39 protein-coding genes, 2 pseudogenes and 1 riboswitch (1 of these 42 cut by a window edge) are annotated in these 45,525 nt (G+C 60.9%); of the genes and pseudogenes, 19 read left to right on the plus strand and 22 right to left on the minus strand.

Annotation, left to right across the window (positions count from 1 at the left end):
- The 3 genes in view from L901_RS02955 to L901_RS02965 are tightly spaced (each overlapping or abutting the next) and all read right to left on the minus strand, a layout consistent with a single transcriptional unit that may run on beyond the window.
- On the minus strand, positions 1-433 hold the beginning of the coding sequence (locus L901_RS02955) for a Gfo/Idh/MocA family protein (protein WP_059753305.1). 641 nt of this gene lie to the left of the window's left edge; only the first 433 of its 1,074 coding nucleotides appear in the window; it begins with the start codon at positions 431-433; its stop codon lies beyond the left edge, outside the window.
- The gene (locus L901_RS02960; protein ID WP_059753307.1) at positions 430-1,446 is read right to left on the minus strand and encodes a Gfo/Idh/MocA family protein; all 1,017 of its coding nucleotides are present in this window, start codon (positions 1,444-1,446) and stop codon (positions 430-432) included. The genes L901_RS02955 and L901_RS02960 overlap by 4 nt, the downstream gene beginning before the upstream one ends.
- Positions 1,439-2,491, minus strand: a complete 1,053-nt coding sequence (locus L901_RS02965) for a Gfo/Idh/MocA family protein (protein WP_059753311.1) — start codon at positions 2,489-2,491, stop codon at positions 1,439-1,441. Before L901_RS02965 ends, L901_RS02960 begins: the two co-directional genes overlap by 8 nt.
- Before the next feature lie 103 nt (positions 2,492-2,594).
- On the opposite strand from L901_RS02965, the gene L901_RS02970 reads away from it, so the two are divergent.
- Both L901_RS02970 and L901_RS02975 read left to right on the plus strand, forming a co-directional pair.
- Positions 2,595-3,308, plus strand: a complete 714-nt coding sequence (locus L901_RS02970; RefSeq protein WP_035240481.1) for a GntR family transcriptional regulator — start codon at positions 2,595-2,597, stop codon at positions 3,306-3,308.
- A gap of 33 nt (positions 3,309-3,341) precedes the next feature.
- On the plus strand, positions 3,342-4,262 hold the full coding sequence (locus L901_RS02975) for an SMP-30/gluconolactonase/LRE family protein (RefSeq protein WP_059753314.1): 921 nt from the start codon (positions 3,342-3,344) through the stop codon (positions 4,260-4,262).
- Positions 4,263-4,286: 24 nt separating this feature from the next.
- Here L901_RS02975 and L901_RS02980 read toward each other — a convergent pair whose 3' ends face one another.
- The 11 genes and pseudogenes from L901_RS02980 to L901_RS03025 form a co-directional block, all read right to left on the minus strand.
- Positions 4,287-5,600 carry an HlyD family type I secretion periplasmic adaptor subunit gene (locus tag L901_RS02980; RefSeq protein WP_059753316.1) on the minus strand — a complete coding sequence of 438 codons (1,314 nt, stop codon included), beginning with the start codon at positions 5,598-5,600 and terminating at the stop codon, positions 4,287-4,289.
- A complete protein-coding gene (locus L901_RS02985; protein ID WP_059753320.1) occupies positions 5,587-7,434 on the minus strand; it encodes a type I secretion system permease/ATPase in 1,848 nt (615 codons plus the stop codon). Before L901_RS02985 ends, L901_RS02980 begins: the two co-directional genes overlap by 14 nt.
- 14 nt (positions 7,435-7,448) lie before the next feature.
- Positions 7,449-8,203, minus strand: a pseudogene (locus L901_RS02990) (hypothetical protein).
- Between the two features lie 104 nt (positions 8,204-8,307).
- On the minus strand, positions 8,308-11,088 hold the full coding sequence (locus tag L901_RS02995) for a TonB-dependent receptor (protein WP_245289579.1): 2,781 nt from the start codon (positions 11,086-11,088) through the stop codon (positions 8,308-8,310).
- Positions 11,027-11,341, minus strand: a complete 315-nt coding sequence (locus L901_RS27575; protein WP_245289580.1) for a hypothetical protein — start codon at positions 11,339-11,341, stop codon at positions 11,027-11,029. The genes L901_RS02995 and L901_RS27575 overlap by 62 nt, the downstream gene beginning before the upstream one ends.
- Positions 11,307-12,302, minus strand: a complete 996-nt coding sequence (locus L901_RS03000) for a FecR family protein (RefSeq protein WP_059753325.1) — start codon at positions 12,300-12,302, stop codon at positions 11,307-11,309. Before L901_RS03000 ends, L901_RS27575 begins: the two co-directional genes overlap by 35 nt.
- Before the next feature lie 111 nt (positions 12,303-12,413).
- Positions 12,414-12,914, minus strand: a complete 501-nt coding sequence (locus L901_RS03005; RefSeq protein ID WP_059753328.1) for an RNA polymerase sigma factor — start codon at positions 12,912-12,914, stop codon at positions 12,414-12,416.
- A gap of 188 nt (positions 12,915-13,102) precedes the next feature.
- The gene (locus L901_RS03010) at positions 13,103-13,855 is read right to left on the minus strand and encodes an ABC transporter ATP-binding protein (RefSeq protein ID WP_003524635.1); all 753 of its coding nucleotides are present in this window, start codon (positions 13,853-13,855) and stop codon (positions 13,103-13,105) included.
- Positions 13,849-14,916 carry an iron ABC transporter permease gene (locus tag L901_RS03015; protein WP_020813248.1) on the minus strand — a complete coding sequence of 356 codons (1,068 nt, stop codon included), beginning with the start codon at positions 14,914-14,916 and terminating at the stop codon, positions 13,849-13,851. Before L901_RS03015 ends, L901_RS03010 begins: the two co-directional genes overlap by 7 nt.
- Positions 14,913-16,052 carry an ABC transporter substrate-binding protein gene (locus L901_RS03020; protein WP_059753331.1) on the minus strand — a complete coding sequence of 380 codons (1,140 nt, stop codon included), beginning with the start codon at positions 16,050-16,052 and terminating at the stop codon, positions 14,913-14,915. The genes L901_RS03015 and L901_RS03020 overlap by 4 nt, the downstream gene beginning before the upstream one ends.
- 96 nt (positions 16,053-16,148) lie before the next feature.
- Positions 16,149-17,282, minus strand: a complete 1,134-nt coding sequence (locus L901_RS03025) for an ABC transporter substrate-binding protein (protein WP_003524640.1) — start codon at positions 17,280-17,282, stop codon at positions 16,149-16,151.
- Between the two features lie 113 nt (positions 17,283-17,395).
- Between L901_RS03025 and L901_RS03030 the strand changes: the two genes are divergently transcribed.
- A complete protein-coding gene (locus L901_RS03030; protein ID WP_059753334.1) occupies positions 17,396-18,226 on the plus strand; it encodes a class I SAM-dependent methyltransferase in 831 nt (276 codons plus the stop codon).
- Positions 18,227-18,343: 117 nt separating this feature from the next.
- On the opposite strand, the gene L901_RS03035 is transcribed toward L901_RS03030, so the two are convergent.
- The 5 genes from L901_RS03035 to L901_RS03055 all read right to left on the minus strand — a co-directional run bounded on the left by L901_RS03035 (position 18,344) and on the right by L901_RS03055 (position 22,984).
- Positions 18,344-18,823, minus strand: coding sequence for a pseudoazurin (locus L901_RS03035; RefSeq protein ID WP_059753336.1), 480 nt, complete (start codon positions 18,821-18,823; stop codon positions 18,344-18,346).
- A complete protein-coding gene (locus L901_RS03040; RefSeq protein ID WP_059753339.1) occupies positions 18,820-19,620 on the minus strand; it encodes an ABC transporter ATP-binding protein in 801 nt (266 codons plus the stop codon). Before L901_RS03040 ends, L901_RS03035 begins: the two co-directional genes overlap by 4 nt.
- Positions 19,617-20,645, minus strand: coding sequence for an iron ABC transporter permease (locus tag L901_RS03045; protein WP_059753341.1), 1,029 nt, complete (start codon positions 20,643-20,645; stop codon positions 19,617-19,619). The genes L901_RS03040 and L901_RS03045 overlap by 4 nt, the downstream gene beginning before the upstream one ends.
- Positions 20,642-21,673, minus strand: a complete 1,032-nt coding sequence (locus L901_RS03050) for an ABC transporter substrate-binding protein (protein WP_059753344.1) — start codon at positions 21,671-21,673, stop codon at positions 20,642-20,644. The genes L901_RS03045 and L901_RS03050 overlap by 4 nt, the downstream gene beginning before the upstream one ends.
- A 157-nt stretch (positions 21,674-21,830) precedes the next feature.
- Positions 21,831-22,066: riboswitch (cobalamin riboswitch) on the minus strand.
- A gap of 39 nt (positions 22,067-22,105) precedes the next feature.
- A complete protein-coding gene (locus L901_RS03055) occupies positions 22,106-22,984 on the minus strand; it encodes a GNAT family N-acetyltransferase (protein WP_059753347.1) in 879 nt (292 codons plus the stop codon).
- Between the two features lie 203 nt (positions 22,985-23,187).
- Between L901_RS03055 and argE the strand changes: the two genes are divergently transcribed.
- The 9 genes from argE to L901_RS03100 all read left to right on the plus strand — a co-directional run bounded on the left by argE (position 23,188) and on the right by L901_RS03100 (position 34,371).
- Complete coding sequence (gene argE / locus L901_RS03060) at positions 23,188-24,312, plus strand: acetylornithine deacetylase (RefSeq protein WP_059753349.1); 1,125 nt, start codon at positions 23,188-23,190, stop codon at positions 24,310-24,312.
- A gap of 23 nt (positions 24,313-24,335) precedes the next feature.
- Positions 24,336-25,259 (plus strand): glyoxylate/hydroxypyruvate reductase A, encoded by a 924-nt coding sequence (locus L901_RS03065; protein ID WP_059753352.1) that lies wholly within the window; start codon positions 24,336-24,338, stop codon positions 25,257-25,259.
- Between the two features lie 26 nt (positions 25,260-25,285).
- Positions 25,286-25,642, plus strand: a complete 357-nt coding sequence (locus tag L901_RS03070; protein ID WP_003524651.1) for a cupin domain-containing protein — start codon at positions 25,286-25,288, stop codon at positions 25,640-25,642.
- Positions 25,639-26,094, plus strand: a complete 456-nt coding sequence (locus L901_RS03075; RefSeq protein WP_059753354.1) for a GNAT family N-acetyltransferase — start codon at positions 25,639-25,641, stop codon at positions 26,092-26,094. Before L901_RS03070 ends, L901_RS03075 begins: the two co-directional genes overlap by 4 nt.
- Before the next feature lie 128 nt (positions 26,095-26,222).
- Positions 26,223-28,265, plus strand: a complete 2,043-nt coding sequence (locus tag L901_RS03080; RefSeq protein ID WP_059753356.1) for a hydantoinase/oxoprolinase family protein — start codon at positions 26,223-26,225, stop codon at positions 28,263-28,265.
- A 3-nt stretch (positions 28,266-28,268) separates the two neighbouring features.
- Positions 28,269-30,236 carry a hydantoinase B/oxoprolinase family protein gene (locus L901_RS03085; protein WP_059753359.1) on the plus strand — a complete coding sequence of 656 codons (1,968 nt, stop codon included), beginning with the start codon at positions 28,269-28,271 and terminating at the stop codon, positions 30,234-30,236.
- A gap of 141 nt (positions 30,237-30,377) precedes the next feature.
- Complete coding sequence (locus L901_RS03090) at positions 30,378-31,841, plus strand: aldehyde dehydrogenase (RefSeq protein WP_059753363.1); 1,464 nt, start codon at positions 30,378-30,380, stop codon at positions 31,839-31,841.
- Positions 31,842-31,854: 13 nt separating this feature from the next.
- Positions 31,855-32,898, plus strand: a complete 1,044-nt coding sequence (locus tag L901_RS03095) for a tartrate dehydrogenase (RefSeq protein WP_059753366.1) — start codon at positions 31,855-31,857, stop codon at positions 32,896-32,898.
- A 15-nt stretch (positions 32,899-32,913) separates the two neighbouring features.
- On the plus strand, positions 32,914-34,371 hold the full coding sequence (locus tag L901_RS03100) for an NAD-dependent succinate-semialdehyde dehydrogenase (RefSeq protein ID WP_059753386.1): 1,458 nt from the start codon (positions 32,914-32,916) through the stop codon (positions 34,369-34,371).
- Positions 34,372-34,630: 259 nt separating this feature from the next.
- Here L901_RS03100 and L901_RS03105 read toward each other — a convergent pair whose 3' ends face one another.
- From L901_RS03105 to L901_RS26825, 3 genes are read right to left on the minus strand one after another with little or no spacing between them, the layout of a single operon-like run.
- Positions 34,631-35,905 (minus strand): FAD-binding oxidoreductase, encoded by a 1,275-nt coding sequence (locus tag L901_RS03105; protein ID WP_020813305.1) that lies wholly within the window; start codon positions 35,903-35,905, stop codon positions 34,631-34,633.
- Positions 35,906-35,920: 15 nt separating this feature from the next.
- Positions 35,921-36,589: a haloacid dehalogenase type II gene (locus L901_RS03110; protein WP_031234533.1), complete on the minus strand. Its 669-nt coding sequence runs from the start codon at positions 36,587-36,589 to the stop codon at positions 35,921-35,923.
- A 7-nt stretch (positions 36,590-36,596) separates the two neighbouring features.
- Positions 36,597-36,947: a hypothetical protein gene (locus L901_RS26825; RefSeq protein ID WP_147401565.1), complete on the minus strand. Its 351-nt coding sequence runs from the start codon at positions 36,945-36,947 to the stop codon at positions 36,597-36,599.
- Here L901_RS26825 and L901_RS03115 point away from each other — a divergent pair.
- The 7 genes and pseudogenes from L901_RS03115 (at position 36,912) to L901_RS03145 (ending at position 45,357) form a co-directional block, all read left to right on the plus strand.
- Positions 36,912-37,748, plus strand: a complete 837-nt coding sequence (locus tag L901_RS03115) for a GNAT family N-acetyltransferase (RefSeq protein ID WP_020813307.1) — start codon at positions 36,912-36,914, stop codon at positions 37,746-37,748. The genes L901_RS26825 and L901_RS03115 overlap by 36 nt on opposite strands.
- Before the next feature lie 14 nt (positions 37,749-37,762).
- Positions 37,763-39,136, plus strand: a complete 1,374-nt coding sequence (locus L901_RS03120) for an aspartate aminotransferase family protein (RefSeq protein WP_059753368.1) — start codon at positions 37,763-37,765, stop codon at positions 39,134-39,136.
- A gap of 256 nt (positions 39,137-39,392) precedes the next feature.
- On the plus strand, positions 39,393-40,106 hold the full coding sequence (locus L901_RS03125) for an HAD-IA family hydrolase (RefSeq protein ID WP_003524662.1): 714 nt from the start codon (positions 39,393-39,395) through the stop codon (positions 40,104-40,106).
- A 92-nt stretch (positions 40,107-40,198) separates the two neighbouring features.
- A pseudogene (locus L901_RS03130) lies at positions 40,199-41,808 on the plus strand (ABC transporter substrate-binding protein).
- Positions 41,809-41,900: 92 nt separating this feature from the next.
- Entirely contained in the window at positions 41,901-42,851 is a 951-nt protein-coding gene (locus L901_RS03135; RefSeq protein WP_003524664.1) for an ABC transporter permease, read from the plus strand.
- Complete coding sequence (locus L901_RS03140; protein ID WP_059753371.1) at positions 42,851-43,702, plus strand: ABC transporter permease; 852 nt, start codon at positions 42,851-42,853, stop codon at positions 43,700-43,702. The genes L901_RS03135 and L901_RS03140 overlap by 1 nt, the downstream gene beginning before the upstream one ends.
- On the plus strand, positions 43,702-45,357 hold the full coding sequence (locus L901_RS03145) for an ABC transporter ATP-binding protein (RefSeq protein WP_059753374.1): 1,656 nt from the start codon (positions 43,702-43,704) through the stop codon (positions 45,355-45,357). The genes L901_RS03140 and L901_RS03145 overlap by 1 nt, the downstream gene beginning before the upstream one ends.
- Positions 45,358-45,525 lie beyond the last annotated feature (168 nt).

A 45,525-nucleotide genomic window follows, 5' to 3' on the forward strand; every position in this document is an offset into this window, starting at 1 on the left:
AGGCCTTGCCCGCAAGGCCGGCATCGATGAGCGCACGAAGCTGCCGCATCGCATGTCCGAAACGGTACTGGAAGACCGGAAACACGCCACGGCCGGTCTTCTTGACAGAGTCGATCAGCGCATTTGCCTCTTCAAGCGAGCGGACCAGCGGCTTTTCGCAGACCACATCCTTGCCCGCCGCATGCGCCTTCAGCGTCACGGGGAAATGCAGGTGCGGCGGCAGGCAGACGTCGATCAGCTGGATGCTCTCATCGGCCAGAATCTCATCGAGATCGGTCGTCAGACGGATGGACGTATCCTCACCCGCCACGGAGCGGGCGCGCTCCAGATCGAGGTCGCAGATAGCCTTGACGGAGAAGCGCTCCGGCAACGCCTGATAACCCTTCAGATGAAGGGCGCCGATGCCGGCACCAACGATTGCAACGCCAATCATGCCTTTGCTCCTTCGGCCTTGGCCTGCGCCTGCAGCGACAGGTCACATACCTTGAACACATGCTCCTGCGTCATCGCCGTTTCCGTGCGGTTGCGGATGTCGTCGCACAGGCGGCCGAAATAGGGCAGACCAGCACCGGAGGCGTCGATATATTCGCAGCGGTCGCCATTCACGAGAACGAGGCGGTCGGTGCCTTCCTTGTTGCCGACGTCGACATATTTACGCAGCTCGATGTAGCCCTCAGTGCCGAGGATCGTGAGGCGGCCGTCGCCCCAGGTCGGCAGCGCATCGGGCGTGTACCAGTCGACGCGGATATAGCCGTGGCCCTTGTCGCCGCGCAGCACCACTTCGCCGAAATCCTGCAAGCCCGGATCGCGCGGGTTGGCATAGTTGGCAACGGTGGCAGCCACGATCTCCACTTCGGTCGAGCCGGTGAAGAACATGAACTGGTCGATCTGGTGGCTGGCGATATCGGTGATGATGCCACCATAGGATTCGCGCTCGAAGAACCACTTCGGACGGATCTGGCGGTTCAGACGATGCGGGCCGAGGCCGACGGTCTGGATCACGCGGCCGATGGCGCCCTGCGCGACCAGTTCAGCGGCCTTGGTCACGCTCGGAACTTCAAAACGCTCGGAGAAATCGACGGTCCAGATGCGCTTGGTCTTCGCCACAGTCTGGCGAAGGCGATCGAGCTGTTCGAAGGTGGTGCAGCCGGGCTTGTCGGACATGACGTCCTTGCCGGCTTCCATGGCGGCGATGGCGAGATCGGCGCGCTTGGAGGGAATATCGGCGATCAGCACGAGATCGATGCTGCCATCGGCCAGCAGAGCTTCCTTGGAGGCCGCGCGCGGCACATCCGGGAAGCGCTTGACGAAGCCTTCCACCACGTCTGGCTCACCTTCGGTCCACCAGCCGGCGAATTCCGCGCCGGCATCCAGCATGTTCTGGGCCATGCCGAAAATGTGCCGGTGCTCTATGCCGAGAGCGACGAACTTGATTGCTTTAGTCATCCTGCAGTTCCACTTCCTTGCCGGTGTCGGCCGAGTTGATGATCGCGTCGATCAATCTGTGAGACAAAAGAGCCGCTTCACCGGTGACGACCGGGGCGCGCCCTGAGGAGATGGCGTCTGCGAAATCTTCGAAGACGCCCTGATGCCATTCATGCGTGAAAGCCATGGGGTCGGCGCCGCCGCCCGTGCCGGATGCCGCGCCGCCGAAGGTCTCCTGCCGGCCATCGCGCCAGTCGACATGCAGGAGGCCCGAGGCGAGCCGCAGGCTGGCATTGTCGAAATGCAGGACAATCGATTCCGGAGCGCCGGGAAAACTTGCGGTGCTTGCCACCAGCGAGCCAACAGCGCCATTTTTGAAGCGCAGGCCGGCCGCGACATAATCCTCGGTTTCCATGCGATGAAACCGCGTCGTCGCCGCCATGGCCTGAACGCGCGAGACCGGCCCTGCAAGGCTCAGCGCCAGATCGATGGTGTGGATTGCCTGGGAGATCAGAACACCGCCGCCGTCGCGTGCGAGTGTGCCGCGGCCGGGTTCATCATAATAGGACTGCGCGCGCCACCACGGCACGGAAATTTCGCAGAGACCGAGCGCTCCAAGCATTCCGCCATCTACAAGCTCACGGGCTTTTTGCGATGCAGCCCGCATGCGGTGCTGGAAGATGATGCCGAGCGTGACGCCGGCCTCACGACAGAGGGCGACAAGGCCGCTGGCTTCCTGCGTGTTACGGGCGACGGGCTTTTCCATCAGAATGTGTTTGCCCGCCTTTGCGAGCTGTCCGACGATATCGATGCGGGCATTCGGCGGCGTTGCGACGATGGCGAAATCGACATCCGCATCGCGCGCGGCTTCCTCGACCGAGGAGTAAACGGCAACCTCATATCCAGCGTGTTTCGACGCTTCGACGGCCAGCGCCCTGGCGCGGCCGGAGCCGCCATCGACCAAACCCTTCAGGCGAATTTTTTCCGGACTTGCTGCACAGGCGAGCACATGCGTCTTCGCCACCATTCCGGCGCCAACGATGACGCAGGTCTTGATATTTTGCATTTCGGGAGCCTCCTTCCCAATAAGCGATCATTTGCATACCGGTATGCCGGTTGTCAACAGACTTGTGTTCCGGTATACCGGTTATGAAAACGCTGGAGGGTATATGCCGAAAATTCCCGTAACAGGTGGCACCGTGCCGACAATGGAGCGACTGGACCTTAACCGTCCGGTCGTGGACCAGATCTATTCCGCGCTGAAATCGGCCATCCTTTCCCGGGAGCTTTTTCCCGGCCAGGCGGTTTCGGAAAACGAAATCGGCCAATTGTTCAATTCCAGTCGAACGCCGGTGCGCGAAGCGCTGAGCCGCCTGCGGGATGACGGCCTGATCGTCACCCTGCCAAGCCGCGGCACCTATGTCTCCAGATTATCGGAAAAGCACATTCGCAGCGCGCAGTTCATCCGCGAGGCGCTGGAGGTCGCTGCGGTTTGCAGGCTGTGCCAGATCGGCATAACGGCGGAGGCCGAGCAGGAGATCGAACACGCCCTCACCGGCCAGCGCGCAGCCATGCACCGCGGGGACAGAAAGGCTTTCCGTGTGCATGACGACCAGTTCCACAGCGCGCTTGCCGCAGCGACGGGGCTTGAGAGGCTGGAGACGCTATTGATCCGCGAGAAGGCGGGACTGGACCGCCTGCGCGCGCTCGCCATCACCGACGAGGCGCATATGGCGCGGCTGCTCTCCGAACATGAGGCGGTTTACGATGCGATCAAGGCCGGGGACGAAGCCCGTGCGACCGATGGTTTGCGCAAGCACCTGAGACGCGTCCTCGGCATTCTTTCGCAGGTTTTCGAGAACCACCAGGACTATTTCGAATAATTCCGCGCCATCATCTTCAACGGTTCGAGCATCATGAATACGGCTACTCCCGAAAAAGCGCTTGCCATGTCGCAGGCGAAACTTCTGTGCGACACGATGAGCACACTTGCGGAATCCCCTGTCTGGGACGAGCGGCGACAGGTGCTTTTCTGGTGCGATATACTCGGCAGGACGGTGCGGTCCGCAGCGCTTGAGCCAGGCCTCTATCGCGAATGGGCGTTTCCCCATACGGTCTCGAGTCTCGGTCTCTGTCGGAACGGCGACCTCATCGTCGCCTGCGGCATGGATATTGTCATCCTCGATCCGGAGAGCGGCAAAACACGCCTTCTCCACTCCCTCCCGTCACCGGACGGCATTCCCTGCCGGCTGAATGACGGACGGATCGGCCCCGACGGCGCCTTCTGGGTGGGAACCATGCACAACGTGCCACTCACGGACATGGAGCCCCATGGTGAACTTTGGCGGATCACCGAAAAAAGCGCCGAGCGCATGCAGACCGGCCTGACATGCCCGAACGGCCTCGCCTTTTCCCCGGACGGCTCCATCATGTGGCAGAGCGATTCCGTCCAGAAATGGATACGCCGGCGAAAATTCGACAGCAGGAACGGCACATTCGATGAGGGCGTGCTGGTGGCCCGGATGACGGAAGAGACGGGAAGACCCGATGGCGGCTGTCTCGACAGCAGCGGCACCTATTACAGCGCGGGCGTTTCCGCTGGCCTGTTGAACGTTTTCACGCCCGATGGCAAGCATGCGGATGTGATTGCGACCCCTGTGCCGCACCCCACAATGCCGTGCTTCGGAGGACCTGATTTCAGCATCCTTTTCCTGACATCACACCGACACAACATGTCCGAAGACCGGCTGGCGAAAGCACCATTTTCGGGCGGCGTCTGGGCGATCCCGACACAGACGAAAGGCTTTGCCGCCGTCCGTTTTGGCGAAGGTGGATAGAGCCCGGAAACCAGGCCCAGATTCCTATTCCTCACGGAAGGCGCGGCTGATCTGGTCGGTGAGCGGTTTGGCGATATAGGACAGCGCCGTCCTTTCGCTGGTCTGAATGAACGCCTCGGCCGGCATGCCCGGCACCAGCGGCGCATTGTTCAACTTCTGCCGCTCAGAAACCGGCACGGAAATCCGCGCCAGATAATAGGAGAGACCGCTGCGCTGATCGGTGGTGATATCCGCCGCGATGCGGCTGACATGGCCTTCCAGTTCCGGCGTGACACGCTGGTTGAAGGCGGTCATGCGCAGCATGGCCTTTTGCCCCACCTGAAGCTGATCGATATCCTTCGGCACGATCTGCACCTCCAGCGCCAGCTCGTCTCCGTCAGGCACGATGAGCATGATCGGATCCGCCGGCGTCACCACGCCGCCCACCGTGTGCACGGCCATTTCATGCACCATGCCGGATTGCGGCGCGACGATATCGATGCGCTTCAGCTCGTCTTCGGCGGCAACCTTGCGCTCGACGAATTCGCCCATCTGCGCCTGTATTTCCCGCAGTTCCCGCCCGACCTCGGTGCGCAATTCCTGGTCGATCTGCAGGATTTGCAGTCTGGTTTCGGTGATGCGCCCTGCTGTCTGCGCCTGATAGGCGATTTTTTCGCCGCGCTCGCCGCCGAATGTCGCGGCCTGCGTCTGCAGGCTGTTCAGCCTCTGCACCGAAACGATACCCTGTTCGCGCAGGGATTTCTGCGAGGTGATTTCAGCCTCCAGCACGGCAAGGCCGTTATCATAGGCGACTTCCTGCGCCTTCAGCCCTTCGATCTCATGTTCGAACTGGGTGATGCGTTCGGAAAGCTGCGCTTTGCGCCCTTCGCGATAGGATTTGCGGAATTCGAACAGCTTGGTCTCGCTGCGCATGGCGGAGGCGACATCGGCATCGTCTTTTCGCGCCATCAGCGCCTGCGGAAAAACGAGCTCCGGCAGATCGTCGCGCTCGGCCTCCAGCCTTGCCATGCGCGCATTCAGCTCATCCAGACGCTTGGTCACGATGGCGAGATTGGCGCGGGTCTGGGTCGCATCAAGGCGCATGACCACATCCCCGGCCTTTACCCTGTCGCCCTCATTCACCAGAATTTCGCCGACGACACCGCCGCTCGGGTGCTGCACCTTCTTGCTGTAGGAATCCACCACCAGATGGCCGGAGGCGACAACCGCGCCGGCAAGATTGGTCGTCGCAGCCCATCCGCCGACACCGGCCAGCAGCGCTACACCCGCGGCAAGGCCGGCAACAAGATGTTTGCGGATGGAGCGGGACACATGGCTGCGCTGGTCAATGTTTGACATCCGCATCTCCTTCCTGGCTGTTCTCTTCACGGACGTCTTCCAGCACCAACGCCTGCGGCTGGGTATTGGCGACGACGCGCAGCGGCGAGATCGTCTGGGCGGATGCGGTAAATCCCTTGGCCGCCTGCGTTTGCGGAACGCGCAGTACCTTCGAAAGCACCTCGTCACGCGGGCCGAAGGCCTTCATCCGCCCCTCTTCCATCATCAAAATGAAATCGACAGCACCGATGGCGCTCGGCCGGTGGGCGACGACGACGGCAATACCGCCCCGCGCCTTGACCGAGGAAATCGCCTTGACCACGGCAGCTTCGCCTTCCGCATCGAGATTGGCGTTGGGTTCGTCCAGCACCACGATGAAGGGATCGCGGTATAGCGCGCGGGCAAGGCCGATGCGCTGGCGCTGCCCGGCGGAAAGCGCCGAACCCGCCTCGCCGATATCGCTGTCATAACCCTTTTCGAAACGCAGGATCAGTTCATGCGCGCCCGCAGCCCTGGCCGCCGCGATGATGGCGTCAGGATCGGGATTATCCTCGAAACGGGAGATATTTTCGCCGATCGTGCCATCGAACAGCTCCACGCCCTGCGGCAGATAGCCGATGTGGCGGCCCAGCGCCTCACGATCCCACTGCTCGAAACTTGCACCGTCCAGCCGTACCTTGCCGGCCGCCGGCATCCACGCGCCGGTGAGAATGCGCGCGAGCGTGGATTTACCCGAGCCGGAGGGGCCGATGACGCCGAGCGCGTTTCCGGCGGTCACGATGAAGCCAAGCCCGGTGACGGTCGGCTTTCTTTCTCCCGGCGGAACGATGGTGACGTTTTCGACCCGCAGTTCCTTTTCAGGCTTCGGCAGGGCCATGGCGGCGGCATTGGCCGGCATCTGTGCAAAAAGCTCTCTCAGCCGCGCCCAGCTCTGCCGGGCGGCCACGAAGGACTTCCAGTTGGAAATGGCGAGATCGACGGGCGCCAGCGCCCTGCCCATCATGATCGAACTGGCGATCATCACACCGCCTGAGGCCTCCTGATTGATGACGAGCCAAGCGCCGACCGCCAGAATGGCCGATTGCAGCACGACCCGCAAAGACTTTGCGATGTTGCCGAGACCGCCGGCCACATCGCCCGCCTTGCGATTGGCGGCAAGATAGGCCTCGTTGGAGATTTGCCAGCGTTTGCCGAGCCGGCCGCCAAGCCCCATGGCCTGCACGACTTCGGCATTGCGGCGCGAGGCCTCCAGCTGCCGGTTGCGGGCCATGTTCTCGACCATGGTGTCGCGGATCGGCTTCTGCGAAAAGATATTGGTGAGGATCGTCAGGGAGACAAGCAATATAGCGCCGGCAAGCGCCGTCACGCCGATCCAGAAATGAAACAGAAAACATATGCCGAGATAAAGCGGCATCCACGGCAGATCGAAAAAGGCCGTCGGCCCCGTGCCGGAGAGAAAACCGCGCACATTGTCGAGATCGCGCAGCGGCTGGAGACCGTCGCCCGGCATGCGGTTGACGAGCGGCAGGCGCACCACCGCATCATGCACCCTGCCGGAATAACGCATGTCGAAATCTTCACCGATGCGGATCAGAACGCGAGCGCGGATGATATCGAGCAGGCACTGGAAGCCGTAAAGGCCAAGCGCGAGAATGGCGATCCCGACCAGCGTCGGCAGGCTGCCGCTTGCCAGAACCCGGTCATAAACCTGTAGCATGAAGAGCGGCGACGTGAGCGCGAGTATATTGACCACGCCGCTGACGAGCGCAACGCCGAGAAATGTGCTTTTAAGGGGCGAAACAACCGCCGCAGTGAGGGACTGCGGCGGCGTCTGCTGGTGGTTTTGAAAGCCCACAGCCTGATTTTCCTTTACGCGGCAAGCGCCGATGCGCTGGCGAAAATGAAGTCCGATGCGTCGAGTACGCTGGAATCTACACCAACGAGGGTGATAGTGTCGCCACCAAAAATGTTTTCGATGACAGCATCGCCGTTTGCATTGTTGCTGATGAAGACATCGTCAATGCTCCCGGAGCCCCAAGCGGAAACGTCCAGTTTGTCCGTACCGTCCTGGTAGCCGTAGGTCCCGGTGGGACCGGCCTGCACCACATCATTGCCGCCGGAGAATACAAAGGTATCTGCACCAGCAAAACCTGTCAGGGTGTTGGAGGCAGTCGTGTCCTCGATCACCGTGCCGGTGGCGGCAAAGTAATCATAGAAGCCGGCCAGCGAACCGAAGCGGGCAAGCTGGTAGACGGCGAGATCGAGAAGTCGCGGGCACCGGCGAGCGAATAGGCGCTGTCGGGATCGATCAGCAGTTCCTGCTGGCTAACGGCGATGCCGCTGGTGGACTGGCTGTAGCCGGTGCCCAGAACGATGCTGTCGACCGAACCCGTCAGGTTACCCTGCGAGTACTGCAGAGCGCCGCTCATGACGATGCCCTTGCCGCCGGTGCTGCCATCGCCCCACGCCTCATAGGTCGTGTTCGGATCGATGGTGGTGGTGGCGAGAGAGCTGGTCTGAGCGTCGTAGAACGCACCATAGGTCGAACCGAAACCGCTCGTCCAACCGTTGAGGTAGCCGATCAGATCCGAGGAAGACTGCGTCAGTTGAATTGTGGTAGCCATAGGTGTACTCCTTTGCTGGCCAATATCGATACCTTCGTCCTGTGGCGAAGGCGTTTCATCTCCGGGACGGGCTGCAACCCAGCCCGGAGAATTTCTTCCACGGTTCAGAACTTCACGTTCATCGTCGCGATAAAGGTGCGGCCCGGCGCCGTGTAGGCGCTGGCTGCCGGAATGTATTTGCGGTCCGTCAGGTTATTGACGGCGAAGCGAAGCGTGGCCTTGTCGTTGAAGGCATAGGAACCGTAGAGATCCACCGTCGTGTAGGGATCGGTCACCTCACGCAGATTGCCTTCCGTATCCAGCGTACGCGACTGCGTCGGCGTAACGTGGTTGAGCCTTGCGCCCAGCGAGAATTTTTCATCGAAGAAACGCATGCCGCCATCGAGCGTCAGCTTCACCTTGGGCGCGACGTCGCCCGGCCAGGCAACGATTTCACCGGTTGTGGTGGTCGTGCCGTTGGAAAAAACCTGTGTCTTTTCAGGCCATTCTGTTTTCAGAAATGTTGCCGAGCCGCCGATCCAGAAACTGCGGGCATCGTAATTGCCCTCGAATTCCAGCCCGCGCATATAGGTCGTGCCGTCCAGATTGACGAAGCTGGTATAGGTGCGGTCGAGAACCTGATCCGTAACGAGATAACCGAGCGCGATATAGTCCTTCACCTCGCGGCGAAAGGCGGCCATTTTGATGCGAATGGAATCGTCGTCCAGCAGCACGCCGTCGAAGCTCATATTCGCGCCGACTTCGTAGGTCGTCGCCTTTTCGGCACGCAGGGCCTGGTTCGGAGCGTATTCGTATCCGGGGCTGTCGCCCGGGCGAGCTCCTGCGAAAAATGCCTCGAGAATTGTCGGCGGACGCAGGCTCTGGGAATAGCTCACATAGGGGCGGAACCAGTCGACGGGTTTCAGTTCGATCGTCGCGGAAGGTAGCCATGCGCTGTAGGTATGGTCTATCTCCACGTCATAGGAGGGATATTCCGTTGAGTAAGTGGTAGCATAGTAAGTCGTTCCGGCATCACGCCACCGGCCGTCAATGATTTCGCCCCTGGTGGCGGGCCAAACGTTGTTCAAAGTATTGCAGGAACTTGCCCTCTGGGCCGCAGTGAAAGTACGGCCACCAAACACCCCAGTCATGCAGATGGCGTAGACGCGGCTGTAGGTCGCCGGCAGGTATTGTGAAACATACGTGAGATAACTGTCTGCCGAGCCAACAATACGGTTTGAGCCTGTAGCGACTGTAACCTGATTGTAATATGTCGTGCGCCCCTTCAGTCGCGACCAGTCATACCGAACACCACCGCTTAACGTGATCCAGTCTGCAGGTTCCAGCTCACCGTTGAAAAATAGGCTCGCTACATCACGTCGCCCTGCCGGGCTAAAAGCGGTATAACTACTGGCATAAGAGGGGTTATTTTCGATGGTGGAACTGGTGGCAACCGAAGAAGCAATATCTCGAAAAGCCTCGACGCCGTAGTTAAGGCTAAGCTCGCCTGCCGGTGTAGTGGCACGACTGGTGTTTTCAACGCTAACGCCGAAACTCCGTAGGCCCATGTCAAGATTGGTTTCAGCCGCATATCCTGCGCTCCCGGCTCCAGTGCGCGCCGCACGCAGTTCATGCGTCATATTATCGTTCAGCCACAGAGACGACTTAAAGTCGATGAGTTCGCTCTCCGGATCCCAATCCAGCTTCGCGACAACGCTGTCGTTTCTTACGCTTTCCCGGTCGATCACCGTGGAAGCGCCCTGAACGAAGTCATTCTCCTGATGCATCCAGGACAGCGAAGCCTTGACGTCGCCGAAGTCGCCTTCGCCCTTGAAAAAGGTCGACCAACCGTCGCGGCCGAGCAAATCCTTCATTGTCAGCGCGGTGCTGCGGGCCTCCCCTTTTGTGCCGACCTTGTATTCATCCATGATCGTGCGGCTGTAGCCGGCGACGAAGGAGAGAGGACCATCCGGCGAGCGAACGGCGCCGAGAACCGAGCCCTGAAAATCATAGCCATTGGTGCCGCGGGAAACATTCGCTTCCCCGCCTTTGTTTTCACCCTCGGTAATCAGATCGTCGGCGCTGACGGTTCGGAACTCGACCTTGCCGCCCAGAGAGCCGGCATTGCCTGAGCGCGCATTGGTTATTTTCTCGATCTCGACGGCACGGATGAAAGCGACATCCACATAACCCTGCCCGGCGCTTGCGGTGTAGCTCGTGGCGCCGCCGAAGGCCGCACCACGCTGCGCATTCTGCCGCGCGCCATCGATGGAGACGACCACGCGGCCGCTTTCCTGCAAACCGCGCACATTGGGCGAAACGGTTGGGAAGCTGCCATTGCCCTCGCCGGCATAAACACCGGAAACCCGGTTGAAAACATCGCGCGTGTTGCGCACCCCGGCCGACTGGATCGCCTCACGGCCGACCACGCTGACGCTGGCGGGCGTTTCATAAACCCAGTCGGGCGTCCCCTGATAACCGGAACCGGCAATGGAGTTACGCCCGGTCTTGCCGGTCAGGGTAATGGTTTCCAGAACCGTCGTACCCTCCGCCGCGGAAAGATCGACGGTCGATTGCCCCGTGCCGATGACGACGGTTCTGCCATTGCCGGCGATACGGAAATTGACGCCCGTTCCCGCCAGCAACCGTGACAGCGCCTCCCGCACCGTGAAACTGCCGGTGACGGCATTGGTGCGCACATTGCCTGCCGCCGGCGTGGCAAGCGTGACCTGAAGGCCGGATTGCCGTCCGAAAGCACCCACGACCGATGACAGCGACTGCGCGGGAATATTGAACGGCCGCGTCGCCCCCTGCTCGCCGCCTGGACGCTGGGAATTGGCGGTGTCAGCTCCGGTCTGGGCCAGAACGGGCGTCGCGAATGAAACGGCGACCGCCGTTGTCGCCAACAGAACGGCCCTGCGAGCCTGCTTTGCTGCTTTTTCCCCTGAACCGGTCTTGCATGTCTGGAGGCGCATATTGCTTTTGTCTTCCTGTCTTTCGCTCCGGATATATCTTGACCGGATTACTCAACAAAAAGACGATTGCCTCGTCGATTTTTTTCAGGCTTTCGGAAGAAATTTTATAAATTACTGAAAATAAATATGATTTTTTGTTTCGGAATATTTCAGAAGCGGGTGATGATGCGGGCGCTGCCGCCAATCGCATGCACCTTGCCCTTATAGGGTTCCACCAGGGCTTCCAGCGCGCGATCCGGGTCGCGCAGATCGTAAAACCCTGTCACCCTCTGCTCGGCAAGCCGCTTGTCGGCCATAGTCAGCCACGCCGGATGGTAACGCTGGATCTGTTCCACGACCGAGCCTATCGTCGCATCGACTACATAGAGTTCGCCATTGCGCCAGCCGCCAATATCCTCGACGGAAACAGTCTCTTTGCGGATCGCACCGGAAGCGTCGACAATCAGCATCTCGCCCGGCACCAGCCGCGTTGGCGGCGCATTGCGGAAAGACGCCTCTACGGAACCGTGCGCCAGCGCCACCTGGGTTACGCCGTCTGTCAGGTCGACGTCGAAAGCCGTGCCCAGCACCTGAACGGTCACGTTTTTTGCCTCCACGACGAAGGGACGCGTTTTGTCCGGCACGACGTCAAAAAAGGCTTCCCCCTTTAGCACCGTCACATTGCGACGGCCATTCGTGAAATCCGTTGAAAGCGCGCTCGCGGCGGCAAGCTGCACTTTGCTACCGTCTTCGAGGGTGATCGTGCGGCTTTCGGCGGTGGTGGTCTGATAGTCAGCCTCCAGGCGAACGAAAAATGCCGGAACGAACAGCACCGCAAGACAGAGGGACGCCGCCGCCACAGCCGCGCCAGCATAATGCCGCACAGACCAGCGCCGCCGCTGCGGCTTTGTCGCGGCCTTGCCGGGCAGATGCGGCGCATCTTCCCAGAGGTTCTTGAATTCCGGCTCTACCAGGCCGAGATTGCGCCACGTCTTGCATGTTCGTTCCCAGGCGAGACGGTTTGCCGGCGCTGCCGCCAGCCATTGCTCAAATTCCGCCTTAAACCGCGGTTCCGCCGAGCCAGACTGCAAGCGCAGCAGCCAGTCGGCCGCCTCCTCCGCCTTACCGGCCGGCAATTCAATTTTTTTCTCTGGATCAATGGTCATTGAACCGGGCCAGTTCCTTTGCGGGGCGGAGGAGAAGCGTCGTCTTCTGCATTGCTATAAAGACGTTTGAGGAAGAGATTTTTTTCACAGGGCGGGACAATCGGGACTATTTTACTTCATTTCTTTGGTAATCGCGGCAATGCTGCCCTTGATCAGACGATGTGCGCTGGCCAGGGACACGCCAAGGTGACGCGCAATCTCTTCCATATTGTAACCACCGAATCTGTGCATTTCCAATGCCACCCGCGCCTGAACCGGCAGGCCGGCCAAAATAGTCCGCATCTGCCGGACCTCGTCGCAGAAAAGGGCATGCTCCTCCGGCGTACCATTGTCCTGCGGCACGCCCCAGAACGGCGTATCGTCCGGCCGTTCCCGAAGGTCCTGGCGGCTGCGCCGGCGATTGTCGAGCGCAAGATTGCGAACGATGCGAAACAGATAGGATTTAAGGTTGGAAGGATTGCCGGAGGCTTCGGGAACGAATTTCAGGAAGGCTTCCTGAACCACGTCCTCCGCATCCGCCCGCGACCCCAGAATGAGGGTGGCGTATTTGATCAGGTCGACCCTATGCGCGACGTAAGCGTTATAACGCTTGTCATCTTCCCGTATGCCCATGTCTCAACCGAGAGAAATTTCAAGGATCGACGAAACCTGCCGCCCCCGAATGGCCGCGCAGTTCTGCCGCTCAAAGCTCTAGCATCCAAACCGTGGATCGAACAGATATTTCATGACTATTATCATCAAGAATTTGTGCAGGCCGCATCGAGCGGACCCGGCAGCGAAGGCGGCCGGGTCTTGACCTATCAGATGGCCCCGTCGACGATGACCATGGGTCTGCCCTGCGAGCAGGGCTCGATACGGGCATCGATGCGATAGATATCGCGCAGCATTTCGGGGGTTATCACTGCTTCGGTACTACCGCTCACCACCATTTCACCACGCGCGATAACCATCGTATTGGCGCAATAACGAAGCGCATGGTTGAGGTCATGCAGGGCGATCAGCACGATCATGCCGGTCTTCTGCGCCAGATCGGTAACGAAGCCCAGAACCTCGATCTGCCGGTGAAGATCGAGCGCAGACGTCGGCTCGTCCATGAGCAGCACTTCCGGCTTGCGCGCCAGCGCCTGCGCCAGCGAAACAAGCTGGCGTTGACCGCCGGACAATTCGCCAAGCCCGCGGAAAGCCAGGTCGTGGATTTTCAGCGCCTTGAGAATGGCGTCGATCTCGAACAGCTCATCGTCATGGACCCGCCAGCCGCCGCCCTGCTTGGCGGAAAGAAGTACGGATTCATAGACGGTCAGAACGGCGTTGGCGCCGGTATCCTGCGGCATGTAGCAGATGGCGCGGTTGCCGCGAGCCGTATCGGAGAGTTCCACCAATCCGGGACCGGAAATCAGGCTGGCGATGCGCTTGAAAAGCGTCGATTTGCCGGCGGCATTCGGGCCGATCACCGCCGTCACACTGCCGCTTTCCAGCGTATCGATGCCGACCTTGGAGAGAACCGTGATGCGCCCATAGGCGGCGCCGACATCTTTCAGTGCGAGCGCTACCATGCGCGCCTCCTGTTGCCGAAAATAAGCGCGAAGAAGAACGGAACGCCGACGAGCGCCGTGATGACGCCGATCGGCAGAATAGCGCCAGGAATGAGAATCTTGCTGATGACCGAGGTTGCCGACAGAAGCAGCGCACCGCAGATCACCGAGCCGGGCAGGAAGAAACGCTGGTCCTCACCCACCACCATACGGGCGATGTGCGGACCGACCAGCCCGACGAAACCGATTGTGCCGACAAAGGAAACCGGAATGGCCGCCAGCAGGCTGACCGTCAGCATGGTCGTCAATCGCAGCCGCCGGACATTGATGCCCATGCTGGCCGCCTTGTCATCGCCGAGCCTCAGCGCCGTCAGCGCCCAGGCATTGCGCATGAACAGCGGCACGGTGACGAGGAGGATGGCGGCGGTGATATAGACCTTGTCCCAGGTCGCCTTCGTCAGGCTGCCCATGGTCCAGAAAACCACGGCGGCAAGCGCCTGTTCGGAGGCCAGATATTCAAGCAGCGACAGCGCCGCATTGAAGGTGAACACCAGCGCGATGCCGAGCAGCACGATGGTTTCGACCGTCACCCCGCGAAGCGTCGAGGCGAAATGGATGAAGAGAGCCGCGACCATGGCCATGATGAAGGCATTGATCGGCACCATGTAATGCACGGCGCCCGGAAAGATCGCCACGCCGCCAACCAGCGCCAGCGCCGCACCGAAGCTTGCCGCCGCCGAAATGCCGAGCGTGAAGGGGCTGGCGAGCGGGTTCGACAGGATGGTCTGCATCTGTGCGCCCGCAACCGAAAGCGACGCTCCGACGGTCACCGCCATCAGCGCGATCGGCATGCGAATATCCCAGATCACCACCCGAAGCTGGTTTCCGACGGCGGCCGGATCGGCAATCGTCGCCAGAACCTCGGAGAGCGTATAGCGCGCCGGACCGAGCGCCATGTCGGCGGCCATGCTGAAACACAGCGCGATAAAAAGCCCGAAGAGGATGATTATCCTGCGCGCGGCAAGGGCGCGATATTGATCGCGCCCACTGATGCCAACCGCGCTTTCATTCAGCGAACTCATTGGTTCAAACCTTTTTCGAGCGAGGCGAAATAACCCGGCTTGTAGGTGACGGGCAGGAATTTGCGGTGAAATTCCTCAAAATTCTTTTCCGGATCGAGATCGGCGAAGAGATCGGGATGGAACCACTTGGCGAATTGCTGGATCGGGAAGAATTCGTAGGGCGCGCCATAGAACTGGTGCCAGACGGCATGGACATTGCCTTGCTTCACCGCCTTCAGTTCCGGAAACGGCGTGCGCTTCATAAGATTGGCCAGTCGCTCACGGGAGAGAGCCATATCCGCCCCGCGTCCGACCGGAACGAACTGGTTGATGTCGGACTCAGCGGCCCAGTTGGAACCGGTGACGATGACGTGGTCCGGATCGGCAACGACAAGCTGTTCGGGATTGAGATCGCCGAAGGTCGTCTTGATGATGCCGTCGGCAATGTTATGGCCGCCAGCAAGATCGACCATCGCGCCGAAATTGACCGGTCCGAAAGTACGGCAGCAATTGTTTTCGCCGGAAATGCCGGGCGCGCGTTCGATGAAGACGTTCGGGCGCTTCAAGTCCTTGACGCTGGCGAGCCGGTCGGTCACGCGGGCGATTTCGGCACGGCGATAGGCGATGAATTCCTTCGCCCGCTCTTCGGCGCCGAAGAGTTTGCCGAGAATTTCGACCGAGGCTTCGCTGTTCTTTTCAGGATCGATGCGGAAATCGAGATAGATGATCTTGATGCCGGCGGCGGCGGCCTTTTCTTCGAAACCGCTCTCCTTGGCGGATTTCTCCGCTTCCAGGTTGAGGGTGATCACATCGGGCGAAAGGGTGATGGCCGTTTCCAGGCTGAAATCGCCCTGAGGCACATAACCGAAGCGCGGCAGTTTCTCGATCTGCGGAAAACGCTCGACATAGGCGGTGTAGCTGTCGGGGTCCTTCTTGAGAAGATCGTCGCGCCAGCCGACAATGGTGTCGAAGGTCTTGTCGCCCTTGAGCGCGGCAATGACATGCACCTGGCGCGCCTCGCCGACGATGACGCGTCTGGCCGGCAGGTCCAGCTCGACTTTGCGACCGGTGACATCGGTAATCTCGGCCGCCAGAACCGGCACGGCGAGAAGGGAGAAAGCCAGCACCGCAAGATGCCTGAGAGCGTTGAGCCGCATGAGAAATCCTCATTGAGTTCCAAAACAAAGCGATAAAGCCGCATGACTGCGGCTTTATCCATCGGTTGGACGGCGCTCCCCTTCACCGTCCCTTTATTACTTGGCGTCCTTCAGCGAAACGAAGTAGCCGGGCTTGTAGTCGAGCGGCAGGAAGCGGGCATGCAGTTCCTTGAAGGTCGCCTCCGGGTCTAGGTCCTTGAAGAGGTCCGGATGCAGCCACTTGGCGATTTCCTGAACGGCCACGAACTGATACGGGTTGTTGTAGAACTGATGCCAGATGGCATGGACATTACCGTCCTTCACCGCCTGTACGCCGGTGAAAGCCGGGCGCTTGGTCAGGTTTTCAAGCTTGCGATGGGCTTCCTTCAGATCCGCGCCATAACCGACGCCGACCCAGTTGCCGCCCGGAACATAACCGTTCCAATTGCCGCCGGTGATGATGATCTGCTCCGGGTTGGAGGCAATGATCTGTTCCGGATTGACGGTGCCGAAGGTGCCGGGAATGATGTCCTTGGCCATGTTGACGCCGCCGGCAAGCTCCACCATCTTGCCGAAGTTCTCGTTGCCGAAGGACATGCAGCAATCGTCGGAGTAACCGCCGGCGCGCTCCATGAACACGACAGGCTTCTTCGGATTGGCCTTTTCGAGCGTATCGGTAACCTTGGCGATGGAGTCGGCGCGGAACTTGATGAAGTCCTCGGCGATCTTTTCCTTGCCCGTCAGCTGGCCCATGAGGCGCATGCTCGGCTCGGTATTTTCCATCGGCTTTTCACGGAAATCGACGTAAACCAGCGGAATGCCGACCTTGGCGAGCTTTTCGATATAGCCCGCTTCTTCGGTCGCCGTCTTGGCGTCGATATTCATCAGGATCACGTCAGGCTTCAGGGCGACAGCCTGCTCTATGTCGAAAGTGCCGTCCTTCATGCCGCCGAAGGTCGGCAGCTTGGCGATTTCCGGATACTTTGCGAGATAGGCCGCATAGGTTTCCGGGTCGGCTTTCGTCAGATCGTCGCGCCAGCCAACCACGTGCTGGAAAGGGTTTTCCTTGTCGAGCGCAGCCAGGAAATAAATCTGGCGACCTTCACCGAGGATGACGTGCGATACCGGCACATTCACCTCGACATCGCGGCCCGTCACATCCTTGACGGTGACCTTTTCGGCGAATGCCGGCCATGCGGCGGATACGAGAAGGCCAAGGGCAAGTGCCGCAGATTTGGCTGAGATGCGCATCGGATATTGCTCTCCAGTGTTGACTGGCGCGGCTGTATTATTTTCTGACTATACTAGTCAACATTTATGTTTTAGAGCCATTCTTAACTGACCGGTACGTGAGTTGAAGACCGATGATCGACACAATCCAATATGGCAAAAACGACAGTCTGAGAGACGAAATCAAATCCTATTGGTCCGGCCGCGCCGCGACTTTCGACCTTTCCCCCGGACATGAAATTTTCTCCGAAGACGAGCGCGAGGCCTGGCACGCGCTTATCCTGAAACATCTCGGCCGCGGAGAAGGCCGCAGGGCGCTCGATCTCGCCAGCGGCACCGGCGTCATCTCGCACCTGATGGACGATCTCGGTTTTCAGGTCACCGGCATGGACTGGTCGGAAACCATGCTGGCGCTTGCCCGTGAAAAAGCGAAAAGCCGTGGCCGCAGCATCCGCTTTTTCGTCGGCGACGCCGAAAACACGATGGAACCGGATGAAAGCGCCGATGTCATCATCACCCGTCATCTGGTCTGGACGCTGGTGGACCCGCAGGCAAGCTTTGCCGAATGGTTCCGCGTTCTGAAACCCGGCGGACGGCTTCTGATCGTCGACGGCGATTTCGTGAATACCGGCTGGCGCGAAAAACTGGTGAAGAAACTGGCGGCCGGTCTCGAAAGTCTCGGCCTCGTCAAACAGGACCAGCCGCACAAGCCGGCGGACCCGGAAAACACCTTCAACAGCATTCTTTCCCGCGTTTATTTTTCGAAGGGCGCAAGGGCCGGCGATGTCGCGGCGCTGTTGCGTGCGACCGGCTTCGAACCTGTCGCAATCGATCAGGAGCTTCAGGCCATTCACCGCGCCCAGGCGAAAAATTTCAGCCTGCTGAAAGGCATTCTGCGCGGGCTGCAGCATCGTTATGCCGTGTGCGCGGTGAAGCCGGGGAACTACTCCGTCACCCCGGACTAGATCCGGGGTCCAGTGCGATCTAGTTCTTGATCACGAGAGACTCTTCCCGCGGCGCAGACGCGCCGTGGCTGGATGCCGGATTAAGTCCGGCATGACGGATGAGAGCTCAGTGCAGCCTCATTTTTCCGCCTGCTCGAAGAGGTCCTCGAACCTTGGCTTCGCCCGGCCGGGCACGTCCATCGTGCGGTAGCTCTGCGGCAGGGTCGCCTCGCCGACCTTGATCAGCATGACCATGCCCATGCCGTAATGCGGCGAGCATTTGATGCCGTAGAAGCCCGGCTTTTCAAAGCCGGTCTCGAATTCGTCATTGATCCGGCTTTTGAAACCTTCGGCACCTTCCGGGATCATGCCATCGATGGTCGCGGCATTGTGGCTCTTGTGGGTAGGCAAAAAGCGCACGCGGTCGCCGGGCGCTATTTCGAGAAAATCGGGCTCGAATACCATCGGGCCTTTTTCGCCCCGGTTCAGCATTTTCACCTCGAAGGTCTCGGCTGAAGCCTGAAGCGGAAAGCCCGTGACCGCCACGGCAATGACGGCAGCGGTGCAAAACAGTCTGGTCCTTGCAGCGGCGTTTGCGAGCGTCGTCAATATCATCATCGTGCCAGTACTTTCCTTGCATGCTCGGCCCGCCCGTGGGCCGGCAGAAAACGAATATGGGAAAAGCCGCCCTCATCCGTGGTGACGACGCATTCCACCCCAAAGACGGCGGCTATTCTCGCCGGTGTCAGAACCTCCCGCGGCGGACCGACCGCAATCATCTCGCCGCGGTGCATGATGGCGACGCGATCGCAGAACATGGCGGCGTGATTGAGATCGTGCAGCGCCGCTACGACGGTCAGGCCCTGCCGGCGCACGAGATCGAGCAGGCCGATCTGGTGACCTATGTCGAGATGGTTGGTCGGTTCGTCCAGAAGCAGGATATGCGGCTCCTGCGTCAATGCGCGGGCGATATGCAGGCGCTGGCGTTCGCCGCCGGAAAGATGGTGCCAGTTGCGCTCCGCCTTGTCGGCCATGTCGACATTGGCAAGTGCTGCATCAACAATGGCGTCATCCTGCTGCGACCAGGCGGAAAGCGGCCCGAGATAGGGCGTGCGCCCAAGCTCCACCGCCTGTCGTGCGGTGATGCGTTCGGTGGTTTCGGCCTGCTGCTCCACGAAGGCGAGCCGGCGGGCAAGGTCTCGCCGTCCCAATGAGGCAAGCGGCTCCCCCCCGAGCGTAACGTGCCCCCGGCGCGGTTTGCGAATGCCTGCCAGCATGGAGAGCAGCGTGCTTTTGCCGGAACCGTTCGGTCCGATGACGCCGAGAAACTCACCGGAACCGACATCGAGTGAAACGCCGCGCACGATATCGATATTGCCGGCGTGAAAATGCAGGTCGTGGGCGGATAATTTCATGAACGCCCCCTCTTCTGCCCGAGGATGAAGGCAAAGGCGGGCGCGCCGACGAGCGCGGTGATGACGCCGATGGGCAGCACCTGCCCCGGAATGACAATGCGCGAGAGAATATCCGCGACGATCATGAAAACCGCGCCGGTCAGCGCCGTCACCGGCAGCAATATACCATGGCGAACGCCGACGAAGATGCGCGCGGCATGCGGAATGACGAGGCCCACGAAGCCGATGGAGCCGACCAGCGACACCATCGCAGCCGTCATGATCGCCGAAACGGAGATCAGCACGGCATAGACCCAGCGCACTGGAATGCCGAGTGAGGCAGCAGCCTGACCGCCGAAGGCGAAGGCATCGAGCGCCCGGGCATACCAGAGACACACCGCAAGTCCCGCAAGACTGACCGGCAGCGCCAGCCAGACATCCGGCCAGCGCACGCCCGAGAGGTTGCCCAGCAGCCAGAACATGATGCCGCGCGCCTGTTCCGCATTGGCGGATTTGGTGACGATGAAAGAGGTCATGGCGTTGAACAGCTGCGACCCGGCCACCCCCGCCAGAATGATGGCGCTGTTGCCGTGTCCCGCCCGCACCGCGAGAAGACTGACCAGCGAAAACGCGACGAAGGCACCGATGAGCGCCCCGGCCGGCATCGTCAGGAACCCCGCTCCGAAGCCAAGCAGCGCGACAGCGACGGCACCGGTGGAAGCGCCAGCGGAAATGCCTAGAATATAGGGATCGGCAAGCGGATTGCGCAAAAGCGATTGCAGCACCGCCCCGGCCAGCGCCAAAGAAGCGCCGCAACAGGCGGCGACGACGGCGCGGCTGAGGCGGTAACTCCAGACAATGCCCTCATCCAGCGGCTCCAGCGGATAAGCCGCATGGAAGACGCGGTTGGCGATTGTTTTCGCCACGACGTCAAAAGGAATGGCAGTCTCGCCGATGGCCGCCCCGGCCATCAGCGCGACGAGCAGCAGGGCGAGCGCGGCAAAAGCCAGCCCTACCCTGCCGAGATGGGTGGAAAGACCGTTCACTTGGCGAGGCCGGCAGCCGAAATCGCCTCGGCCAGCGTTTCGATGCCTTCAATGGTGCGAATGGTCGGGTTCATCGCCTGCGCATCCATCTCGAACACATGACCTTCCTTGACGGCTGGCATGATGCTGGCCACGGGATCGGTGGCGAGGAACTTCAGCTTGACGGCGACATCGTCAGCCGGGAAACGACGGCGATCCATCTTGCCGGCGACGATGATGGAGGGATTTGCCTTGGCGATGGTTTCCCAGCCGACGGTCGGCCATTCTTCATCGCTTTCGATGACGTTCTTTAAGCCCAGCGCGGACATGATGTAGCCGGGAGCGCCATTGCGGCCAGCCACATAGGGATCGATATCCAGCTCGGCGCTCGAGAACCAGAAGACGGCCGAAAGCTTGCCGTTGGCGGAGGCGATCTTGGCGCGGGCGGCTTCCTCACGCTTCTTCAGGTCGGCAACGACCTCTTCACCGCGATCCTGCACGTTGAAGATTTTGGCGAGATCGCGGATTTCCTGGTAAATCAGATCCATGGTGAAGACGGTGTTGCGCACGCCGTCACCGCCGCCGGAATTGTCCTTGCCCATGCAATCGGCGGGCGAGGTATAAACGGGAACGCCAAGCTCGGCGAATTGCTCCGGTGTTCCGACAACGCCTTCCGGGCCGATCTGCCACTGGAACTGCGTCGTAACGAGGTCCGGCTTCTTGCCGATGACCGCCTCGAAGCTCGGATCATTGTCAGCCAGACGCTCGACCCTGGCATTGGCCTTTTCGTAGCCCTTCAGAACCGGACCGATCCACAGCGCCGTGCCGACCACCTTGTCTGCGAGGCCGAGGAGGTAAAGAACCTCGGTCGTGCTCTGGCCGACGGACACGGTGCGGACGGGCGCCTGCTTGAAGGTGATCTCCTGACCGCAGCTGTTGATCGTCAGGGGATAGGTGGTTTCGGCAGCATTGGCGGCGGCGACAGGCAAAACCGCAAGCGCAGCGGCCAGAAAGCCGGCATGGACCGGCAGGCGTCTAGAATGAAACATGTGTTCTCCAGTCGAAAGTAAATCTTATTCCAGAGCAGCAGGCGTCAGAACGCGCGGCAACAGCGGGACGTCTTGTACGGAGAACGGCAATAGGACGCAAACGAAATGTTATGGAATAACATTACAATCTCCTCCTCCGGGCTTCCCCGCCCGTAACGATGGTTTATATTTCGACGGCAGGTCTCCTGGCTCACGGATTTGCGTCACTCATCTGCCTTCCCGCATTCCGGAGAATACAGTGGCATGACGCCTCGAAGCGTCACGGGGATGAACGACAATCCGCTTACAGTTGCGGGGGCAGCCACGGCATTGGGCGAAAAAGATCGCCCGCACCATGTTCCCTATTAATCCCTTCGCCTTTCGGCTGCAGGAACCGTCGCTTTCTCACATAAGGGGCAAGAGGCGGGGCGTCAATTGCGATAGTGCCGCACCTCAGCACAAAGACGGGCCCGCCAGGGCGAAAATCTTTGCGGAACCGGAGCCTGCCGGTTGCGGCGCGCCTTTCGACATGGCGGTGAGCGTTTCGATCACCACCAGCCCGGATTGCGCCAGGAACTCGGTCAGAAGACCGCTATCCCGCACGGCATCGAGACGGACAAGCTGATCGTCGAGATCGGAAAAATGTCGCCTCACCAGCGCAATCGCATCCGCCTCGTCACCGGCGACGACCGGGCCGACAATATGGCCCCGCCCCGCAGCACGCCGCAATGCAAAGGCGGCAAGACGATCGGCCTCGAACAGGCCGTAACCCTTATTTTCCCGGAGAAGGCGTTGCAGGACACCCCGGCGCGAAACACCGAAAGCCACCCGATCCAGATCCGCCACGGCGGACAAATGATCCTCGGACAGCGGCTCGATTCTCTGTTTTCTTCCGAGCGTCGGCATCTCGGCAGGGCAGCGCGCCTTGCCGCGCAGGAGATGTACTTTTTTCGTATCTCCGGAAAAACCCAGCCGTGCGAAAAGCCGTCGCGAGGCTTCCGTGGCGTTCAACCGCAGGGCGGCTTCAGGGTAGCCCGCAATGAGCTGGCCCACCAGCCATGGTGCGACGCCCTGCCCCTGCAAACGCGGGGAAACGATGACCATGCCGACCGTCGCGAAAGCCTCATCATGGGGAAACAGCATTGCCGTTGCGACAACGCGATCGATTTCGTCAAGCGCGGCAAGCCCGACGCCGCACTGCCGCAGGAAACACCATTCGTTCGCGTGATATCGCCATCCGACAGCCATGGACAAAGCATGCAGATGATCGGCCTCCACATCGGCGATATCCACTGTCCGCAACTCGAAACTATCGACTTTGAGCAGCTCCATGACAAACGGCTCTCATTCCCTCCGGCGCGGAACCTTGATCCCGGCAGCCCAGTTCACGACATCCGAAGATAACCAGCCTCGTCAGCAGGAATTTTCCGAAAGCGCTGGAAGGACACAACAATCTACTGAAATCACCCGTATTTCAGCAGATAAACGCCGCAGGCCGCTCTAAGCTTTTCGGCGTTGAAGCGACGGAGACAGCCATGAACGCAATCGACATTCTGGAGCGTCTTGTCGGCTTCCCGTCGGTGGTCGGAACCGCCAATGGCGACATCGCCGGATGGATCGCCGACTATCTGGAAAGCCACGGCGCGAAAGTATCGCTGCTTGCCGGCCCGGAGGGCGACCGCGCCAATCTCTTTGCCAGCTTCGGCCCGACAGATGCCAGCGGATACATCCTGTCCGGCCATATGGATGTGGTGCCTGCCGGTGAGCCGGAATGGTCCTCCGATCCCTTCACGTTGAGAACCGAAGGCGAGCGTCTATACGGACGCGGAACCACCGACATGAAAGGGTTTCTGGCCACGGTTCTCGCCGCAGCACCGGCATTTTCACGCATGGCGCTGAAGCGGCCCGTTCATATCGCCTTTTCCTATGACGAGGAGGCGGGCTGCCGCGGCGTTCCCCATCTCATCGCCCGATTGCCGGAACTATGCGCAAAACCGGCGGGTGCGATCATCGGCGAACCGAGCAATCTGCGCGCCGTGCGCGCCCACAAGGGCAAGGCCGCCGCACGCATCACCATTCGCGGTCGCTCCGGCCATTCCTCGCGGCCGGATCAGGGCGTGAACGCCATTCATCTGATGACCGGCATCATGGCAAAGGCGGTCGAGACCGCACAGGCTCTCACCGAGGGTCCCTTCGAAGCGACGTTCGAGCCGCCCTATTCCTCCCTGCAGATCGGCACGGCGAAAGGCGGACAGGCGATCAATATCATCCCCGATCTCTGCGCCATCGAACTGGAAGCGCGGGCGATTGCTGGCGTGTCGCCGGTCGCCCTGCTCCAGCCGGTGCGCGACGGCGTCGAAGCGCTCGCCGCCAGGGGCGTCGACATAGAATGGACGCCGATGAGCGATTATCCGGCGCTCTCCCTTGCCGCCGATGCGCCGCTCGTGAAGCTTCTGGAAGAATTGACCGACGCGCCCTGCATCGCCGCCGTCAGCTACGGCACGGAGGCCGGGCTTTTTCAGGCGGCCGACATCGACGCCATCATCTGCGGCCCGGGTGATATCGGCCGCGCCCACAAGCCGGACGAATTCATAACGGCCGGCGAACTGTCGGCCTGCCAGTCAATGCTGGAAACACTGGCGAACCGCTGCACGGTTTAAACCTTCGGAACAACGGATTTCAGATGACTTTCTTCTTCAATTCCGACGCGAAGCGCGGCGAGATTTTCCGGCAGGCTCTGGCCCGCGACCTGCCGGAACTGCCCTTTTCGATGGATGCCGAAAGCGTCGACCCGGATGCGGTTCGATACCTCATCACCTGGACCGTGCCGGAAGATATCGGCCGCTACCGCAATCTCGAAATCCTGTTTTCCATCGGTGCGGGCGTCGATCAGTTCCACATCGACACCGTCCCTGCGCATGTAAAAGTCGTGCGCATGGTGGATGAAGGCATCATCCGCATGATGCAGGAATATGTGAGCCTCGGCGTTCTTTCGCTTCACCGCAACCTGCCGGTCTATTTGAAGCAGCAGCGCCAGCAACTCTGGAAGGCCCTGCCGCAGCGTCAGGCGGAAGAGTGCCGGGTGGGCGTTCTCGGCCTCGGCATGCTGGGCGTTGCGGCGCTCGAACGGCTGAAACCCTTCGGTTTTCCTCTTTCCGGCTGGAGCCGTTCACCGCGCGAGATCGATGGCGTGACCTGCCATCATGGCGAAGCCGGATTGTCCACGATCCTTTCGACCAGCGATATTCTCGTTTGCCTGCTGCCGCTGACCGACGAAACGACGGGACTTCTGAATGGCGAACGCCTGGGGATGCTTCCCGAGGGTGCGGGGCTGGTTCACGCCGGGCGCGGCAAACAGCTCGACCACGACGCTCTCATCGATGCGCTGGACAGCGGCAGGCTTTCGGGTGCCGTGATCGACGTCACCGATCCGGAACCGCTTCCGGAAGACCATGCCTTCTGGACGCATCCGAAAATTCTCCTGACGCCGCACATCGCCAGCGTCACCCAGCCGCATTCGGCAGCACGCACCGTTGTCGAGAACATCAAACGATACCAGTCCGGCCTCGAGCCGCTCGGCCTCGTCGACCGCAATCGCGGATATTGATCATCCCGTTCCAGGAAAGGACACCCATGCCGCTTCTCAAGACCATCGACACGCACCCCGCCTTCGAACCGAAAGCCTCCAAGGCCCTACCGGAACGTCTCATTTCCGGCGATCCGTCCTTCAAGACCTGGCCGCTGGACGAAGCCCGCAACGGCACCGTCCACACCGGCATCTGGGAAGCGACGCCGGGCGAAAGCCGTTCGATCAAGGGCGAAACCTTCGAATTCTGCCATATTCTCGAAGGCGTCATCGAAATCACGCCGGAAGGCGGCGCACCGCTGCGTTATACGGCTGGTGACAGTTTCGTCATGAAGCCGGGCTTCGTCGGCGTTTGGAAAACCATTGAAACCGTCCGCAAGATCTATGTTACGGTGAACGGATGAACTGGGAACCGGCCATTTTCGAAATCACCCGCGACGACTATGTGCTGAGCACCGATCCGGCACGGGTGGATTTCGATCTGGTCCATGGTTTTCTCGCCCGCGATTCCTACTGGGCGCAGGGAATGACCGCCGACCGGCTGAAGCGGGCGCTTTCGCATTCGCTGCCGATCGGCGTTTACGCCCCTGACGGCTCCATGGCCGCCTTCGCCCGTCTGGTGACGGACTACGCCGTTTTCGGCTATCTGCGCGATGTCTTCACGGTGGAGGATCATCGCGGTCGCGGCCTTGCGTCCTGGATCGCCACCGAGATACGCAAACACCCGGAGCTTTCAACGGTATCGAGCTGGATGCTGGCGACCCGCGACGCCCATGGCGTTTACGAAAAGGCCGGCTATCGCGCAGCACCGCATCCTGAATATTACATGACGGTGCCGAAACCCGGCGAGGGTTGAACAACCCTCCCTACGGGCCACCCCGGCCATCCTCATAACCTGGGGCTATGACCCTTACCTCATAAATGCTTGGCCCTTTTCCAGTCCCGATGACAGCATCGTCCGCACCGGAAAAGGAGACGGAAGAGATGGGATATCGCATTGGCGTCGATGTTGGCGGGTCGTTTACGGATTTTGCCGTGTTCGACGATGGGACCGGCTCGCTTTCCACCCTGAAGGTGTTTTCCCGCCCCGATGCGCCCGGAGAAGAAATCCTTCTCGCGCTCGATACGCTGAAAAAGCGCGACGGCATCGAAGCGAAGGACGTTTCCTATTTCACCCATGGAACCACCGTCGGCGTCAACACCGTCATCCAGCGCAACGGCCAGAACGTCGCGCTGTTCACCACCGAAAACTTCGAGGACGTGCTGGGCGTTGCACGCCTTAAAATTCCGCAGATCCACAATCTCTATTCCGTGCGGCCGGAACCGCTCATCCCGCGTGAACGGGTTTTCGGCATAGCCGAGCGCATGCTGGCGACCGGCGAGGTAAAGCTCGCCCCGAACGAAGAGAATGTGGCACAGGCTGTCGCCGGCGCCCTTGCAGCCGGTTGCGACGGCATCGTGCTCGCCTTCCTGCATTCCTACCGCAACCCCGAAAACGAACTTGCCGTGAAGGCGATGATCGAACGCATCGCGCCGCAATTGCCCGTGGTCTCCTCTGCCGAGACATGGCCGATCATCCGCGAATATGAGCGCACCGTCACCGCCGTCATCAGCGGTTATGTCCAGCCGCGCGTCGCACATTACCTCGACCGTTTCGAAACCGTGCTGCGCGGGCAAGGCATTGCCTGCCCGCTGCTCATCACCAAGACCAATGGCGGTGTCATGGGCATCGATCAGGCGCGGCGGGAATGTGTGCAGATGATCCTGTCGGGCACCGCTTCCGGCGTCATCGGCGCAGGCTATCTGGCAAAGGCCAGCGGCTTTGAGCGGGTGATGAGCCTCGACATCGGCGGCACCAGCGCCGATGTGGCCGTTATCCTTGATGGCGAGGCCCAATATGGGGTCGGCGAACTGATCGGCGATTTCCAGATTCATGTCCCTTCCGTTTCGGTCAGCTCCGTCGGCCAGGGCGGCGGCTCGGTCGCATGGGTCGACAGCCTCGGGCTGTTGCAGGTCGGGCCTGAAAGTGCCGGCTCGACGCCGGGACCCGCCTGTTACGGACGTGGCGGTAACCGCCCGACGATCACGGACGCCATGGCGGCCGCCAATCTCATCGGCCATATGCCGCTCGGTTATGGCGCGGTGACCGTCGATCACGCCGCGTCTCGCACCGCGCTCTCGCCGCTCGCCGAAAAGCTCGGCCTTTCCGTCGAGGCGCTCGCCGGCAACATCGTCGATATCGCCGTCTCCGGCATGTATGCGGAGGTGAATGCCCTGACCTCCCGTTTCGCCATCGACCCGCGCGAATTTCACCTCTTCGCTTTCGGCGGCGCCGGCGCGATGCTCGCCTGCTTCCTCGCCCGCGAGCTGGATATGAAGGGTGTGGTAGTGCCGCCCACCCCCGGTGTCGTTTCCGCGCTCGGAGGCCTGATTGCCGATCTGAAGAACGATTTCATCCGCACCACCTATTGCGATGTGAACGACAGGGAGACCTCCGATCTCGCCCCCCTTCTCGCCGAAATGCAGGAAACCGGCCGCAACTGGCTGAAGGAACAGGGTTTTAACGGTGATTGCGAGATGCGGCTTTCCGCCGACATGCGCTATCGCGGCCAATCCTACGAAATCGAAACCACGCTCCAGCCGGAATGGCTGGACAGCGGCGACGCCAGCGCGATCAACAGGGCTTTCCATGAGGAACATGCCCGCCTCTACGGTCATTCCGATGAGCGGGCGGCGGTGCAGATGGTCAATCTCAGGCTTGTCGTCTCCGGGAAAACGCCGAAGCCGCCGCTTCGCGAGACAGGCATTGCCGCCGGTCCCGCAACACCGCGCTTTCACACGAAAGGCTGGTTTGGCGGCATGGAACACGACATAGCGATCTATCACCGTGACGATCTGGCAACCGGTCACGATTTCGACGGCCCCGCCATCGTCCTTCAGGACGATACCACCACCGTGGTGCCGCCCGGCTTTTCGGTCCATGTCGATCGTTTCGGCAATCTCGTCATTACCAAGCGGGAGTTTTGACCCATGACCATCGATCGCCGCAATCTCAAGGTGCTCGCCAATTTCTGCTCGGCCGCCGCCGATGCCATGGCCTTTACGCTGATGCGCACAGCTCATTCCGCCTTCGTCAAGGAAACCGAGGATTTTTCCTGCCAGGTGGTGACGCGCGAGGGGCTGGCCTTCGCCAATCCCCGGCAATTCGGCGCGCCCTGGTATAGCGGCATCGATTACGCGCCGCTGCTTTCCATGTTCGAGGAATATGAAGAGGGCGATATCTGCATCACCAACGATCCCTATAGCGGTTTCGTCGCCACTCACTCGCCGGACATCCACATCTGGAAACCGGTCTTCCATGAGGGCAAAATTGCCTGTTTCGTGGTTGGGCACATCCACAATACCGATGTCGGCGGCGCGGTTCCCGCCTCATTGTCCCGCTCGCTTTCCGAAATCGAGCAGGAAGGCCTGCGCATTCCGCCGGTCAAGCTCGTGCGCAAAGGCAGGCTCGATACCTTCATCATCGACATGATGAAGGCCAATGTCCGCATGCCGGAGCAGAATATCGGCGACCTCCACGCCCAGATCGCCTCCGTCAATATCGGCGAACGCAAGATGCAGGAGATCATCGCCCGCTTCGGCTTTGACGATTTTCTGGACGGTGTGCGCCAGATTTTCGATTATGCGGAAGAGCAGACCCGGCAAATCCTCACCCGGGTGCCCGATGGCGACTATTTCTTTGCCGATTATGCCGATGAGGATTCCGTCGGCGGCCGGCCATGCCGCGTGGCGCTGACGCTGAAAATCCGAGGCGGCGAAGCCGTCCTCGATTATACCGGCAGCGACCCGCAGCTCGGCTCGTCGCTGAACATGCCGACCGGCGGCCGCGAGCGGCATTCACTCGTCATGGTCGGACTGACCTATGTGCTTTATACGCTCGACAACAGCCTGCTCCTGAATGCCGGCACCCTGCGCCCGGCGCGGGCCGTGCTGCCGGAAGGCACGATCGTCAATTGCCAGCGCCCGGCCGCCGTCGGCATGCGTTCGCTGACCTGCGCCATGACCCAGATCGTCACCATCGGTGCTTTTGCAAAGGCCCTGCCGGAGCTTATTCCCGCCGCCTCACCCGGCGGAAACGCCATCATGAACATCAAGACCAGCGACAGGAACGGCCGCCCGGTCATGGCCTCCATAGGCCCGGTTGGCGGCGGCGGCGGCGGCACGCCCTTCTGCGACGGCAGCGACGGCGCGGGCGGCGCCACCGGTTTTCTGCGCAATACGCCGATTGAAATCAGCGAAGCGGAAGTACCGATCCTTTTCCGCCGTTATGGGCTGCAACGCGACACCGGCGGGGCGGGCCGTTTTCGCGGCGGGCTTTCGGCTGCCATGGAGTTTGAAATATCCTCCCCGGAAACGGTGGTCACGGCCCGCAACCGCAACCGTTCGGTGATGGCGAGCTGGGGTGTCAACGGGGCAGGTCCGGGGTTGATTTCCCGCTTCCTCCGCAATCCCGATACCGAGGGCGAAATCTCGCTCGGCAATACCGATATCGTCCATTGCGGTCCGGGCGATGTCATTCGCGTCATAGGACCGGGAGCCGGCGGTTACGGCGACCCCTTCACCCGCCCGCAGCAGGCCGTGCTGCGCGATGTGCGGCGTGGTGCGGTCTCGGCAGAAAATGCTGCAAGACACTATGGGGTGGCGCTCAACGGTGATGATATCGACGAAGAGGCGACGGCTGCCCTGCGCGCCGCGCCGCGCCGGAAGACGGACGATATCATCAGCTACGGACCGGAGCGGCTCGCCTTCGAGGCGGTCTGGACCCGGGAACGTTATGATCTCCTGACACAATTCCTGCAAAAATCGCCCGTGGGATGGCGCTTTTTCCTGAAACACCGGGTGTTTGAAGCGGTGGAAAACGAGGGCGATGACCCCCGCCCCCTTGGCGAGCGGATGGCCGAGATTTTCGACCGTATAAGCGCCCGCTACGGCGTTTGACCTGCGGCATATACCGGCCGCCGAAGATTGCGCTGTCTGCCGGTGGCAAAACAGGATTTTCATTCACCGCCCGCGCCGCAGTCGGTCGATGCTGCTTGCCATCAGGGATTAGCGTTGGGGCATATCCAAAGAGGATTCCACATGACGCTCAGCTTCGATCCAGACAGCTTATCCCTGCCGATCGGCCACTTTATCGGCGACCGGCTGGTTCCGGCGGCAAACGGCATCGACATGCACCGCCCTTCGGACGGCATAGAATATGCCGGTTGCCCCAAGGCGGATGCAGCGCTGGTCGATGAGGCAGTACAGACTGCCAAGGCCGCGTTGAAGAGCAGCAACTGGGGCGGCGTGCGCCCGCGCGAGCGCACAAAGGTCTTGCAGCGCTGGGCCGACCTGATCGAACAGGAAGCCGAGACGCTGGCGAAAATCGAGGCACTCTCTTCGACCCGACCGGTAGGCCAGCTGATCGCCGGCGATATCGCCGTCACCGCCGAACAGATCCGTTTCTTCGCCGAATTCGCGGACAAGGAAGGCGGCGATCTGGTGCCGACAGACGATGCAAGCCTCGGCATGATCATGACCGAACCCTATGGCGTCGTCGGCGCCATCACGCCGTGGAATTTCCCCGTCTCCATGGCCGGCTGGAAGCTCGGCCCGGCGCTCGCGGCAGGCAATGCCGTGGTGTTGAAACCATCGGAAATGACGCCCTTCTCCAGCATCTTCATGGCGCAGCTGGCGATCAAGGCCGGATTGCCGGCAGGTCTCATCAACATCGTGCTGGGCGACGGGCCCGTGACCGGCAATGCCATCACCGGCCATCCCGAAATTTCGAAGGTCAGCTTCACCGGCTCCACCGCCGCGGGCGCCGCCATCATGGCCAACATTGCCCGCACCGGCATCAAGCCGATGACGCTGGAACTCGGCGGCAAGAGCCCGCAACTGGTCTTCGCCGATGCCGATATCGAGAAGGCGGCAGCGGCCATCGCCGGCAATATCCTCTCCAATGCCGGGCAGGCCTGTGTGGCAGGCTCGCGCATCATCGTCGAGGAAAGTGCGGCGGATGCCCTTTCCACTGCCATCATTGCCCGCATGAAGGCAGTGAAGCCCGGCCCGACCTGGGACGAGACGACGCAATATTCGCCGATCATCTCCGAGGTGCAGCGCAAGCGCATCGACGGCATCGTGCAGGCGGCGGTCGCCCATGGCGGCGAATGCTTGACCGGCGGCGCAGTGATGGATGGCCCCGGCTATTTCTACCAGCCGACGCTGATCGCCAATGTCGACCAGACCTCTCCTGCCGTCACCGAGGAAATCTTCGGCCCTGTGCTGACGCTGCAGACCTTCCGCACGGAAGAAGAGGCTCTGGCGCTTTCCGACCATCCGACCTACGGTCTGGCGGCGGGTCTTTTCAGCCGTGACGTCTCGCGCGTCATGCGCCTGTCCCGCGCCATTCAGGCGGGCACGATCTGGGTCAACCGTTATGGGCGCTCGCGCGACCACATATTGCCGACCGGCGGTTACAAACGCTCCGGCATCGGCAAGGATCTCGGACGCGAGGCCTATCTCGCCAACCGCAAGAGCAAAAGCGTCCTTATCGGACTGTAACAGGGGTAATGTCTTGAAAACGCATCGCATCGCACTCATTCCCGGAGACGGCATCGGCAAAAGCGTGACGGACGCCGCATGGCAGGTGCTCAACGCCGCTGCCAAAACCTCCGGTTTTGCGCTTGAAGGAACGGAATTCCCCTGGTCCTGCGCCTTCTACAAGGAAACCGGCGCGATGATGCCGAAGGACGGCATCGAGACCCTGCGCGGTTTCGACGCCATTCTGCTTGGCGCCGTCGGCTGGCCGGCGGAAGTGCCGGACTCTGTCTCGCTGCACGGCCTGCTGCTGCCGATCCGCAAGGCCTTCGTGCAATATGCCAATATCCGCCCGCACCGGCTTCTGCCCGGTGTGCAGGGGCCTTTGAAGGCCGATGGCTTCGACATTCTCTGCATCCGCGAAAATACCGAGGGCGAATATTCCGGCGCTGGCGGCCGCGTGCACCAGGGCACCGACGATGAAGTTGCCGTCGAAACCTCGATCTTCACCCGCAAGGGCGTGGAGCGCATCCTGCGCTTCGGCTTCGAGCAGGCGCAGAAGCGTCGCGGCAAGCTTGCCTCCATCACCAAGTCCAATGCCCAGAAATATTCGATGGTGTTCTGGGACGAGGTGACCCACAAGCTCGCTGCCGAATATCCCGACGTCGAGGTTTCCAGCTACCACATCGACGCCATGGCGGCCCGCATGGTTATGGCCCCGGAAAGCCTCGATGTCGTCGTCGCCTCCAACCTCTTCGGCGATATTCTGACCGACCTCGGCGCAGCCATTCAGGGCGGCCTCGGTTTTGCCGCCTCCGCCAATATCAATCCTGACCGCAGCGCGCCCTCCATGTTCGAGCCGGTGCACGGTTCGGCTCCGGATATCGCCCATCTCGGCATCGCCAACCCCATCGCCGCCATCTGGTCCGGCGCGATGATGCTCGAGCATCTCGGCGAAAAAGACGCGGCTGTGCGTATCATGACGGCGCTGGAAACGGCGACCGGCCGAGGTATCGGCACGGTGCCGGGCAAGGACAAGACAGACGCCATCACCGCCGCAGTTCTTGCGGCGCTCGACTGATTTCGGAGAATTATGATGCAGGGCTTGAAGGACAAGGAACTCTTTCGCCAGACGGGCTTGATCGGCGGCGCATGGAAAGCGGCGGCATCGGGCAAGGCGGTCGATGTCATCGACCCGGCGACGCAGACGGTAATCGGCACCGTGCCGGATATGGACGGCGGGGAAACCCGCGCGGCAATCGAAGCCGCCAATGCCGCCTTCGGCCCGTGGAAAAAGAAAACCCACGCGGAGCGCGCAGCGCTTCTGGAAAAATGGTTCGCGCTGATGATCGACAATGTCGACGATCTCGGCCTGATCCTGACCACCGAACAGGGTAAGCCGCTGGATGAGGCAAAGGGCGAAATCCGCTATGGCGCATCCTTCGTCAAATGGTTCGCGGAAGAGGCTCGTCGTATCGGCGGCAGCACCATTCCTTCACCGACGCCGGACCGGCGTATCGTGGTGCTGAAAGAACCGGTCGGTGTCTGCGGCATCATCACGCCGTGGAACTTTCCTAACGCCATGATCACCCGCAAGGTCGCGCCCGCACTTGCGGCCGGCTGCACCGTGGTCATCAAGCCTTCGGAATTCACGCCCTATTCGGCGCTGGCGCTCGGCGTGCTTGCCGAACGGGCCGGCATTCCCGCCGGCGTCATCAACATCGTCACCGGCATGCCTACGGAAATCGGCAACGAAATCATGGCCAACGAGACGGTTCGGAAAATTTCCTTCACCGGCTCCACCCGTGTCGGCTCGCTTTTGATGCGCGGTGCTGCCGACAGCGTCAAGCGGCTGTCGCTGGAACTGGGCGGCAATGCGCCCTTCATCGTGTTCGATGATGCCGATCTCGATCTCGCCATCGAAGGCGCGCTGGTTTCGAAATTCCGCAATGGCGGCCAGACCTGCGTCTGCGCCAACCGTATTCTCGTGCAGTCGAGCGTCTATGACGCGTTTGCGAAAAAACTGGCGGATCGCGTCGATGCCATGCGGGTCGGACCCGGAACCGAGGCAGGCGTTTCCATCGGCCCGATGATCAACGAACCGGCCATCGCCAAGATCCGCGCCCATATCGATGACGCCGTTTCCAAGGGCGCGAAGGTCATTACCAAACCACATGATCTGCCGGAAGGTCCGCAATATACCGCCCCCGTGGTGCTGACCGGCGCCACGACCGGGATGCGGCTGGCAAGCGAAGAAACCTTCGGACCGGTGGCACCGCTCTTCCGTTTCGAGACGGAAGAAGAAGCCATCGCCATCGCCAACGGCACGCCCTTCGGCCTCGCCGCCTATTTCTATACCGAAAGCCTGAAACGCGCCTGGCGCGTGGGCGAGGCGCTGGAATTCGGCATGGTCGGCCTCAACACCGGCGCAATCTCCACCGAAGTCGCACCCTTCGGCGGCGTCAAACAATCCGGCCTCGGCCGTGAGGGCGCACAGGTCGGCATCGAGGAATATCTGGAAATCAAGACGTTTCATATTGGCGGGCTTTCCTGAGCCCGCTTCCTTCTCCCCGCCTAAAGGGCCGCTCTGCGGCCCTTCTTTTTGTGTGGAGGCAATAAAACGGCCGGACAGCTGCTGTTAGATTGATGGAACGCCCACAAACCTCTCCTCCGTCATGCTCGGGCCTGTCCCGAGCATCTGCTACCGATTGATTTTGCGATAGGTGGACAGATCCTCGGGATAAGCCCGAGGATGACGTCGAATGTGGAGGATGGTTCGTAAGAAGCCTGAGCGACAGGAAAGCGACCGCACTCTACTGAATCTTGTCCAGCATCTTGTAATAGAGGCCCACGACCGGCAGGAACCACGGCTTGCCGAAATGGCCCGGCACCGCCGGCCATTCCAGTCCCTTCAGCGGGTTGTTATCCGGCCGTCCGAGAATGGCGTCAGCCATGATCATGCCGAGATGGGTGGAAAGCTGCGCACCGTGGCCGGAATAGCCCATGGCGTACCAGACGCCGTCGTGGAAACCGGCGCGCGGATAACGATCCTTGGTCATGTCCACCAGACCGCCCCAGCAATAATCGATCGGCACATGCGAAAGCTGCGGGAAGATGCGATGCAGGCTTTCCGTCAGGATCGCACCGCTTTTGGCATCCGAACGCTGGTCCGACGTGGCGGAAAAGCGCGCACGGCCGCCGAAGATCAACCGGTTATCCGGCGCGAGCCGGAAATAATTGCCGATATTCATCGAGTTGACATAGGTGCGGTTGCCCGGAACCGAGGCCTGAACCTCGGCATCCGTCAGCGGCCGCGTGGCGATGATGAAACTGCCGACGGCGATGATGCGGCGACGGAAATAACCGAAGCCGGACGGCGTGTAAGCGCCGGTCGCCACCAGAACATTGTCGGCCGTCACCTTGCCGCGCGAGGTTTCCAGTTCATGGGTCCTGCCGTTCTGGATGTGCTTCGTCACCGCCGCATTTTCGAAGATCACCGCGCCATGACGGCTGGCGGCTTCGGCAAGGCCGGCCACATAGCGACCCATATGCATCATCGCGCTCTTCTTCGAAAGCATGGCGCCATAAAAGGGCGAACCGATCTCCGACTTGAGATCGGCTGCGGAAAGAAGCGCCGTGTCGGGATCGACCTCGGCATGCAGCGCCTCGAAATTCTTCGCCAGACCTTCGAAATGCTGCGGCTTGGAGGCAAGCTTCAGCTTGCCCGAGCGGCGGAAGTTGCAATCGATGCCTTCCTCAGCGATCAGCGCCTCCAGCGTATCGATGGAGGAATCGAGCGCCCTGTAGAGGGCGATCGCGCGCTCCTTGCCAAGCTCGGCCTTGGCGGAGAGATAGGAATGGGCGAGACCATTGTTGAGATGCCCGCCATTGCGGCCGGAGGCGCCCCAGCCGACCCGCTCCCCTTCAAGAACGACCACCCGCGCGCCGGCCTTGGCCAGCTGGCGCGCGGCCCCGAGACCGGTGAAACCTCCACCGATGACGGCGACATCGTAATGACCTTCGACGGGACCTTGCGCGGCACCTGAAAATTGCGGCGCGGTATCGTGCCAATAGGAGACGAACTTCATGGTCCCGACCTTTCCTTACAATCCAACCACGCCTGCCAGGCCGGAAATATCGGCGATTTCGACATAACCGTAATAGGGATTGGCGGGCTCGTGACCACGATTGACCCAGACCTTGTTCTTGATGCCGAGATCATGGGCCGACATCAGATCGTAACGGAACGAGGAGGAAACATGCAGCATGTCTTCCGGACCGCAGCCCAGCATGTCGAACATATATTCGAAAGCCTTGAAGCGCGGCTTGTAGGCCTGTGCCTGCTCAGCCGTATAGACAGCGTGGAAGGGCGCACCGAGCTTTTCGACATTCGACATGATCTGCGAATTCATGGCGTTGGACAGGATGACGAGGGGAATTTCCTTCGCAACCTTGGCAAGCCCGGCCGGAACATCGGCATGCGGGCCCCAGGTCGGAACGTGCTCGTAAACGAAGGTGGCATCTTCATCCTTGAAGGCCACGCCATTGCGCTTGCAGCTGCGCGAAAGCGAATTGTGAACCACCTGGGCGTAGGGCTTCCAGTCGCCCATGATCTCATCCAGACGATAGGCCGCAAAATTCTTGATGAACTGCTGCATCTGCGCTTCATCGAGACGATCGCCATAAAGATCGCGGGCGGCCTCTGCCATCTGGAAATTGATCAGCGTGCCGTAGCAATCGAAGGAGATGTATTTCGGGCGGAAGATGGTCATGTCGTCGTCATCCTTGCTTGGGGATCGGCCGTGCCGGAATGAATTGATCATAGAAAGCCTTTGCCCGGTCGACGCACCGCAATTGCCATTCGCGGAAGCAGATTGTTGCGTATGCAGCCGCCAGTTTGGCAGAGAGTTGCGTCGAGGCAAACCGGAAGCCGCCGCCGGTCCCCGGTTTACAGCCAGGTGCGGACAAGATGCGGCATAAGATGCGGCGGCGGATAAAAGCAACAGCGAAACATATCGAACCTTCCCATTTGTCGGGACAATCTTCTTTCGGCATCGGTCTATCAATGAATAAGCAGAAAAACGGAGTTCCGGCATGCAGGCGAGCCTGATCGATATCCAAACGTTTCAACCGGACCACCTCGACGCGGCCGTTGAACTTTCCCGCCAGGCCGGCTGGCCGCACCGGAAAGAAGACTGGGCGCTGGTCCTTTCCCTGAGCAAGGGTTTCGTCGCGCTGGAAAACGGGCGCGTCGTCGGAACCGCCATGGCGACGATTCTCGGAGACACCTGCGCCACCGTCAATATGGTGATCGTGGACGAGAGCATGCGCGGCCGCGGCCTTGGACGCCAGTTGATGGGCGCTGCAATGGACGCAGCAGAAAATCGCGAGTGCCGTCTTGTAGCCACGGCCGACGGCCTGCCCCTTTATGAAAAGCTGGGCTTCGCCGCCTGCGGCGAGGTGCTCCAGCATCAGGGCATTCCGGCCGCGACCGACAGGCCGGAAGGTGTCACCTGGGCGGAAACCATTGATCCGGCCGAACTCGCCGCGCTCGATGCGCAGGCTTTCGGTGCGGATCGCACGGCCCTCTTTGCAGCACTTGCCGAAAGGGCGCGTTTCGCACTCGTGCAGGAACAGGGCGTCATCAAGGGCTTTGCAGCACTTCGCGCCTTCGGGCGCGGCGAAGTCATCGGCCCGGTCGTCGCGGAAAATGCTGAAATCGCGAAAGAACTGATCGCATTCGTGTTTTATGAACGTCCCGGCGCATTCCTTCGTGTGGACACCACGGCCGACACGGGCCTGGCCCCCTGGCTTGCCGAACGCGGTCTTGGCCATGTCGGCGGCGGCATCGCCATGCGCCGGTCGAAAACCGAAATCCCCGCTGACAAAAAACTGAAAACATTCGCATTGACCAGCCAGGCGCTGGGCTGAATCGGGAGAGACCCATGTTAAGCAATTCACTCATCGAACTGGATCGCGCCCATCTGGTGCACCCTGTCTCTTCCTTCCGCGGCCATGAGAAGCTGGGCGTGCGGGTACTGCAATCGGCACGCGGCGCAACCGTCACCGATATTACCGGCCATCAGCTCATCGATGGTTTTGCCGGCCTGTGGTGCGTCAATGCCGGTTACGGCCATGACAGCATCGTCGAGGCGGCGGCAAAGCAGATGCGGGAATTGCCCTATGCGACGGCCTATTTCGACATTGGCAGCGAACCGGCCATTCGGCTGGCCTCGGAACTTGCCGACCGCGCACCGGGCGATCTCAACCACGTCTATTTCACGCTTGGCGGCTCCGATGCGGTGGACAGCACCATTCGGTTCATCCGCTATTACTGGCATGCCAAGGGCCAGCCACAGCGCGACCAGTTCATTTCCATCGAACAGGGTTATCACGGCTCCACCACCGCCGGTTCGGGCCTCACCGCCCTGCCCGCTTTCCATGCCGGTTTCGGCGTGCCTTACGACTGGCAGCACAAAATCCCGTCGCATTACGCCTACCGTAACCCGGTGGGAAGCGACCCGGCCGCCATCATCGCATCCTCCCTGCAAATCCTGAAGGACAAGATCGAGACGATCGGTCCGGACCGCGTCGCCGCCTTCTATGCGGAGCCGATCCAGGGTTCCGGCGGGGTTCTCGTGCCGCCTCCCGGCTGGGTCAAGGCCATGCGCGACCTCTGCCGTTCCTATGGCATCCTTTTCGTCGCCGACGAAGTCATTACCGGCTTTGGCCGCACGGGGCCGCTGTTTGCCTGTGCCGACGAGGACATCGTGCCGGACTTCATCACCACCGCCAAGGGCCTCACCTCCGGCTACGTGCCGATGGGCGCCGTCTTCATGGCGGACCACGTCTATGATACAATAGCCGACTTCGCAGGCGAGGCCGCAATTGGGCATGGCTATACCTATTCCGCCCATCCCGTCAGCGCCGCCGTCGGTCTCGAAGTGCTGAAACTTTACGAGGGCGGGCTGCTGGAAAACGGCCGCCGCGCCGGTGAAAGGCTGATGGCGGGGCTTGAGAGCCTGAGAAGCCATCCGCTGGTCGGCGATGTCCGCGGGCGCGGCATGCTCGCCGCCGTCGAACTCGTGACCGACAAGGACAAAAAGACCCCGCTGCCGGCCGCTGCGGCCCCCGCACGCAAGGTTTTCGACCGCGCCTGGGAAAACGGCCTGATCGTGCGCGCCTTTGCGAACGGTATTCTGGGTTACGCGCCGCCGCTCTGCTGCGCCGACAGCGAGATCGACGCCATCATCGAGCGGACGCTGAAGACCCTCGACCAGACGCTCGAAGACCCCGCGGTACGGGCCGCCATGGCCTGAGGCGATAGCCGGGTGGCGTTGCGGCACCCTCTCGAAATGTCGCAATGCACCGCATATTCGCAATATTCTGCCGAAGAGCCGATCCATTTCGGCGAATCCGGCGTGCCGAAAGTGCCAAACTATTAATGCAAACGGCACTAAACGCCATAAAAAAGGGCGTAATCGCAAATGGGAACGGGGCAAGGATCCCGTCCGGGAACAGAATAATCTGCCGCAGGCTCCCCAAGAGGCCGAGGCGGCAAAGCGGAGACCGACATTGCCCAAAAAACTGAGCGACTTCAAATATATGAGCTTCGACGTGGTGGGGACCCTCATCGATTTCGAAGGCGGCCTGAAATCGACGCTGGCCGCAATCGGCGCGGAAAACGGCGTGGAGGTCGATGGTGAAAAGGCGCTCGCGCTTTACCGCGCGGCCCGTTATTCCGACGCGACCGACCTGTTTCCGGATGACCTCGTCCGCGTATACCTGATTATCGCTCCCGAACTCGGCCTGCCGGCGGAACGCGCATTCGGTGAACGCCTGCGCGATGCGGCAAAAAGCTGGAAAGGCTTTGAAGACAGCCGCGCCGCCATGGCCGAGCTTGCCAAGACGCATCGCCTCATCGCCATGACCAACGCCCAGCGCTGGGCCTTCGAATATTTCTCGAAGGAACTCGGCAATCCCTTTCATGCCGCTTTCACCGCGGATGACACTGGCACCGAAAAACCCGATCCCGCCTTTTTCGAAAAGGTTTTTGCCTTTGTGGAAAGCGAAGGCGCATCGAAGGACGACATTCTGCACGTCGCGCAAAGCCAGTACCACGATATCGGCATTTCCCGGAAACTGGGCATGACCAATTGCTGGATCGAGCGTCGCCACGCCCAGAAGGGATATGGCGGTACGATCGAGCCGGAAAACTTTACCGAGCCGGACTACCACTTCACCTCCATGGCCGGCCTTGCCGAAGCAGTGAAACAGACGGGCGGCTGAGCCGCCCCGCCAATGGCGTGCCGCGAACTGGGATGCGGCAGCCGGAAATTTCTTCAGACGCATTTCAACAAATCATACAAAAGGGGAAGACCATGAGTGACAGGATTACAAACTGGACCCGCTCCGACGATGCCGCCGTTGAACAGGCGATCCGGCGCGGCGCAACGCGGCGTGAGCTGCTTCACATGCTGCTGGCGGGCGGCGTCGCCCTTTCCGCCGGTTCGGCCATCCTCGGCCGCGCCTCTGGCGCCGTGGCCGCAACGCCGGTATCCGGCGGCACGCTGAAAGCTGCCGGCTGGTCCTCCTCCACCGCCGATACGCTCGATCCGGCGAAGGCTTCGCTGTCGACGGACTACGTCCGTTGCTGCGCGCTCTATAACCGCCTGAGCTTCCTCGATGCTTCGGGCACGCCACAGATGGAGCTGGCCGAGTCGATCGAATCCAAGGACGCCAAGACCTGGACCGTGAAGCTGCGTTCCGGCGTCACCTTCCATGACGGCAGTCGCTGACCGCTGATGACGTGGTCTATTCGCTGAAGCGCCATCTCGATCCGGCAGTCGGCTCCAAGGTCGCCAAGATCGCCGCCCAGATGACCGGCTTCAAGGCTGTCGACAAGAGCACCGTCGAAATCACGCTGGCCAGCGCCAATGCCGACCTGCCGACGATCCTTGCCATGCACCATTTCATGATCGTCGCCGATGGCACGACCGATTTTTCCAAGGGCAACGGCACGGGCGCCTTCAAGATCGAAAAATTCGAGCCGGGCGTGCGCTCGATCATGGCCAAGAATACCAATTACTGGAAATCGGGCGGGCCGCATGTGGACAGCTTCGAGTTCTTCGCGATCTCGGACGACAATGCCCGCGTGAACGCGCTTCTTTCCGGCGACATCCAGCTCGCGGCCTCCATCAACCCGCGTGCGCTGCGCCTGCTCGACAAGCAGGACGGTGTCGTTCTTTCCAAGACGACATCCGGAAACTACACCAACCTCAACATGCGTCTCGACCAGGCGCCAGGCAACAATGCCGATTTCATCGCCGGCATGAAGTCGATCGTCAATCGCGAGCAGATCGTCAAGGCGGCGCTGCGCGGCCTCGGTGAAGTCGGCAACGACCAGCCGGTTCCGCCGATGAACCCCTACCACAATCCGGACCTGAAGCCGAAAGCCTTCGATCCGGACAAGGCGAAGTTCCACTTTGAAAAAGCCGGCCTCATCGGCCAGTCCATTCCGGTCATCGCATCGGATGCGGCAAGCTCGTCGGTCGACATGGCGATGATCATCCAGGCTTCCGCCGCCGAAATCGGCGTCAAGCTGGATGTGCAGCGCGTGCCTTCGGACGGCTACTGGAGCAATTACTGGCTGAAGGCGCCGGTCCATTTCGGCAACATCAACCCGCGCCCGACACCGGATATCCTGTTCTCCCTGCTCTACGCTTCCGACGCACCGTGGAACGAAAGCCAGTACAAGTCGCCGAAATTCGACAAGCTGATGCTCGAAGCACGCGGCATGCTCGATATGGACAAGCGCAAGCAGATCTACTTCGAACTGGAAACGATGATCGCCGACGAAGCCGGCACCATCATTCCCGCCTATATTTCGAACGTCGACGCCATCACCTCCAAGCTGAAGGGGCTGGAAGCCAATCCGCTCGGCGGCATGATGGGTTATGCCTTTGCGGAATACGTCTGGCTCGAAGCCTGATAGACCATGGAGCCGGGCGCGAAAATGCGCCCGGCAGCCTTTCCGTCGTTGCGGAAAGCCTCCACAATCAGGCACGTCGCAGGAGCATGTGAATGAACAGCCGGATATTATCCCTTATCGCCAGGCGGCTGGTCGTCATGCTGACGACGCTGCTTATCGTGTCGTTTATCGTCTTTTCCGCTACCAGCCTGCTGCCCGGCGACACGGCGACGATCCTTCTTGGCCAGGCGGCGACGCCGGAGGCCGTGGCCGGCCTGCGCACCGCCATGCATCTCGACGACCCTGCCCTCCTGCGTTTCGTCCGCTGGCTTCTCGGCCTGCTGCAGGGCGAACTCGGCACATCCTACGCCAACAACATGGCGATTGCCGATCTTATCGGTCCGCGCTTTGTCAACTCCATGAAGCTTGCCGGCATTACCACCATCATCGCCGTGCCGCTGGCGCTGACCCTCGGCATCAGCTCCGCCATGTTGCGCGGAACGCTTTATGACCGGGCCGTCACCGTGCTGACCATCGGCGTCATCTCGGTGCCGGAATTCATGATCGCCACACTCGCCGTGCTGCTTTTCGCCGTCTATCTGAAATGGCTTCCGGCGCTGTCGCTGGTCAGCGAGGTTCACACGCTTTTCGATGTTCTGCGGGTCTATGCCATGCCGGTCATCACGCTGACCTTCGTCGTTTCCGCACAGATGATCCGCATGAGCCGCGCCGCCGTCATCGAGACGCTGGATACGCCCTATGTGGAAATGGCGCTTTTGAAGGGCGCGCCGCGCATGCGCATCGTGCTTCGCCATGCGCTTCCCAATGCGCTCGGTCCCATCGTCAATGCGGTGGCGCTGTCGCTTTCCTATCTCGTCGGCGGCGTCATCATCGTCGAGACGATCTTCAATTATCCCGGCATCGCCAAGCTGATGGTCGATGGCGTCGCAACCCGCGACCTGCCGCTGATCCAGAGCTGCGCGATGATCTTCTGCGTCGGTTATCTCCTCCTCATCACGACGGCGGATATCATCGCCATCATGTCCAATCCGAGGCTGCGCTGATGGCCGACAATATCAAAACAACTTCGGGGACCTCGCGTTTGGGTTACAAGATCAACGCAGTCGGCGTTTTCGGCTTTCTCGTCATTTTTTTCTGGGCCATGGTCGCAATCTTCGCGCCCTATCTCATTCCGCATCCGGTCGGTGAAATCGTCGATCTCGATTATTTCGGGCCGATGACCTCCGATCTCTGGCTCGGTTCCGATTATCTCGGCCGCGACGTGTTTTCCCGCATTCTCATGGGCGCGCGTTTCACGGTCGGCATATCGCTCGCCGCCGTCACCATTGCCTGCACCTCCGGCGTCGTGCTCGGCATGTGCGCCGCCGTCATCGGCGGCTGGTTCGATGCGGCGCTGAGCCGGTTTCTCGATGCGGTGAACTCCATTCCGAGCAAGCTTTTCGGCCTCGTGGTCGTGGCAGCCGTCGGCTCTTCCATTCCGGTGCTGATCATCACGCTCTCGGTCATCTATACTCCGGGCGCCTATCGTTTCGCCCGGGCGCTCGCCGTCAATGTCAACACCATGGATTTCGTCACCGTCGCCCGGGTGCGCGGCGAAAGCCTGTTCTACCTCATCGGCTCTGAAATCCTGCCGAACATCGTTCGGCCCGTACTGGCCGATCTTGGCGTGCGCTTCGTGTTCATCGTGCTGCTTCTGTCGGGCCTTTCCTTCCTCGGCCTCGGCCTGCAACCGCCGAATGCGGACTGGGGCGCGCTGGTGCGTGAGAACATCGGCGGCCTGCCGTTTGCGGCCCCCGCCGTCATCTTCCCGTCGCTGGCCATTGCCAGCCTGACGATCAGCGTCAACCTGCTGATCGACAATCTGCCGCAGAAAATCCGCGACAGGAGCGAATAATGAGCAATCTCGTTGAAATCCGTGGACTGAAAGTCGAGGCTACCACCGATTCCGGTCGCCGTATCGACATCATCAAGGGCGTGGACATCGACATCGCCGATGGCGAAATCGTCGCGCTGATCGGCGAAAGCGGTTCCGGCAAGACCACCATCGCGCTGACCCTGATGGGCTATGCCCGGCTGGGCTGCCGCATTTCCGGCGGCAGCGTCAAGGTGGCGGGCCAGGACATGGTGCAGCTTTCCGAGGCCGAACGCGCCAAAGTCCGCGGCACAAAAGTGGCCTATGTGCCGCAAAGCGCCGCCGCCGCCTTCAACCCAGCGCAGAAAATCATCGATCAGGTCATCGAAGTCACCCGCATCCACCATCTGATGCCGCCGCAGGAAGCACGCACACGCGCGGTGGAACTTTTCAAGGCGTTGTCGTTGCCCAATCCCGAGACCATCGGCGAACGTTACCCGCATCAGGTGTCCGGCGGCCAGCTTCAGCGCCTCTCCGCCGCAATGGCGCTGATCGGCAACCCGAAGCTGGTGATCTTCGACGAGCCCACCACCGCGCTCGACGTCACGACCCAGATAGAGGTTCTGCGCGCCTTCAAATCGGCAATGCGCAAGAACGGCATCGGCGGCGTTTATGTTTCGCACGATCTCGCCGTCGTCGCCCAGATCGCCGACCGGATCGTTGTGTTGAAAGGCGGCGAGGTTCAGGAAACCGGCACGACCACGGATATCCTCGAAAATGCCCAGCATCCCTACACGAAGGAACTGCTGACGGCCTTTCATGACAAGGCGCGTGTCATCACACCCGCCAAACAGGAGCAGGCAACGCCGCTGCTGGATATCGAAAAGCTGATTGCCGGTTACGGAACGAAGGGCGAAGACAAGATGCCGCTGGTGCGTGCGGTGGATAGCGTCAGCCTTTCGGTCTATCCCGGTCGCAATCTCGGCATCATCGGCGAATCCGGTTGCGGAAAATCGACTCTGGCGCGCGCCATTGCCGGCATTCTGCCGGCGGCCGGCGGCCATGTCATCTTCGAAGGCCGGGAACTGGATGCGGATGCACGGCGTCGAACCGGCGACCAGCTACGCCGGATGCAGATCGTGTTCCAATATGCCGATACCGCACTCAACCCGTCGAAACCCATCGAGGATATTCTCGGCCGGCCGCTGACCTTCTATCACGGCATGAAAGGCAAGGCGCGCGACGCCCGGATCGATCAGCTTCTCGATATGGTGAAGCTGCCGCGCTCGGTGCGTCACCGCCACCCCTCCGGCCTTTCCGGCGGGCAGAAGCAACGCGTCAATTTCGCCCGCGCACTTGCCGCCGAACCGTCGCTCATCATCTGCGATGAAATCACCTCGGCGCTCGATACCGTGGTCGCGGCCGCGATCATCGATCTTCTCGGAGAACTGCAGCGCGAGCTGAACCTCTCCTATATCTTCATCAGCCACGATCTTTCGGTGGTGGAAACCATCTGCGACGAAATCGTCGTGATGTATGGCGGGCAGAAGGTGGAGCATCTGGAAACCGAAGCGATCAAATCGCCCTCCCACCCCTATTCGAAACTGCTGTTCTCCTCCGTGCCGAAACTCGACCCGACATGGCTCGACAATCTCCAGCAGGATGCGGAACTGGTGCGGGCGTTTTCAAAAAGGTGAGCTGGACGAATGCCAAACAGGTAAGAGAACCTCTCCTCCGTCACGCCGGACTTGTGTGGACGTATTGTGGTTTACTTGATGCATAGGCCGGGATGCGCATCCCGGCCTATGCATCAAGTAAACCACAATACGTCCACACAAGTCCGGCGTGACGGAGGAGAGGTTCTC

This window comes from Agrobacterium sp. D14 (assembly GCF_001526505.1).
GTDB lineage: Bacteria > Pseudomonadota > Alphaproteobacteria > Rhizobiales > Rhizobiaceae > Agrobacterium > Agrobacterium leguminum.

Coding starts and splice junctions, on each gene's coding strand:
- L901_RS03055 (WP_059753347.1), bottom strand. CDS start 22,984: ATGGAGCTGCTCAAAGTCGATAGTTTCGAGTTGCGGACAGTGGATATC.
- L901_RS03015 (WP_020813248.1), bottom strand. CDS start 14,916: ATGAGTTCGCTGAATGAAAGCGCGGTTGGCATCAGTGGGCGCGATCAA.
- L901_RS03105 (WP_020813305.1), bottom strand. CDS start 35,905: ATGAAGTTCGTCTCCTATTGGCACGATACCGCGCCGCAATTTTCAGGT.
- L901_RS03145 (WP_059753374.1), top strand. CDS start 43,702: ATGAGCAATCTCGTTGAAATCCGTGGACTGAAAGTCGAGGCTACCACC.
- argE (WP_059753349.1), top strand. CDS start 23,188: ATGAACGCAATCGACATTCTGGAGCGTCTTGTCGGCTTCCCGTCGGTG.
- L901_RS03040 (WP_059753339.1), bottom strand. CDS start 19,620: ATGAAATTATCCGCCCACGACCTGCATTTTCACGCCGGCAATATCGAT.
- L901_RS03020 (WP_059753331.1), bottom strand. CDS start 16,052: ATGCGGCTCAACGCTCTCAGGCATCTTGCGGTGCTGGCTTTCTCCCTT.
- L901_RS03085 (WP_059753359.1), top strand. CDS start 28,269: ATGACCATCGATCGCCGCAATCTCAAGGTGCTCGCCAATTTCTGCTCG.
- L901_RS03080 (WP_059753356.1), top strand. CDS start 26,223: ATGGGATATCGCATTGGCGTCGATGTTGGCGGGTCGTTTACGGATTTT.
- L901_RS03000 (WP_059753325.1), bottom strand. CDS start 12,302: ATGACCATTGATCCAGAGAAAAAAATTGAATTGCCGGCCGGTAAGGCG.
- L901_RS03120 (WP_059753368.1), top strand. CDS start 37,763: ATGTTAAGCAATTCACTCATCGAACTGGATCGCGCCCATCTGGTGCAC.
- L901_RS03005 (WP_059753328.1), bottom strand. CDS start 12,914: ATGGGCATACGGGAAGATGACAAGCGTTATAACGCTTACGTCGCGCAT.
- L901_RS03140 (WP_059753371.1), top strand. CDS start 42,851: ATGGCCGACAATATCAAAACAACTTCGGGGACCTCGCGTTTGGGTTAC.
- L901_RS02965 (WP_059753311.1), bottom strand. CDS start 2,491: ATGCAAAATATCAAGACCTGCGTCATCGTTGGCGCCGGAATGGTGGCG.
- L901_RS02975 (WP_059753314.1), top strand. CDS start 3,342: ATGAATACGGCTACTCCCGAAAAAGCGCTTGCCATGTCGCAGGCGAAA.
- L901_RS03050 (WP_059753344.1), bottom strand. CDS start 21,673: ATGTTTCATTCTAGACGCCTGCCGGTCCATGCCGGCTTTCTGGCCGCT.
- L901_RS02960 (WP_059753307.1), bottom strand. CDS start 1,446: ATGACTAAAGCAATCAAGTTCGTCGCTCTCGGCATAGAGCACCGGCAC.
- L901_RS03070 (WP_003524651.1), top strand. CDS start 25,286: ATGCCGCTTCTCAAGACCATCGACACGCACCCCGCCTTCGAACCGAAA.
- L901_RS03090 (WP_059753363.1), top strand. CDS start 30,378: ATGACGCTCAGCTTCGATCCAGACAGCTTATCCCTGCCGATCGGCCAC.
- L901_RS03030 (WP_059753334.1), top strand. CDS start 17,396: ATGATCGACACAATCCAATATGGCAAAAACGACAGTCTGAGAGACGAA.
- L901_RS02970 (WP_035240481.1), top strand. CDS start 2,595: ATGCCGAAAATTCCCGTAACAGGTGGCACCGTGCCGACAATGGAGCGA.
- L901_RS03100 (WP_059753386.1), top strand. CDS start 32,914: ATGCAGGGCTTGAAGGACAAGGAACTCTTTCGCCAGACGGGCTTGATC.
- L901_RS03065 (WP_059753352.1), top strand. CDS start 24,336: ATGACTTTCTTCTTCAATTCCGACGCGAAGCGCGGCGAGATTTTCCGG.
- L901_RS03010 (WP_003524635.1), bottom strand. CDS start 13,855: ATGGTAGCGCTCGCACTGAAAGATGTCGGCGCCGCCTATGGGCGCATC.
- L901_RS03075 (WP_059753354.1), top strand. CDS start 25,639: ATGAACTGGGAACCGGCCATTTTCGAAATCACCCGCGACGACTATGTG.
- L901_RS03110 (WP_031234533.1), bottom strand. CDS start 36,589: ATGACCATCTTCCGCCCGAAATACATCTCCTTCGATTGCTACGGCACG.
- L901_RS03035 (WP_059753336.1), bottom strand. CDS start 18,823: ATGATGATATTGACGACGCTCGCAAACGCCGCTGCAAGGACCAGACTG.
- L901_RS03025 (WP_003524640.1), bottom strand. CDS start 17,282: ATGCGCATCTCAGCCAAATCTGCGGCACTTGCCCTTGGCCTTCTCGTA.
- L901_RS03115 (WP_020813307.1), top strand. CDS start 36,912: ATGCAGGCGAGCCTGATCGATATCCAAACGTTTCAACCGGACCACCTC.
- L901_RS03135 (WP_003524664.1), top strand. CDS start 41,901: ATGAACAGCCGGATATTATCCCTTATCGCCAGGCGGCTGGTCGTCATG.
- L901_RS02980 (WP_059753316.1), bottom strand. CDS start 5,600: ATGTCAAACATTGACCAGCGCAGCCATGTGTCCCGCTCCATCCGCAAA.